This window comes from Shewanella aestuarii, from assembly GCF_014647215.1.
Lineage (GTDB): Bacteria > Pseudomonadota > Gammaproteobacteria > Enterobacterales > Shewanellaceae > Shewanella > Shewanella aestuarii.
Genome location: NZ_BMOT01000006.1, coordinates 1 through 57,671 on the forward strand (window position 1 = coordinate 1; position 57,671 = coordinate 57,671).

The 57,671-nt window shown below is 40.8% G+C and carries 50 protein-coding genes and 2 tRNA genes (1 of these 52 running past the window's edge); 18 read left to right on the top strand and 34 right to left on the bottom strand.

Annotated elements, in window-relative coordinates; all coding sequences use genetic code 11:
- Positions 1-94: 94 nt before the first annotated feature.
- From IEY03_RS09935 to IEY03_RS09945, 3 genes are all read right to left on the bottom strand, one after another.
- Complete coding sequence (locus IEY03_RS09935; RefSeq protein WP_188841223.1) at positions 95-1,216, bottom strand: hypothetical protein; 1,122 nt, start codon at positions 1,214-1,216, stop codon at positions 95-97.
- Between the two features lie 188 nt (positions 1,217-1,404).
- Positions 1,405-2,517, bottom strand: coding sequence for a PilT/PilU family type 4a pilus ATPase (locus tag IEY03_RS09940; RefSeq protein ID WP_188841224.1), 1,113 nt, complete (start codon positions 2,515-2,517; stop codon positions 1,405-1,407).
- Between the two features lie 11 nt (positions 2,518-2,528).
- Positions 2,529-3,566, bottom strand: coding sequence for a type IV pilus twitching motility protein PilT (locus IEY03_RS09945; protein WP_188841225.1), 1,038 nt, complete (start codon positions 3,564-3,566; stop codon positions 2,529-2,531).
- Between the two features lie 24 nt (positions 3,567-3,590).
- Between IEY03_RS09945 and IEY03_RS09950 the strand changes: the two genes are divergently transcribed.
- The 7 genes from IEY03_RS09950 to IEY03_RS09980 all read left to right on the top strand — a co-directional run bounded on the left by IEY03_RS09950 (position 3,591) and on the right by IEY03_RS09980 (position 10,788).
- On the top strand, positions 3,591-4,283 hold the full coding sequence (locus IEY03_RS09950; RefSeq protein WP_188841226.1) for a YggS family pyridoxal phosphate-dependent enzyme: 693 nt from the start codon (positions 3,591-3,593) through the stop codon (positions 4,281-4,283).
- A gap of 80 nt (positions 4,284-4,363) precedes the next feature.
- Positions 4,364-5,182 carry a pyrroline-5-carboxylate reductase gene (gene proC, locus IEY03_RS09955; RefSeq protein ID WP_188841227.1) on the top strand — a complete coding sequence of 273 codons (819 nt, stop codon included), beginning with the start codon at positions 4,364-4,366 and terminating at the stop codon, positions 5,180-5,182.
- A 149-nt stretch (positions 5,183-5,331) separates the two neighbouring features.
- Complete coding sequence (locus tag IEY03_RS09960; RefSeq protein WP_188841228.1) at positions 5,332-5,880, top strand: YggT family protein; 549 nt, start codon at positions 5,332-5,334, stop codon at positions 5,878-5,880.
- 241 nt (positions 5,881-6,121) lie between these two features.
- On the top strand, positions 6,122-6,562 hold the full coding sequence (locus tag IEY03_RS09965) for a DUF4426 domain-containing protein (RefSeq protein ID WP_188841229.1): 441 nt from the start codon (positions 6,122-6,124) through the stop codon (positions 6,560-6,562).
- 179 nt (positions 6,563-6,741) lie between these two features.
- Positions 6,742-7,359: an RdgB/HAM1 family non-canonical purine NTP pyrophosphatase gene (gene rdgB, locus IEY03_RS09970; protein WP_188841230.1), complete on the top strand. Its 618-nt coding sequence runs from the start codon at positions 6,742-6,744 to the stop codon at positions 7,357-7,359.
- Between the two features lie 44 nt (positions 7,360-7,403).
- Positions 7,404-8,540: a radical SAM family heme chaperone HemW gene (gene hemW, locus IEY03_RS09975; RefSeq protein ID WP_188841231.1), complete on the top strand. Its 1,137-nt coding sequence runs from the start codon at positions 7,404-7,406 to the stop codon at positions 8,538-8,540.
- Positions 8,541-8,940: 400 nt separating this feature from the next.
- Positions 8,941-10,788, top strand: coding sequence for a DUF885 domain-containing protein (locus IEY03_RS09980; RefSeq protein WP_188841232.1), 1,848 nt, complete (start codon positions 8,941-8,943; stop codon positions 10,786-10,788).
- 724 nt (positions 10,789-11,512) lie between these two features.
- Here IEY03_RS09980 and IEY03_RS09985 read toward each other — a convergent pair.
- The 5 genes from IEY03_RS09985 to trmB all read right to left on the bottom strand — a co-directional run bounded on the left by IEY03_RS09985 (position 11,513) and on the right by trmB (position 16,216).
- Positions 11,513-12,454, bottom strand: a complete 942-nt coding sequence (locus IEY03_RS09985; protein ID WP_188841233.1) for a LysR family transcriptional regulator — start codon at positions 12,452-12,454, stop codon at positions 11,513-11,515.
- A gap of 619 nt (positions 12,455-13,073) precedes the next feature.
- Positions 13,074-13,946, bottom strand: a complete 873-nt coding sequence (locus IEY03_RS09990) for a YggN family protein (protein ID WP_188841234.1) — start codon at positions 13,944-13,946, stop codon at positions 13,074-13,076.
- Between the two features lie 288 nt (positions 13,947-14,234).
- Positions 14,235-15,149 carry a glutaminase B gene (gene glsB / locus IEY03_RS09995; protein WP_188841235.1) on the bottom strand — a complete coding sequence of 305 codons (915 nt, stop codon included), beginning with the start codon at positions 15,147-15,149 and terminating at the stop codon, positions 14,235-14,237.
- On the bottom strand, positions 15,150-15,476 hold the full coding sequence (locus IEY03_RS10000; RefSeq protein WP_188841236.1) for a 50S ribosome-binding protein YggL: 327 nt from the start codon (positions 15,474-15,476) through the stop codon (positions 15,150-15,152).
- A 23-nt stretch (positions 15,477-15,499) separates the two neighbouring features.
- The gene (gene trmB / locus IEY03_RS10005) at positions 15,500-16,216 is read right to left on the bottom strand and encodes a tRNA (guanosine(46)-N7)-methyltransferase TrmB (RefSeq protein ID WP_188841237.1); all 717 of its coding nucleotides are present in this window, start codon (positions 16,214-16,216) and stop codon (positions 15,500-15,502) included.
- A gap of 153 nt (positions 16,217-16,369) precedes the next feature.
- On the opposite strand from trmB, the gene mutY reads away from it, so the two are divergent.
- The 3 genes from mutY to IEY03_RS10020 all read left to right on the top strand — a co-directional run bounded on the left by mutY (position 16,370) and on the right by IEY03_RS10020 (position 18,739).
- Positions 16,370-17,488 (top strand): A/G-specific adenine glycosylase, encoded by a 1,119-nt coding sequence (gene mutY, locus IEY03_RS10010; RefSeq protein WP_188841238.1) that lies wholly within the window; start codon positions 16,370-16,372, stop codon positions 17,486-17,488.
- Positions 17,489-17,490: 2 nt separating this feature from the next.
- On the top strand, positions 17,491-17,766 hold the full coding sequence (locus tag IEY03_RS10015; RefSeq protein WP_188841239.1) for an oxidative damage protection protein: 276 nt from the start codon (positions 17,491-17,493) through the stop codon (positions 17,764-17,766).
- Between the two features lie 181 nt (positions 17,767-17,947).
- Positions 17,948-18,739 (top strand): sugar-binding protein, encoded by a 792-nt coding sequence (locus IEY03_RS10020; RefSeq protein WP_188841240.1) that lies wholly within the window; start codon positions 17,948-17,950, stop codon positions 18,737-18,739.
- Positions 18,740-18,932: 193 nt separating this feature from the next.
- Here the strand turns inward: IEY03_RS10020 and IEY03_RS10025 are convergent, their stop codons facing one another.
- Positions 18,933-19,520, bottom strand: coding sequence for a YceI family protein (locus IEY03_RS10025; RefSeq protein WP_188841241.1), 588 nt, complete (start codon positions 19,518-19,520; stop codon positions 18,933-18,935).
- A gap of 120 nt (positions 19,521-19,640) precedes the next feature.
- Positions 19,641-20,189, bottom strand: coding sequence for a cytochrome b (locus IEY03_RS10030; protein ID WP_188841242.1), 549 nt, complete (start codon positions 20,187-20,189; stop codon positions 19,641-19,643).
- A 381-nt stretch (positions 20,190-20,570) separates the two neighbouring features.
- Between IEY03_RS10030 and IEY03_RS10035 the strand changes: the two genes are divergently transcribed.
- Positions 20,571-20,646, top strand: a tRNA-Phe gene (locus IEY03_RS10035).
- A gap of 7 nt (positions 20,647-20,653) precedes the next feature.
- Positions 20,654-20,729 (top strand) — tRNA-Thr (locus IEY03_RS10040).
- Between the two features lie 633 nt (positions 20,730-21,362).
- Here the strand turns inward: IEY03_RS10040 and nagP are convergent.
- The 5 genes from nagP to IEY03_RS10065 form a co-directional block, all read right to left on the bottom strand.
- Positions 21,363-22,661, bottom strand: a complete 1,299-nt coding sequence (gene nagP / locus IEY03_RS10045; RefSeq protein WP_188841243.1) for an N-acetylglucosamine MFS transporter NagP — start codon at positions 22,659-22,661, stop codon at positions 21,363-21,365.
- A 161-nt stretch (positions 22,662-22,822) separates the two neighbouring features.
- Positions 22,823-23,983 carry a transmembrane glucosamine N-acetyltransferase NagX gene (gene nagX, locus IEY03_RS10050; RefSeq protein ID WP_188841244.1) on the bottom strand — a complete coding sequence of 387 codons (1,161 nt, stop codon included), beginning with the start codon at positions 23,981-23,983 and terminating at the stop codon, positions 22,823-22,825.
- Positions 23,984-24,038: 55 nt separating this feature from the next.
- Positions 24,039-25,190, bottom strand: coding sequence for an N-acetylglucosamine-6-phosphate deacetylase (gene nagA / locus IEY03_RS10055; protein WP_188841245.1), 1,152 nt, complete (start codon positions 25,188-25,190; stop codon positions 24,039-24,041).
- Positions 25,191-25,363: 173 nt separating this feature from the next.
- The gene (nagK, locus tag IEY03_RS10060) at positions 25,364-26,269 is read right to left on the bottom strand and encodes an N-acetylglucosamine kinase (protein WP_188841246.1); all 906 of its coding nucleotides are present in this window, start codon (positions 26,267-26,269) and stop codon (positions 25,364-25,366) included.
- A 267-nt stretch (positions 26,270-26,536) separates the two neighbouring features.
- A complete protein-coding gene (locus tag IEY03_RS10065) occupies positions 26,537-29,233 on the bottom strand; it encodes a beta-N-acetylhexosaminidase (protein ID WP_188841247.1) in 2,697 nt (898 codons plus the stop codon).
- 538 nt (positions 29,234-29,771) lie between these two features.
- Between IEY03_RS10065 and IEY03_RS10070 the strand changes: the two genes are divergently transcribed.
- Positions 29,772-30,731: a sulfite exporter TauE/SafE family protein gene (locus tag IEY03_RS10070; protein ID WP_229778275.1), complete on the top strand. Its 960-nt coding sequence runs from the start codon at positions 29,772-29,774 to the stop codon at positions 30,729-30,731.
- Positions 30,732-30,817: 86 nt separating this feature from the next.
- On the opposite strand, the gene IEY03_RS10075 is transcribed toward IEY03_RS10070, so the two are convergent.
- The 3 genes from IEY03_RS10075 to IEY03_RS10085 all read right to left on the bottom strand — a co-directional run bounded on the left by IEY03_RS10075 (position 30,818) and on the right by IEY03_RS10085 (position 35,909).
- Positions 30,818-31,519 carry a SapC family protein gene (locus IEY03_RS10075; RefSeq protein WP_188841248.1) on the bottom strand — a complete coding sequence of 234 codons (702 nt, stop codon included), beginning with the start codon at positions 31,517-31,519 and terminating at the stop codon, positions 30,818-30,820.
- A gap of 188 nt (positions 31,520-31,707) precedes the next feature.
- On the bottom strand, positions 31,708-33,231 hold the full coding sequence (locus IEY03_RS10080) for a tryptophan halogenase family protein (protein ID WP_188841249.1): 1,524 nt from the start codon (positions 33,229-33,231) through the stop codon (positions 31,708-31,710).
- 77 nt (positions 33,232-33,308) lie between these two features.
- A complete protein-coding gene (locus IEY03_RS10085; protein WP_188841250.1) occupies positions 33,309-35,909 on the bottom strand; it encodes a TonB-dependent receptor in 2,601 nt (866 codons plus the stop codon).
- A gap of 395 nt (positions 35,910-36,304) precedes the next feature.
- Here IEY03_RS10085 and IEY03_RS10090 point away from each other — a divergent pair, with 395 nt between their 5' ends.
- A complete protein-coding gene (locus tag IEY03_RS10090) occupies positions 36,305-37,324 on the top strand; it encodes a LacI family DNA-binding transcriptional regulator (protein ID WP_188841251.1) in 1,020 nt (339 codons plus the stop codon).
- A 66-nt stretch (positions 37,325-37,390) separates the two neighbouring features.
- Here IEY03_RS10090 and IEY03_RS10095 read toward each other — a convergent pair whose 3' ends face one another.
- The gene (locus IEY03_RS10095; RefSeq protein WP_188841252.1) at positions 37,391-38,677 is read right to left on the bottom strand and encodes an NAD(P)/FAD-dependent oxidoreductase; all 1,287 of its coding nucleotides are present in this window, start codon (positions 38,675-38,677) and stop codon (positions 37,391-37,393) included.
- Between the two features lie 85 nt (positions 38,678-38,762).
- Positions 38,763-39,101: a nitrogen regulatory protein P-II gene (glnB, locus tag IEY03_RS10100; protein ID WP_188841253.1), complete on the bottom strand. Its 339-nt coding sequence runs from the start codon at positions 39,099-39,101 to the stop codon at positions 38,763-38,765.
- A 237-nt stretch (positions 39,102-39,338) separates the two neighbouring features.
- Here glnB and IEY03_RS10105 point away from each other — a divergent pair, with 237 nt between their 5' ends.
- Positions 39,339-39,860 carry a GspH/FimT family pseudopilin gene (locus tag IEY03_RS10105; RefSeq protein WP_188841254.1) on the top strand — a complete coding sequence of 174 codons (522 nt, stop codon included), beginning with the start codon at positions 39,339-39,341 and terminating at the stop codon, positions 39,858-39,860.
- A 90-nt stretch (positions 39,861-39,950) separates the two neighbouring features.
- The gene (locus IEY03_RS10110; RefSeq protein ID WP_188841255.1) at positions 39,951-40,475 is read left to right on the top strand and encodes a GspH/FimT family pseudopilin; all 525 of its coding nucleotides are present in this window, start codon (positions 39,951-39,953) and stop codon (positions 40,473-40,475) included.
- A gap of 39 nt (positions 40,476-40,514) precedes the next feature.
- On the opposite strand, the gene IEY03_RS10115 is transcribed toward IEY03_RS10110, so the two are convergent.
- From IEY03_RS10115 to murJ, 12 genes are all read right to left on the bottom strand, one after another.
- Positions 40,515-40,823: a TapY2 family type IVa secretion system protein gene (locus IEY03_RS10115; protein ID WP_229778277.1), complete on the bottom strand. Its 309-nt coding sequence runs from the start codon at positions 40,821-40,823 to the stop codon at positions 40,515-40,517.
- Positions 40,823-41,212 (bottom strand): type IV pilin protein, encoded by a 390-nt coding sequence (locus IEY03_RS10120; protein ID WP_188841256.1) that lies wholly within the window; start codon positions 41,210-41,212, stop codon positions 40,823-40,825. The genes IEY03_RS10115 and IEY03_RS10120 overlap by 1 nt, the downstream gene beginning before the upstream one ends.
- Positions 41,213-41,215: 3 nt before the next feature.
- On the bottom strand, positions 41,216-44,776 hold the full coding sequence (locus IEY03_RS10125) for a pilus assembly protein (RefSeq protein WP_188841257.1): 3,561 nt from the start codon (positions 44,774-44,776) through the stop codon (positions 41,216-41,218).
- Positions 44,777-44,778: 2 nt separating this feature from the next.
- On the bottom strand, positions 44,779-45,210 hold the full coding sequence (locus IEY03_RS10130; protein WP_188841573.1) for a pilus assembly PilX family protein: 432 nt from the start codon (positions 45,208-45,210) through the stop codon (positions 44,779-44,781).
- Positions 45,211-45,247: 37 nt separating this feature from the next.
- Positions 45,248-46,216 (bottom strand): PilW family protein, encoded by a 969-nt coding sequence (locus IEY03_RS10135; RefSeq protein ID WP_188841258.1) that lies wholly within the window; start codon positions 46,214-46,216, stop codon positions 45,248-45,250.
- A gap of 9 nt (positions 46,217-46,225) precedes the next feature.
- Positions 46,226-46,774, bottom strand: a complete 549-nt coding sequence (pilV, locus tag IEY03_RS10140; RefSeq protein WP_188841259.1) for a type IV pilus modification protein PilV — start codon at positions 46,772-46,774, stop codon at positions 46,226-46,228.
- Between the two features lie 259 nt (positions 46,775-47,033).
- On the bottom strand, positions 47,034-47,993 hold the full coding sequence (gene ispH, locus IEY03_RS10145; protein WP_188841260.1) for a 4-hydroxy-3-methylbut-2-enyl diphosphate reductase: 960 nt from the start codon (positions 47,991-47,993) through the stop codon (positions 47,034-47,036).
- A 9-nt stretch (positions 47,994-48,002) separates the two neighbouring features.
- Positions 48,003-48,446 carry an FKBP-type peptidyl-prolyl cis-trans isomerase gene (gene fkpB / locus IEY03_RS10150; RefSeq protein ID WP_264727320.1) on the bottom strand — a complete coding sequence of 148 codons (444 nt, stop codon included), beginning with the start codon at positions 48,444-48,446 and terminating at the stop codon, positions 48,003-48,005.
- A complete protein-coding gene (gene lspA / locus IEY03_RS10155; protein WP_188841261.1) occupies positions 48,443-48,961 on the bottom strand; it encodes a signal peptidase II in 519 nt (172 codons plus the stop codon). The genes fkpB and lspA overlap by 4 nt, the downstream gene beginning before the upstream one ends.
- A gap of 12 nt (positions 48,962-48,973) precedes the next feature.
- Positions 48,974-51,796, bottom strand: coding sequence for an isoleucine--tRNA ligase (gene ileS, locus IEY03_RS10160; protein WP_188841577.1), 2,823 nt, complete (start codon positions 51,794-51,796; stop codon positions 48,974-48,976).
- A gap of 31 nt (positions 51,797-51,827) precedes the next feature.
- Positions 51,828-52,763, bottom strand: a complete 936-nt coding sequence (gene ribF, locus IEY03_RS10165) for a bifunctional riboflavin kinase/FAD synthetase (protein WP_188841262.1) — start codon at positions 52,761-52,763, stop codon at positions 51,828-51,830.
- Between the two features lie 110 nt (positions 52,764-52,873).
- The gene (gene murJ, locus IEY03_RS10170) at positions 52,874-54,442 is read right to left on the bottom strand and encodes a murein biosynthesis integral membrane protein MurJ (RefSeq protein WP_188841263.1); all 1,569 of its coding nucleotides are present in this window, start codon (positions 54,440-54,442) and stop codon (positions 52,874-52,876) included.
- Between the two features lie 259 nt (positions 54,443-54,701).
- Here murJ and rpsT point away from each other — a divergent pair, with 259 nt between their 5' ends.
- Positions 54,702-54,968 (top strand): 30S ribosomal protein S20, encoded by a 267-nt coding sequence (rpsT, locus tag IEY03_RS10175; protein WP_188841264.1) that lies wholly within the window; start codon positions 54,702-54,704, stop codon positions 54,966-54,968.
- 152 nt (positions 54,969-55,120) lie between these two features.
- Here rpsT and IEY03_RS10180 read toward each other — a convergent pair whose 3' ends face one another.
- A complete protein-coding gene (locus IEY03_RS10180; protein WP_188841265.1) occupies positions 55,121-55,417 on the bottom strand; it encodes an ArsR/SmtB family transcription factor in 297 nt (98 codons plus the stop codon).
- 134 nt (positions 55,418-55,551) lie between these two features.
- Between IEY03_RS10180 and IEY03_RS10185 the strand changes: the two genes are divergently transcribed.
- On the top strand, positions 55,552-56,988 hold the full coding sequence (locus tag IEY03_RS10185; RefSeq protein WP_188841266.1) for a M20/M25/M40 family metallo-hydrolase: 1,437 nt from the start codon (positions 55,552-55,554) through the stop codon (positions 56,986-56,988).
- Between the two features lie 63 nt (positions 56,989-57,051).
- Here IEY03_RS10185 and yaaA read toward each other — a convergent pair whose 3' ends face one another.
- A protein-coding gene (gene yaaA, locus IEY03_RS10190; RefSeq protein ID WP_188841267.1) for a peroxide stress protein YaaA crosses the window boundary here: on the bottom strand, positions 57,052-57,671 show its 3' portion. The gene runs 157 nt beyond the window's last position; only the last 620 of its 777 coding nucleotides appear in the window; its start codon lies beyond the right edge, outside the window; its stop codon occupies positions 57,052-57,054.

Consider the following 57,671-nt stretch of genomic DNA (forward strand, 5'->3'; position numbering starts at 1 on the left):
AACGCGCCTAGTATTGAAAACACGGTGAAGCTCTGAAACACGTATCTTCAAGTTGTTTGGGTATATACGAACACTGGCAGCCGTTCGATCACGATTAAAAATACAAACCGATATTAATATTCAGTCGAGAATGCCACGCGGTATCACCATTATCAATGCCAACCCCTTCGCCGCCGGCAAAATACATATTTTTCCCGCCAATCCAATCAATATACGAATAAAATTTACCCGCGGTAATCGCACAACCCGTTACATTTTGCACCGAATCAGCTAGACCATCACCCGAGGCAATCACGGTACTGTAGTCGTTGTAACATGTTAGGTTTGAAATCGGTCCCCAATCGACATCCATCGACTTTGAAATATTCGCTGTTATCACATCAGCTTGAGCGGCGATGTCAAAGGGATATGAAAAAGCTGATAAGGCAATACGGTTGGTATTTTTCACATCATAGTCATAGTGTAAGTATTGCAATTGAAGTTGCCATTTTTGCCAATCTGCTTGCCAATGCGCAGCGCCTGCAAAGGCATTAATATCATCAGTATTCGCACTAGGATTAAGCCCTGACACATTAGCCATGAAGTCTAACTGTCCATATTGAATTGAACCGCCTATTTTATGGTTAAACTCACCCTGTTGCAGATCATATTCGATTCGAGTATTTAATTGCCCTGCTTCTTGGTATGGCGATTTTTCGGTTGTCGCCACATCAAAAGAGTAACGGTCAAAGCGAGTTCCTTGGCCATATTCGTCATTGGCAAAATAGGCTAAATCAACACGCAGGTTGTCGTGCTGATATTGATAATGAATGCCGGCATCATAATCATCTTCAAAGCCGATGTAGTAGGTTGCACCAAACCAGAATGAATGCGCTGCATAGGGTAATAATCCAAATGGAACCTGAGTCACGCCCACTTTAATTGATTGGGCCTCATCAAACTGATATCCCATATAAGCGTGGTGGATCACGTCCATGTCTTGATACCAGCGGTATTGGGCAGAGGCAAATAAGCCGTCTTCGGTTTTGTAATTAACATCGGCGCGAAAGAGTTCAAACTCTAATTTGGCATTATTATCATAATCTTTCCAAGCGTAATTAACTCGGACTGCGCCACCAATATCGAGTTCGTCGGTCACTTCTACGGCTTGGGTTGGAAAGATATAAAGAGGAATAATAAATAATGTAGGTAGAGATGCTTTCTTGAGGAAAGACATGAAAAATCCTTAGGGTAAACAAAATAGGCTCTTGATCGTTGAACACAAAATCATATTTAACCTAAGCCAATATGAGTGCTAACAAATAAAGATACAAACAAAGAGTGAACCAACAAGTATAACAAAAAGCCGCAACGATTGTTGCGGCTTAGAGGATAACTATATTCAGGCCCGAATAAATTTACTCTTTAATCTAAATCTAAGGTCACGCCTTCCATAAAACCAGAACTTGAAGTGTCATTGGTTTTAAGTTTGATCATCAGACGTAAATCATTAGGCGAATCGGCATGATGCAGTGCATCGGCGTAACTGATTTCACCGGCTGAATATAAGCCTAATAATGCTTGGTCAAAGGTTTGCATTCCTTGCTCATTAGACTTTGCCATGGTTTCTTTTAGTAAGTGCAATTCATTTTTAGCAATCAAGCTACTGATACGCGGAGTATTGATAAGCACTTCGATTGCGGCTCGTCGCCCTGTGCCATCAGATTTAGCGATAAGCTGCTGGGCCACAATGCCGCGTAAATTTAATGACAAGTCGAACAACAACTGGTTATGTTTACTTTCTGGTACTAAGTGCATGATACGGTCAAGTGCTTGGTTAGCGTTGTTAGCATGCAAGGTTGCCATACATAAGTGGCCCGTTTCAGCAAACGATAACGCAAACTCCATGGTTTCTTGGGTACGAATTTCACCAATCAAAATAACATCGGGCGCTTGGCGTAATGAGCTTTTCAATGCTGCATCAAACGATTCAGTATCGATACCCACTTCCCTTTGCGTCACAATACTTTGTCGATGGTTGTGCACAAACTCGACCGGATCTTCAATGGTAAGAATATGACCGCGGGCATGTTGGTTACGATAACCAATTAAGGCTGCGAGTGACGTTGACTTACCCGTACCTGTACCACCGACCATAATAATCAGGCCACGTTTGCTCATGACCAAATCTTTTAAAATTGGCGGTAGCTTTAAATCATCCACTTCAGGAATGGTGGTTTCAATACGGCGCATCACGCAACCGGCTGAATCCCGTTGCCAAAAGGCACTTACACGAAAACGCCCTAAGCCAGACACAGCATAAGCAAAGTTGCACTCGCGACTGTCTCTAAACTCTTTTTTCTGCACCTCAGACATCAATGATTCAACAAACTCTAATGATTGAGCTGGGGTTAGCTTAGTTTCAGTTAATGGCCTAAGTTCACCGTCAATTTTGGCACTGGGTGGAAACATCGCAGTGATGAATAAGTCTGAAGCTTTTTTCTCAACCATGGTGGCTAAAAAAGGGCGCACGTCCATTTTAGTATTCCTTAGAAGTTTGCTTGTTTGTTCGAACTTTTCTGCATCGCATCTTCACGGGTAATTAATCCGCGGTTAACCAGTGTCTGTAAGCACTGTTCTAGCGTTTGCATACCATGTGCCATCCCGGTTTGAATAGCTGAGTACATTTGTGCAACCTTGTCTTCACGAATAAGGTTTCGAATCGCTGGCGTACCCATCATAATTTCATGGGCTGCAACTCGGCCTCCGCCGACTTTCTTAATCAAGGTTTGTGAAATTACCGCCTGCAGTGATTCTGATAGCATGGTACGCACCATACTCTTCTCACCAGCAGGGAAAACGTCAACCACACGGTCAATAGTTTTAGCGGCAGAGGTGGTATGCAAAGTACCAAAGACTAAATGACCGGTTTCTGCTGCGGTCATCGCAAGGCGAATGGTTTCAAGATCTCGCATCTCACCAACAAGAATAACGTCAGGGTCTTCACGCAGTGCGCTTCGAAGTGCCGCGTTGAAGCTGTGGGTATGCTTATGCACTTCTCGCTGGTTAACCAAACATTGTTTGTTTTGATGCACGAATTCGATAGGATCTTCGATGGTTAAAATATGATCATGACGATTTTCGTTAATATAATCGACCATTGCCGCTAAGGTAGTTGATTTACCCGACCCTGTAGGCCCGGTTACGAGCACCAAACCACGGGGGAAACTGGAGATTTTTTTGAAAATATCAGGCGCACCCAATTGCTCAAGTGACAAAATATCAGATGGAATGGTACGAAATACTGCACCGGCTCCGCGAGATTGGTTAAATGCGTTAACACGAAAACGGGCTAAGTTGGGTACTTCAAACGAGAAGTCAATTTCAAGATGTTCTTCATAATCTTTACGCTGCTTATCGTTCATAATGTCGTAAACTAAACTGTGTACACCAGCATGGTCTAACGCAGGTAAATTAATTTTTCTGACTTCACCGTCAACACGGATCATAGGTGAAACACCTGCAGAAAGATGTAGATCTGATGCTTTATGTTTTACACTAAAGGCCAGTAATTCAGTGATTTCCATTATAGAGATGTCCATTTTAACAACATGAATACAACAATAGCAGACAGATTATCAATCGCCCAGAGTAGAATTAATCAAGCGGCGCAAAAATGTTCACGCATGCCTGATGAGATAAAGCTGCTTGCGGTGAGTAAAACCAAACCTAATAGCGATATTATAGAAGCTTATCAAGCAGGACAGCGACTTTTTGGCGAAAATTATGTTCAAGAAGGTGAGCAAAAAATTTCCGAGCTGAGTGCCAAGTATCCAGACATTGAGTGGCACTTTATTGGCCCATTGCAATCAAATAAAACCAAAATTGTTGCGCAGCACTTTGATTGGATGCATACATTAAGCCGTCTAAAAATTGCCCAGCGTTTGAATGAGCAACGCCCCGATCATCAATCCCCCTTGCAGGTGTGTATTCAGGTTAATATTAGTCAAGAGGACACTAAGTCAGGCATTGATGCTGATGAAGTCATGGCGCTGGCGACCCAAATAAACCAGATGCCTAAACTGACATTACGCGGCGTGATGGCTATCCCCACGGCAACGGATGATATCCAGGTGCAACAAGACGAGTTCAGTAAACTGCAACGCATTTATCAAAACTTACAGCAACATTTTGAAAATATCGACACGCTATCTATGGGGATGAGTGGTGATTTAGATGTGGCGATAGCCAATGGCTCAACCATGGTTCGCATTGGTAGTGCGATATTTGGCGATAGGTCTTAAGTTAATAGCAACATTGAATTTGGACTTTTTGCCCTTATATATGGTTTTAGAACTAAATAAAAACAAAATTGGAAGGTTAAATGACACAAGCAAAAGTATGTTTTATTGGCGCAGGTAATATGACTCGCAGCATCGTCAGCGGATTAATTAAACATGGTTATCCCGCTGAGCGGGTTCAGGCAACCAACCCTAGCCAAGCCAAACTTGATGCTTTGCATGCTGATTTTGGTGTTGCTGTGTCTAATGATAACGTCAAAGCGGCTGAGCAAGCAGATGTCATTGTGCTTAGTGTTAAACCGCAATTAATGCAGCAAGTTTGTGAGCAAATGCAGTCGCTCGACTTATCGAATAAGTTAGTCATTACTATTGCCGCAGGTATCCCTGCTGCGCGTTATAGTGAGTATTTCAACCAAGATATCACCCTTATTCGCACTATGCCCAATACACCAACTCAATTAGGTTTTGGTATGACAGGCATGTATGCAAATGACAATATTAGTGATGCACACAAAGCAATTTGCCAACAATTGATGCAAAGTGGTGGCAAAGTGGTTTGGGTTGAAAGAGAAGATGAATTAAACCAAGTCATTGCACTTGCAGGCAGTTCACCTGCGTACTTTTTCTTGTTTATCGAATCAATGATAGAAACGGGTGTCAGAATGGGGATGGATGAAGGTAAAGCCCGTGTTTTAGCAGAGCAAGCTGCATTAGGCGCTGCCCAAATGGTCATTCAAAACCAAGATTTATCTTTAGCGCAATTACGTAATAACGTGACATCTAAAGGTGGTACAACCGCTCAGGCCATTGCAACATTTGAACAAGGTGGTTTACGTGGTTTAGTTGATAAGGCCATGAGCAACTGCGTAGCGAAAGCCGAAGATATGGCAAAAACATTTTAAATTTATAAATTAAGTGTGTTATCAGTTTTGGGTGCTAAAATCATCCAAGTTAGTCTTTAGCTCATTGGTTATCTTGAACAATTTAGCCCAATGACATTAAACAATAGTAAGTTTAATACCCAGAACACTCGACCGAGAAAGGCAATATCATGAATGCGATGAGTTTTTTAGTTAGCACCATATTTGATTTATATTTAATGGTAGTTATTCTGCGATTTTGGCTACAGTTAGTGCGCGCTGACTTTTACAATCCGTTTAGCCAATTTGTGGTTAAAGCAACCCAACCGATTGTTGCCCCAATGCGCAGAATGTTACCCTCTATGGGCAGTATAGATACCGCATCTGTGGTACTGGCATTTTTAGTGGTACTGGTAAAAATGTTAGTGCTTACTCTTATTGCAGGTGCGGGTATTGATATCGGAATTTTATTGTTGTTCTCAGTGGTTGCTGTGATAAAAAATGCTGGCGTGTTGCTGTTTTGGATGTTGTTAATCCGTGCTGTGCTAAGTTGGTTTAACCAAGGCTATAACCCAGTAGTGATGATTATGACTCAGCTGACTGAGCCGATTCTTGCCCCTATTCGTCGTATTATCCCCGCTATTGGTGGCTTAGATTTATCTGTGTTAGTGTTGTTTATTGCGATGAACTTTATCAATATTCTCTTCTCACAGTACATCCCATTTTGGGCAAACATCTAATCCATTTAGGGCAACATCTAAGCTTAGTTTTAAAGGCAGACAAATTTGAGTCTGCCTTTTTTATATCTAAAACCCCTGTGAATATAAAAGGTAACTAAAAGAATTATCTAAACACACCCTTACATTAATGTGAGTCTTAAAAATAGATAATTAATCTTCACCTCATTTATATCAGGTTATACTTATTCAATTAGCTCAGACTTAGAAGAGTGCTGAGGTGTTTTAAAAAAGGATAGATAATATGTTACGCAAAATACTTTCAGCGGCCTTAATGACAAGCTTAATACTGTTTATGGCACCGACTCAAGCTGAGCAAAAACAGCAGGTTGGAAACTTTGATATTCACTACATGGCTCTGAGCAGCACTTTTATTACGCCAGCAATAGCCAAAACCTACGGGATTGAACGCAGTCGGTATAATGGCATTATAAACATAGCCGTTTTAGATACGAGTCAAGAAGGTAACCCTGCGGTTGCGGTCGAAATTTCTGGTATTGCTAATAATTTATTAGACGCAAAAAAGGATCTGAATTTTAAAGAGATCCGTGAAGGTGATGCTATTTATTACATCGCACAAGTGCCCTATCGCGACGATCAAGAAATCAACTTCACAATTGCGATTAAGCATGCAAAAAAACTAAATACCTCATTAAAGTTTAAACAAAAGTTTTATATCGACTAATTTGTAATGTTACAAACCTTAATCTGACCACTCAGGTTCAGTCCAGTCTTCCCCTCTAATCATGGACTGAACCTTTACAGATACCTAAACGATACCGACAAACACCAGTCCCGCGCTTCTTTTAGCCCACACATCGGGTATAATGCCTGCCTTTATGATTAATGATATAAGGCCGTTTCATGCAAACCTCTCTTTTACAGCAAATTGTCTTAGCGAGTGGCAATAAAGGTAAACTTAACGAGTTTGACCAAATGCTCGCTAAGTTTAATATTCAAGTGCTTTCGCAAAGCCAATTTGACGTTGCCGAAGTTGCTGAAACTGGCACCACGTTTGTTGAAAATGCCATCATTAAAGCTCGCCATGCCGCAAGTGTGACCGGAAAACCGGCCATCGCTGATGATTCTGGTATTGAAGTCGATGCGTTAGCCGGTGAACCAGGGATTTACTCTGCACGATATTCTGGTGAGGGGGCGACCGAGCTGAGCAATTATCAAAAACTATTAACAGAAATGACATCAAAGCAAGACCGTGCGGCAAGGTTTCAATGTGTTTTGGTGTATATGCGTCATGCCAAAGATCCTACACCTATTATTTGCCAAGCGGCTTGGGAAGGCTCAATTGCACATGCACCTCAGGGACAGCAAGGTCATGGCTATGACCCTATTTTTATTCCCCAAGGTTTTAGCAAAACCGCGGCAGAATTAACCAGTGATGAAAAAAATGCCCACAGCCATAGAGGCAAAGCACTCGAACTGTTAGTCGCAACCATGAAAGCCAAAGGCATTATTCAAGGTTAATCTTGTATCTTAACGTACGCCACTCATTACAAGGTGATTCATCCATGTTGTCATTACCACCACTAAGCTTGTACATCCATATTCCGTGGTGCGTGCAAAAATGCCCTTATTGCGATTTTAACTCCCATGGTCAAAATGGTGAATTACCTCAACAAGCCTATGTTGATGCGTTACTGGCCGACCTGCAAAACGATTTAGCCTACGTGCAACAAAGGCCAATACACACCATATTTATTGGCGGCGGTACACCCTCTTTATTCGATGCCAGTCAAATTCAACGTTTATTAAAAGGTGTTGAAGCCTTAATTCCTTTCGAAGAAGATATTGAGATCACCATGGAGGCAAACCCAGGCACGTTGGAACATGATGATTTTGCCGCCTATCGAGCCGCAGGAGTCACTCGTCTTTCGATTGGGGTACAAAGCTTTTCAAAAGAAAAACTCAATCTTCTGGGACGTATTCATGATCAAAATGAAGCAAAAACTGCGGCAGAAAAAGCCAAGCAAGCTCAATACTTGAGTTTCAACCTAGATCTCATGCACGGTTTACCAAATCAAAGTTTCGATGAAGCAATGCATGATATCGACACGGCTGCAGCGCTTTTACCACCGCATTTATCTTGGTATCAACTCACTATTGAACCTAACACCTTGTTTCATTCAAAGCCGCCGCAATTACCTGACGATGAAAATTTATGGCACATTTATGAGCAAGGTCAGCAAAAATTAGCCGCATTAGGTTATGAGCAATACGAGATTTCAGCCTATGCCAAACCGGGTTTTCAATGCCGACATAACCTGAACTATTGGCAATTTGGTGATTATCTTGGCATAGGTTGCGGTGCTCACGGAAAAATCACTTTGCCAGAATCAGACAAAATTATCCGCACGGTGAAAATTAAGCATCCCAAAGGGTATTTAGCGGCTAATGACTATACTTTTGAAACAACTGAAGTTACAGCACAAGACCGACCATTAGAGTATCTAATGAACCGCTTAAGGTTGATGACACCTATTCCCAAAACTGAATTTGAATTGCGCACAGGCCAAAATGCCACAGTAGTCAAAGAGGGAATGGATAAATCGATTTCCCGCGGATTAGTGACTGAAACCGAAACCCATTGGCAACTTACACCGAAAGGGCACATGTTTGTAAACGACCTTCTATCACAATTTATTTAATCGTTTTGTTAGTGTCGCCCTCAGCTTGGGGGGCGTATTACCTGTATTTGTAACAATACACCTATCAAAATGAATTCCCGCCACGTTATTCAACATGAATGACTTCAACGCAAGTGTTCCAATGGATAAATCCACTGAATAAAATCAAACTGACAGTAATCGACTTTAAAGAAACTCTCACTCTTTACCTCAAAAATCTGACCTAAACAACCTGATGTAATAGCTAAATGGCACTTTATAACATTGTAATTTCGCTCTGCTAAAAAAATGATTTAGCGCTATGTCTCAGAACAAACTCATTTTTATTGCTTCCCCGAAACACTTACTAACACTTCCTTTTATACTTTTACTTTAAGCTTTATTAGGATATCGACTTTTAAAATACTATTGGATGCGTGCGATGCTAATAAAAACAAAAACAACCTTAATTGCGTTAACCCTTTCTAGCTTATTAAGCGGCTCGGTTTATGCTCATTCAACTCAAGTTTTTAGTGCTCAAGAGAGTGTTAAAACGGCAAGCGCACCCCAAAATGCATCACAAAAAGCCAACGTGTTATTTGATGAATTTTTTATGCAAAGCGTAATGGCTAACCCTGTGAATCAAACTTACCTAGGCATTAAACAAGACTATGATAAATGGAATGATATTTCAGATGCGGGTTTAGATAGTGATTTAGCGTTAACCAAAACCCAACTCGCTAAATTATTAACCCTAGATGTCAGTCAACTTGATGAACAAACCACGCTCAGCTATGAGCTATTAAAAGCCAGTTTAGAGCAACGCATTGCCGATGATAAATGGCGTTATCATACTTACCCTATTAATCAAATGTATGGCCTACATTCAATGGTGCCATCATTTATGATTAACCAGCATCAGATCACCGATATTACTGATGCTAAAGCTTATATTAGCCGTTTAGTTGGTATTCAGCCTTTACTCAAACAGCTGGAAGTTGAATTAACCGTTCGGGCGAACAAGCACATTATTGCTCCGAAATTTGTATTTCCATATGTTATTTCTGACAGCAAAAATATCATCACAGGTGCACCATTCGACAACAGCGAAAAAGACAGCGCCTTATGGGCAGACTTTAAACGTAAAGTGGCTAAATTATCGATAACCGATGATGAAAAAAATACTTTATTAGCCGAGGCAAAATCAGCATTAATCGAGCATGTCGAACCTGGTTACCAAAGTCTGATCAGTTATGTTACTGAATTAGAAACTAAAGCTGACACCCGTGATGGCGCTTGGAAGTTTCCTGATGGTGAAGCTTACTTCAATAATGCCTTAGAGCGTACTACTACCACTAACATGACCTCAGATCAGATCCATGATTTAGGTGTATCAGAAGTGGCTCGTATCCATGGTGAAATGCGCGACATTATGAACAAAGTCGGCTTTAAAGGTGATTTACAAGCCTTTTTCGCGTTTATGCGCGATGACAAACAATTTTATTACCCAGATACCCAAGCTGGCCGTGATGCATATATTACTGAAGCTAAAGCCTTAATTGATAATATGGAATCGCGTTTAGACGAAGTCTTTAAAATTAAACCTAAGGCGACACTTGTGGTTCGTCCGGTTGAAGCATTCCGTGAACAATCTGCAGGAAAAGCATTTTATGATCAACCTGCACCTGACGGTTCTCGCCCAGGGACTTATTATGCAAACTTGTATGAAATGAATGCGATGCCTAAATATCAAATGGAAGCGCTGGCTTACCATGAAGGTATACCGGGTCATCACATGCAAATTGCGATTGCACAAGAGTTAGAAGGAATTCCACAGTTCCGTAAGTTTGGTGGCTACACTGCCTATATTGAAGGTTGGGGCTTATATACCGAGTACTTCCCTAAAGAAATGGGACTATATGCCGACCCTTATTCTGACTTTGGCCGCCTAGCGATGGAGTTATGGCGCGCCTGCCGTTTAGTGGTAGACACAGGGATCCACAGCAAAAAGTGGACCCGTGAACAAGGGATTGCCTACTACGTAGAAAACACACCTAATGCTGAATCTGATGCAATTAAAATGGTTGAACGTCATATCGTTATGCCATCTCAAGCGACTGCATATAAAATTGGTATGTTGAAAATTCTTGAGCTACGTCAGCAAGCTAAACAGCAACTAGGTGATAAATTTGATATCCGCGATTTCCATACGCTTATATTAAAAAATGGCCCATTGCCGTTAGACGTTTTAGAAACCAAAGTTAACCAATGGGTTAATTCGGTTAAATAACTTAGTTTATTATACCAATCACAGTAAATAAGTGGCCCGAAATAGCGTAGGAAAAATGCGTGATAACAAGGCAGATTTTTTTGATAAGTAGTTATTCTACAATCAAAAAATCTGACGCCGTTATCAGGTATTATCACAAGCTAGAATGATCAGTTATTTATTACGATTGGTATTACACATCACAAAACAGAAACCTGCCGGTTTCTGTTTTTTATTGGGTAACGCAAAATGTCATTGGCAATAAAAATACATAACCATTAACAGGATAGAGATCTAACTTTATTCAATAGCTGTTAGCTGTTAGCTGGTAACTGATAGCGGATAGCGGATAGCGGATAGCGGATAGAAAAAATAACCCCAGACAAAGTCTGGGGTAAACCAATTAAACTAGGATGATGGTTTCAAAACTGACATCGCTTTAGTTTGCAATTCAATATCAGTCGTGACTCAAAATTTGCTCGTTAGCGGATTTGTACACATTATTGAAAAGGGGTCATTTCTCAGTAACATGCTTTGGTCAAATCATCTCGAATCAACTGATATCTATTGTATTCAAATAAGAACAAACTGCAACAAGCACAAATTAGAATAAACATAAGTCATTGATTACTACTTTAGTAACCCCTATATAATTAATACAGTAAGAAATTGATAATGTTAATAAAATAAAAAACCGCACCCTAAGATGCGGTTTTGTTTCAAAAAACAAACAATGTTTTCAAAATTACTTACGTAATTTATACAAATGTTCGAACTTTGTATCCCAGTATGGCGATGTGCCAATATGGCCTTTGATAAAATCAATAAAGGCACTTACCTTAGGTGCAAGATGCTTACGACGTGGGTAAACAGCCTGTAATGGTAAGTTGTTGGTTAACTGCCAATCCGGTAATAATGGCACTAAGGTGCCATTTTCAATTTCATCTTCCATCAAGTAACTGGCAAGATAAGCAATACCTAAACCACTTACTGCAGCAGACTTCAACGCTGGCGCATTATCAACTCTGAAATTACCTGAAACACCTATCTCACAGTAATCTTCACCTTTTTTGAACTGCCACATACTGTGTTCGTGCCATTCACCCTGATATACCAAACAGTTGTGATCAACGAGTTGTTCTGGGCGGGAAATATTACCATGCTTAGCAATGTATTTAGGTGATGCTGCTAACAAGAACTGACACTTCATCAGTGGACGAGCAACCATACCTAATGGCAGTTGTTCTGACATAGTGAGTAACAAGTCTAAGCCCTCACTCACCACATCAACTTTGTGATCAAGTAAGCTAACTTGTAACTCTAACTCTGGATGTTTAGCCATAAACTCAGGCAAAGCAGGAATGATATGCATGGTGCCGAAAGATTGTGAAATACCTACTTTCAATACACCACGGGTTGCATCATTTAAATTATGTACACTGGCTACAGCTTGTTCAGCATCACGCAGTAACTCCTCACCCTGCAAATAAAGTAAGTTTCCTGCTTCAGTCAAACTTAAGCTACGAGTTGTTCGCTGAATAAGTTGAACACCCAGTTTATGTTCTAAATCAGCAACCTGAGTACTCACTTTCGACTTGGAGATACCAAGACGTCTAGCCGCGGCACTGAAACTTCCTGCGCGTGCGACATGGGTAAAAATTGCAATAGGTTCTAACAGTTCTAACATGAAAGTCGCCTTAAGCTGTTTACGACATTGAAAACGATTTTCGGCAATTTCTTTACTGTTATTGTCGCCTATGAATGTCATATCACAGGTTAATCAACTGGCTAATTGTTTATTTTTAATAAAAAACAGCTAGGTTAAGCAGTAAAGTTACGCCAATTATCCGAAAAACTAACAAAAATTGAAATAGAGTGCATTTTTCTTATAATTTTTATGAGTATAACAAAAAACTATCCTATTGCTCTATAATTATAATTGTCAATTTTTTTATCAGAACAAACTTGGCATTAAACAAGATGATATGAAATTTTTAGGGTGCTGTCTGTTGTTCTTGCCAGATTGTTTTTTGCAGTAAATTGTTCGGCTATAGACGTTTTATCTTTGTTAGATGCCTCTTGGTGAAAAAAGAGTTGCTTAGATGACTAGGCATCAATCCACAGCTTCAGTTAATGCGTTTTTAATTCGAAAATACAACTCACAAAAAGCACCAAGCCTAAAAACAAAAAGCCCCTGCACGATTAAACATGCAGGGGAAAGTCAGGTGACAAGCATAAAACTAACAGTAAAGCGTTTAAAATGTGTCGCTAAAACACGGTGAAGCGAGTAAAACCTAAGGGCTAATTTATTCCGCTAAAGGCTTATCTTGTAATACAGCAAGCGGATATGGCGCCAATTGTGGGATTTCTTTTCTAAGTTGGTTTTCTAACACCATTAACTGTTCGAAATCACTACACACTTTGTCGGCTCTAACTTCTAGTGCCTGAGACTGTGATTCCATTTGCGTTTCAATGTCTTTGCCAACATTTTCCATTTTTGCAGCAAACGTATTCATTTTTTCTTCAAATGAACCACCCTCTGCAGACATAATTTGGCTGCCCATGCTCATCATCAAGCTACCAATTGAATTTGAAATAATGTTTTCCATTTCCTGTTCAAACTCATCATTGAAAGTTTCTTCTAATGAGGCGTCAGTTGAACCAATGAAAAACTTATCGCCATGTTGATATGCCATGGTGTCTACCCGTTTTTCAATCCCCGCCATTAACTTATCAATTTGGCTACCGGCTGCATCGCCTAACAAGGGTGTCAGTGCCATGCTCACGGCCTGTGTTGCCATAGTGACAACCTCACCAACTAAATCAATAACTTCAGGAATTTGACGAGAGACTTCATCAGAATATTGAGTCAATAGTTTTTGCTGTTTAGGGTTTAGATTAACGGCTTTACCTTCAACGAATAAGTGCCCCACTTCTACGCGGTACTTTTCTGTGCCCTTTTGACTCACTTTTAAAGATTTTGGCTCAACGGTCACATCGTAGTTTAAGGTGACATTGCAGTTTTGATCATTCAAAGACATTTTTGCCATCGCAGGAGTCAATGCGCCAGTGGTAAAAATCAATCCAGATAAGGCAATGCCGGTAAGCAATTTGTGGCCAAATGCAGGGGATTGCAGGGTCTTATTTGATGAAGCTGATGTTGTTTTGTTGTTAGCCATTAGATAAATCCTTTTTAAAATCAATATATTTAACTGCCAAAAGTGAAATTGTGCCTTAAAAACCTAGCGCAACACTATTTGCCTCTTAATCTTGATAATGATATAGCACTAAGCGTGCCAAAATAAAAAATTGACATCAATTCAATGACTTAACAAATTCTACACAATACAATTTAAAATTCATCGACAACAAATTAGCTAAATAAACCACTTATTAAGTAATTTAATCAACTCAATATTTAACGCAATGAATTAGGCAAGCTTGATGATTGGAAGGGATATAAATAGTTAGAAAATCGAACGCCCTAATTGCTGGCAAAGATGCTCTAGCATTGCAGTTCCTGCCAATGAATTACCATTAGCATCTAGTTCGGGGGACCAGACACACACCGACATGTCGCCAGGGATCACCGCAATAATACCGCCACCTACACCACTTTTACCCGGCATACCCACTCGATAAGCAAATTCACCCGCGCCATCATACAAACCGGACGTGGCCAATAACGCATTTAACTGACGCGTCTGGACAGGAGTCACTAATTGCTCACCTGTTAAGGTTTTACCTCTATTGGCTAGGTACAGCATTGACTTAGATAAGTCGGCACAATTCATTCTTAAGGCACAATAATGAAAATAGTTTTTCAGTACGGTTTCAACAACACCATCGAAATTACCAAATGATTTCATCAAGTAAGCGATAGCTGCATTACGTGCACTAAAAGCAAACTCAGAATCTGCAACCACTTTGTCATAGGCAATCGTCGGATTCATACTGAGTTTACGCACCACCTCTAGCATGCGCTGTTTTGGCGCTCCGCTTCGGGCTTGCAGTAAATCAGCAATCACTAGCGCACCAGCATTTATAAAAGGATTTCTAGGTTTACCGCGCTCTAATTCAACTTGTACTAATGAATTAAATGAGTGGCCTGATGGCTCTTTACCTACGCGGCTCCAAATTTCATCTTCACGGTAAAGATTTAGTGCCAGTGTAAGACTAAAGACTTTAGAGATAGATTGAATAGAGAAAGGTTCAAGGTAATCACCTGCACCGATTGTTTGCCCATCGACGGTTGTGACGGCAATGGCAAGTTTGGTGTTATCTACATTCGCTAGAGCTGGAATATAGTCTGCAACTTTGCCTGTACCTAAAAGCGGCCTGACACTGTCGACCGCTTGTTGTAGTAATGCTTGGTTTAGCAATTAGCCCCACCAGATATCATATAAAGTAGAAGCTTCCACTTCTTTTACTGGTTTACCTTGCCAAAAACCGGTAATAGCAGCGATATCTTCATCGGTACATTTACCTATGTGCTGAGTGGCAATAATACCTTGCCATTCTTTATGACCGCCGCCATGAAAACCTAATTGACGAGGTTCAATCACTTCATAGATAAACTGATCAACCAAACTATCAATATCCTGCTCTGACACAGACTCTTCAAACGTCCACTGGATGTCAAAACCAAACTCTTGGAACTCATCAACACGTAACTTTTTACGTAAACGACGGCTACGATTTTTTGCCATGATTTGTCTCCTAATAGACGTTATTAATCAATACGTTCAAACATTATATCCCAAACCCCATGGCCTAAGCGATGGCCACGAGCTTCAAATTTTGTCAATGGACGGTGATCGGGTCTTTCCACCACTGTGCCTGTTGCTGATTGGTTTTTGTAACCGGGAGCCGCTTGCATAACTTCTAGCATATGCTCACTGTAGTTCTCCCAATCTGTGGCCATGTGGAATACGCCGCCCACTTTTAGTTTACGGCGAATAAGTTGCACAAATTCAGGCTGAACAATACGGCGCTTGTGGTGACGTTTTTTGTGCCAAGGATCAGGGAAAAACAACTGCACGCGAGCTAAGGCCCCATCGGCAATACTGTGCTCTAACACTTCCATTGCATCATGATGGTATACACGTAGGTTAGTCACTTGCGCTTCACCAGCATCTGCCAAACACGCACCGACGCCAGGCTTATGCACTTCAATACCTATGTAGTTTAACTCCGGAGCCGCTTTCGCCATTTGCACTAAAGATGCGCCCATACCAAAACCGATTTCTAACACTGTGTCAGCGTTGCGGCCAAACACTTGGGTTAAATCCAACGCTTCAGGACTGTAATCAAGCCCCATTGTCGGCCAATGTGATTCAATAGCTTGTGATTGCCCTTTCGTTAAACGGCCTTCACGTAATACAAAGCTTCTGATTTTACGAAGGTACTTACCTTCTTCATTAAATTCAGCTGTGGTAACGTCGCTCATTTTCGCCTCTTTATTACAATTATGCGTTAAAAAACGGCTCTATTTGTAATAGTTAATCTTAAAATTTTATTTCAGCCCCGTAGTATACCTAATCCGCTCACAATTGTTTATATAAACCTTGTTTGATTAATTGCCTGTCGCTACACTGCCACGATGAAAAAAGTATTCTCTTTCGCTGAGCGAATCATCGCTTGGTATGACATTCACGGCCGAAAAAAACTGCCGTGGCAAATAGATAAAACCCCTTATAGCGTGTGGGTTTCTGAGATCATGTTGCAACAAACCCAAGTTGCAACCGTGATCCCTTATTACCAAAAATTTATGGAACGATTTCCAACTGTTGTTGATTTGGCGAATGCAGACCAAGATGAAGTTTTGCACCTTTGGACAGGGTTAGGTTATTACGCCAGAGCACGTAATCTTCACAAAGCGGCAATTCATATCAGAGATGAGTTTAACGGCGTTTTTCCAACGGAGTTTGAGCAGGTTTTAGCGTTATCAGGCATCGGTCGTTCAACAGCGGGGGCGGTGTTATCTTTATCTCTTGGGCAGCATCACCCTATTTTAGATGGCAACGTTAAGCGGGTGCTTGCCCGTCATGGTGCCATTGATGGCTGGCCAGGGCAAAAAGCCGTTGAGCAAACTTTATGGGATTTGACCCATGAGTTAACCCCTATAAAAGATGTACAAAAATACAATCAAGCCATGATGGATTTGGGCGCCAGTATTTGCAGTCGAAGTAAACCTCAATGCTCAAACTGTCCTGTGGCAATTGATTGCCAAGCTCAGCTAAGCGGTAAACAAAGCCAGTATCCTGGTAAAAAGCCGAAAAAAACGATCCCAACTAAGCAAGCCTGGATGCTGATAATGCTGTATCAAGGGCAAGTGCAATTAATTCAACGTCCACCCGCAGGAATTTGGGGAGGATTATGGTGTTTTCCGCAATTTGATGATCAAGCGTCAATTGAGCACTATGCCAATCAACAGCAGTTAATTAAATCTGATATCAATTTAGCCGGATTTAGACACACTTTTAGTCATTTTCACCTAGATATCACCCCAATTTTAGTGTCCATAGACCATCAAGATTTATGCTTTTCAACATCGGATATTAATGGGGTGATGGAACAAACGCCACCACTCTGGTATAACATCACCCATCCAGCCAAAGTCGGTTTAGCCGCAGCCACTGAAAAGATTCTTGCCAATCTTGGAGCTGAATTAGCTAAACAATCCGATGATGTTGCTGCCCCAATTCACGTTAAGGAGTAAACATGTCTCGCACTGTAGAATGCGTTCATTTAAATAAGTCAGCTGACGGCTTGGACTTTCAACTTTACCCAGGTGCTTTAGGTAAACGTATTTTTGACAATATCAGCAAAGAAGCATGGAGTTTGTGGCAGAAAAAACAAACTATGCTAATCAACGAGAAAAAACTTAACATGATGAATGTTGAGGACCGTAAATTTCTTGAAGAGCAAATGACTAACTTCTTATTTGAGGGTAAAGATGTAGAGATTGAGGGCTACGTCCCTCCTTCAGAAGATTAATCATCTTATTTAGCCAAGTTTTATAAAAGGATAAGTTAATCACTTATCCTTTTTTATTTGTCATAATGGTTATGGACAGCGCAAGTTAACCGACTAGAGTTAATACCATTCAATTTATCTTCAGGCTAAATTAGCCTAGACTGAGCATCAACTTAAATTATCGATTAACACTAGGGGCAGTATGTTTAGCTTGGCTAATCTACGAAAAACCATCATAAAACTGGGTTATTTAACTATTTCATTATGCAGTTTTTCGGCACTTGCTGAGTTGCCCACAGACCTTCATCCCAATGTGGTCAAATATGCTCATACCCCCATTATTATTGATGGCAAACCTGATAGTTTGTGGAGCCGAGCATCTTGGCGAGCCATTGATCAGCTTATCCTTGGTATACAGCCTAGTGCAGCTGACTTTAGTGGCCGCTATAAATTATTATGGCGTGAAGATAAATTGTATTTGCTAGCTGAAATTATTGACGATGTATTGTTCGATAAAACAGCCGACCCAACAAAGTTATATTGGGATGATGATTGCCTTGAAGTATTTATTGATCAAGACGCTTCAGGCGGTGAGCATCAATTTAATCACAATGCGTTTGCTTATCATGTTGCACTAGACAATCAAGTTGCCGACTTCAACACATCCAAGCAGGCACAAACCTTTAACCAACATGTACATAGCCAATGGCAACGTGATAATGAGAATCCAGAGATTACTTATTGGGAACTAGCCATCAATATTTTTCCTGATACTTACAATGACACACTTTCAGCAAACGATAAACAACAAGTATTAGCTGTCAACTTAACAGCTGGGGATATTATCGGGTTTATGTTGGCCTATTGTGACAACGATGGTTCAGCTGAACGTGAAAGTTTTGTTGGTTCTCATAACATCAACCCAATCAATGGTGACAAAAATTTAGGTTATAAAACAGCTGATGTGTTCGGCAAAATTAAACTGATTAAATAATGAAGTTGATAGCAGGCTTAGGTGTAATCCTGGTTTAGATTAAGTTTAGGTTTAGGTTTAGGTTTAGGTTTAGGTTTAGGTTTAGTATCTGAACCAAATGCAACCGTGAAAGGTCAACAGACCCTAGTAATAAAAAACCGCCATCAATGATGATGGCGGACTTTTTGATTAATAACATCAATTAGACAAGATATTATTTTTTTATTCCCTCAACAACCAGTTCAAGCTCAACATTCGCTGAAGCTGGGCCTAAGTCCATTTTTATTCCATAATCTTTCATTGCAAAATGCGTTGTACCGGTAAAACCTGCACGGTATCCACCCCATGGGTCATCACCTTCACCTATCATCACAGCATCAATAGCCAGCGGCTTAGTCACCCCATTAAAAGTAAAATCACCATTAACGACAAACTTACCGTCACCTTTGTCTTCCACCGAAGTCGACTTGAAGCTTGCTTTAGGGAATTTTGCGGTATTTAAAAAGTCAGGGCTACGCAAATGCTTATCACGCTCGGCATGGTTAGAATCAACGCTGTCGGTGTTGATATCAACATTGATACTTGCTTGATCCATTTTGCTTGCATCAAAGCTGAAGTCACCAGAAAAATCATTAAAGCGACCCATAACAAAGCTATAGCCTAAATGACTGACTTTAAATTGAATAAACGCGTGGGCGCCTTGAGTGTCGATAACATAATCTGCTGCGCTGGCAGTATTGGCAACAAACATTGGCGCTAACATAGCTGAGCTCATTACGGCTGCTATTAAGTGTTTTTTCATTATTAATCCTTCCTATATGTTAATGACTTTTGTATTAGATAACTGTTTATGTTTACTCATTAAACGCCATCATCAGACGCAATAATATTGGCTCGTTATCCGATTAAACGTTATCTTGGATTAACGCTTAACTCGCAACATACGGGTTAAGGTTGAATCTTTATCTATAAAATGATGCTTTAAAGCACCTGCGGCATGAATGAACACTAAACCTATTAAGCTATATGCTGCGTACTGATGAAAAGCACCCGCGATATCAGCTTGATCATCAAATAATTCACCCACTGCTGGGAATTGAAACCAATCAAATACCCAAATTCCACGACCATCTGCGGTCGAAATTAAAATTCCAGACACCATAATAGCTAACATCAGCACATAAATTATTCTATGTGCCCAACGGGCGCTTTGGTGCTCCCATTGCTGATGGGTCGGCATTGGTGCGGGCATTGTTGCCCAAAAGCGCCACAGCAGTCTTATTGTTGTCAAAAACAACAGTAGAATACCGACACTCTTATGGATATCTGGTGCGGTTTTATACCAGCTACTGTAATAGGTTAAATCAACCATCCAAAAGCCAAGTGCAAACAGACTCAAAACCGCCAATGCGGATATCCAATGAATGAAAATTGTAATTAACCCATATTCAGTAGAACTATTGTTCAACATGACTACCTCTTAAATATGCCTTTTGATGCGTTAACATCTTGTGAAACAGTTTACTTACTATTTAGTAAAGGTAAATCAGTAAAAATAGCCAATATCGTTCTATAAAATAGAAGCATTAAACAATTCCACTCCGAAGTACTGGGTTCTAACGAGCGTTAAAGACTTCCGCAGTTTAAACAATGTCTTTTTTCGTTCTAAAAAGCACCAACTCAACTAAAAAAACGCCACCCTGACTAGAATGTGAGCGAACGAGTAAAAAGTTTTTAAAAACTACTTGCACGATAAAAACCATCCCTATATTATGTGCGCACTCCAGACGAGACAGGCATTACACAGTAAGCCAGTTGAATCTGAAGTAGATAACTAACACTTAGTTTAGTTGCCCGAATAGCTCAGTCGGTAGAGCAGAGGATTGAAAATCCTCGTGTCCCTGGTTCGATTCCGGGTTCGGGCACCACAATTTAGCCGGCATAGCTCAGTTGGTAGAGCAACTGACTTGTAATCAGTAGGTCCCGAGTTCGACTCTTGGTGCCGGCACCATAAAAAAAAAAAAGCCACTCAATGAGTGGCTTTTTTGTTTTTTAAATTTGCCGTTCTCAAACTCAACTTGAGTTAAGAGATGACTAAAATGTGATTTAAAAATCTAATATTCAACAACTTAAAATAATTTTTCTTATAACAAGGCGAATTTATGCGTCAACTGATGGTCTGTTGAAAGTCAATTCAACACAGCTAAGCTGTTAAAAGCAATTTGGTATGCATTTAATATCCTATACTGACGTGAGTCATGGCTTAGCCGTTAATTAGCTTAGTCGTTAATTAGCTAGGCAGGTATGGACTGAAAATGTTGATTCGCACGAGCATCTCGCAATAACAAGGCTTCAAGCATTAACAAACTGTACATTTGTTTAGGGGGATTACAAATCTCAATCGCAAATCAGTAATATAATGGATTTCTATAAAAGAAAAGCTTAATAAGCGTATTTGGCGCGACTAATAAAATGATTAGTCACAGAGTCTCTTCAGTATTACTGAAGAGACTCTATCTGGTCCTATACATGCAAATACATTCCTGGACGAGAGATAGAAAACAAAAAGCCGCTTGCGTAATGCTAGCGACTTTTATAACACATCTCATTTGGCCTAGGCTAAAACCAAATATTAGTTAATGTCTTACTTCCAACTTTTCATTTTATGCCCTTTAACCGCATAAAATAGAATAAATAGATAACATGGGAACATCACCATGTAGCCACCTTGCATGCCCAAAGACGTCGCTGAACTGGTTAACCCCCAAAATAGTGGCCCAAAAGCCCCGCCAGCAATACCCATAATCAATAACGCTGAACCTGTACTGGTTAACTTACCCATGCCAGATAACGCTAGAGGCCATACAGCAGGCCATACAATCGCATTCGCTAAGCCTAAAAAAGCAATCATTAATAGGGTATCAGGTAACTGTGCCCCACCAAATGGCACTAATAATAAATCGGCTATGACGTATGATTGACTATCACCAAATACAATACCCGCGGTTAATAATAGGCCTAAAACTGCACTCACCATTAATGCATTGGGTTGCGAGATGAATCGAGGAATACAAATAATCCCCAGAGTATAACCAAGTACCATACAAAGCATGGTGTAAGATGTCATCACACCATAGTTTTCAACACCTAAGGTTAATGCAAAAGTACCAATGGTATCACCAGCAATCACCTCTACTGCAACGTATACGAATAACGCTACAACACCCAGCGCCAGATTAGGATGCGATAAAGCTTGTTTAATTTGGCCTTTTTCAGAGCCTTGCTCTTCTTGCTCTTTTTCCAACTCTGGTAACGGAGACTTTTTAACCGCAAAGGCTAAAATGCCGATAAAGATAGCCATACCTAGATAGGGATAAATAAGGCTATTCGCCATTTCATCAATTTGAATTTGGCTAAGCTCTGTGCCAACGCGATCTTTAAAACTATCAAGAATTAGTGCGGTAAACACCATTGGCGCGATAACACCCGCACCTTTATTCAAAATTCCCATCACACTAACACGTGCTGCTGCAGACTCTTCAGGCCCTAAACGAACCACATATGGGTTTACTGCGGTTTGCAGTAAAGTTTGCCCTGTTCCCATGACTAACTGCGCCAGTAAAAACAACACAAATATTTGGGTCTGCGCGGCAGGTATAAACAGCAAACCGGCTATCATCATAATGCCCATGCCTAATGCCATACCATTTTTATAGCCGACTTTACGGATCACCCAAGCAGAGGGTAACGCGGTAAAAGTTACTGCGATATAAAATGAAAATAGGATAAGTGAGGCTTGGAAAGGAGTAAGTTGCAGGATTTGTTTAAGGTATGGCATCAAAGAGCCATTGAGCCATGTAGCAAAGCCGAGAATAAAAAACAGCACCGCGACTATCGCCATCGGTACTAGGCTACTTTTAGTTTGTTGTTTCGTTGCTGTCATTTCCATAAACCTGCTCATTATTTTATTTATAGGGTCTTTGTGGTTTGTTTGATCAAGATGTGAATTAAGTCACATTGACCAGTTCATTCGATAGTAGAACAATTCAACCACTAAGACAACGCTGTCATTTACAACTAAAGCGTAAAAGCTTTGTGTTTAATTTAAATTCGAATAAATATTTTACGGCGATACATCCATAATAATATTAGCCATTGCACTGTGATAAAACCGATCACACTAACAAGTTGTTGAGCTAAATCAGGAAAAGCTTGGATCACGCCGCCAAATACACTGCGAGTAATATAGTGCCAATCGATTAAACTCGAACCTAAGTACACTATGATGGCATTTGTGCCAATCACAACAAATACAAACGCCCATTTTTGCCATTTAAGCACATCTATCACTGCATAAAATAAGGCTAAGAATAACAGGCTCCATCCTGAGGTTACCAAGACAAAACTACTGCTCCACAGGTCCTTATTAACAGGGATTATCGGGTTTAATAACCAACCAAGTAGCAATAATACAAGACCACTTGCGGTCATAATCAATACTTTTGCCCAATCTCCCTTGGGGTGTGGTTTAACAATGAATTGACCGACAAACACACCAATTAATGCATTGACCACCGCTGGTATCGTTGAAAGCACACCTTCTGGATCTAATGGTCTATTTTGATAAGCGATACCAGGGCGCAATAATCCATCAATGTAAGCATTGATACTGCCATCCATGGTAAATATTCCCGCTTGACCACCTGGGAATGGCATAAAGCACAGTAATAGCGAATAACCCACTAATAGGCCAATTGCGGTAATAATTTGCGTCCGTAATGAAGTGTGCCACACCAAAAAGGCCGCAAAGAACCATGCAAAACCAATACGTGCTAATACACTAGAAAAGCGAACCTGCTCAGGGTCGAGCGGAACACCTGTCCCCCAACCATGGTTATAAAGCACGCCCAAACCAATCAATAATGCTAAGCGTTTTATCGCATGACGATACAAAGGCGCTCGTTGTTGCAGTGGCAGTTTATCTAACCTTTTAGGAGATAAACCTAATGCGACACCTGAAAGAAAGATAAACAGCGGAAAAATAAGATCATACAGAGTAAAACCATGCCACTGACTATGAAGCATCTGCCCTGCAGCAATTTGCCAACCAGCCCACCCCGTCAAAGCAAACATGGCAGCAAACAACCCTTCCCCACCAATAATCCAAAACATGTCAAAGCCACGCAAGGCATCAAGTGACATCAACCTTGGCTTATTGGCTTTACTCGTTGTCTCTTGGTTATTTGTGGATGATATTGAAGACATTACGGCCTCTATTGTTATTATTATTTTGAACGCATCACACGCCTAAGCTGACTCTTTATTGTGCAAATACAATCTTGCCGCCAATATAGGTTCTGCTAACTTGATTAGCGCTATTCAACAGCACTAAATCAGCTTTAAAGCCTGGTTTGACTAAGCCTAATGCTTTATCTAAACCAAGAAACTGTGCCGGATACATTGATGCCATACGCAGCGCTTCATCATGCGATAGTCCGAGCATTGCCACGGTATTATTTACCGCACCAACCATATCAAGTACACATCCAGCTAACTCGCCGGTTGTGGCATTTAGTCGATCGCCTTGGCGAACCACTTTGATACCAAATAACTCAAAGCTTGCATCTTGAGCCATGCCAACAGGTGGCATAGCATCGGTGACCAACATCATTTTCCCGCGTGGTTTGGCATTAATTGCCACTTTTGCAGCTGCGCTATGAACGTGATGACCATCGACAATCAATCCGCACCAAGCCGTTTCGCTTTCAAGTGCTGCGCCGACCATCCCAGGTTCACGAGAACCTAATGGTGACATAGCATTGAATAAATGTGTGAATCCGCTAGCGCCCGCATCTAATGCTGCAACGACAGTGTCATAATCAGCATTAGAGTGACCAAGACACACACGAACACCAGCTTTGACTAATGATTTAATCACCTGAGTGGAGACGTTTTCAGGCGCTAAAGTCACCACTTTAATACCTAAATCTTGACGACTAAAGATAGCTAACTCTTCATCACTGATTTTGCGAATATATTGCTGTGGGTGAACACCTTTTTTAGGCACACTTAAATGCGGCCCTTCAAAATGCACACCTAACACACCAGCCTTATTATGTTTAATCGCATCAGCAACGGCGTCGGCGGCCTTAGCCATTACCGAAACATCATCGGTAATTAATGTCGGTAAAAAACCTGTTGTACCAAAGCGGGCGTGGGCGCGACCAATAGTTTCAATACACTCAACACTGGGCTGATCGTTAAAGAGTGCACCGCCGCCACCATTAACCTGAACATCAACAAATCCTGGTACTAAGGTTCCCGCTAGGTGAGTGAGCATGCTAGGGTCGGCATCGACGACTTCGGCAGCTGAAGTCACAGCTGTGATCTTGCCTTCATCCATGGTTACGGCCATATTCTGATGAAATACTTCACCATCAAATAATCGTTCAACAATCAGGATTTGCTTCATAATGCTCTCGTGTTAATTATTTTATCTATACGTTACAATGCTTGAGTGACGTCGTTCAAAGCTGCTAGTCGATTAGGAGTTATATCTCATGTCGACTAAACTGCCACTACATAATATTTATCCGATATCCAGAATCGCAAAATGGTAAGTTAGAAAACTTACCATCCATGTACTTAGGCGACTGATTCAGCTGAATATTGCTGCTGAGCAAATAAGTACGCGCCGAACTCTGGCGGTGATAAAGAGGGAGAAACTTTTATAGCAACGTCATCATCTAACCAAGTCAATAATGGCTCAGCTAAGCCACCAATCATAGAGAAACGGCTAGGGTTTATGGTAAATAACCGTCTAGCAAGCTCACTGATATAAGTGGCACCTTCCTGTACGATAGCAATGGCTACCTCATCACCTTCGTGCGCAGTAGCTAATACTATCCGAGCAAGCTTGGCATAAACACTGGATGATTTTCCGGCTAGGTTTTCCACAATACCTATGGCATCTGTAACATCAAAGTAAGCTAGTAATTTATCAGTCAATGCAGTTTGACAGGCAAAACCATCAAGCGCTAATAAAACATGTTCAGCGGCTTTAAGACCAAGCCATGCCCCACTACCTTTATCACCTAAAGCAAAACCATGGCCACCTAAACTGATACTTTGATGGCCTACATGTGCATAACCACATGATCCTGTTCCAGTAATAATCACCGCGCCATCGGCACCGTTGTGAGCGCCAATACAAGCCGTATGCAGATCAGTGGTGAGATACATAGATTTGAACGGATGCTGCCAGTTGGAAATTTTATCGAAAAAATGACCGACATTGACACCAGCAAGACCTAAACCCGCAACAAGTTGGCCACAGGCTTCTGCAGGCAAACCCGCATCAGCTAAAGCAAGCTGGGTTGACTCAGTAATTGATGCAAAAGTTTGTTCTAAACCATGTAATGGATTAGCTCGGCCAGACACACCAGTACCTATTTGCTTATGATCTTGAGTATAAATGGTTGCACGGCATTTACTGCCACCGCCATCGATGCCAATGTAAAGCTGCGAATTGCTAAGCTGATTCTCACCCATGACTTTCCTCTCGGTATTCAGTTTAAGGTCGCTATTTTTTTGATTGTATTTGCGCCTATGAATAAGTTAAGGCTATGTTACACCGTAAATGACAGCGTTGTCATTTATTTTTTGTGCAAAATTATTCGTTTAAATGAAAATGAAAGCTTAACCATTTAAAAACAATATGATAGTTAGATATCGGAGTTGTAATAACTTGGCTCTACAAAATAAAAAAGTCGCCAACAAGGTCATTATTAGCGACTTTAAAAGTAAATAAAACTACAACTAATTTACAACTTGTGAGCGTCCTTTTCGCTTACCATCAGGTGTAATGGCACGGACTTCAACCTGATCTTTAACCACTACGGGGTTAAGATAAGGCAGCCATGCTTTTCCTTGCTCTTTATATTCTATTTGTAATCCAGGAAAAGCGATATTTGCTGTTAGCACACCTTTCTCATCAACAGTTGCTCCCACTGTAGGTACTCGGTATTCAATACCCGCTTTATCTAATTTAGCTAGCTCTTTATGGCCCAAATGATTGGCCATTTTTTGCCATTCACTCGCCTGCTGCTGTCTCATTTGTGCAGTAAAGTTTTGAGTAGATTGATTATATACCGCACCGTCATGTTGATACGGCACTTCCCACTCAGGCTTATGCCATGCTCTTTCAGCCAGCATTAACAACCTTGGGTATATCATGTATTCAACTGTCTGATCACTACGTAATGTTTCACTCCATAGCTGCCCCTGAATGCCATCAAAAGTTTTACCTGCAACAATTGGGCCACTGGTTTGTTGACCATTATCGTCAACTTGAGGACGATCATCTGCCTCAAATGGGTTGCCTTCAATATCTAACCACTGTTCAGCATTAGCAGGCAAATTACCTGGCATAAAGCTGAATATGTGTTTGCTATTCAAGCCTCTAGATGCCCAGTAATAACCGTGCTCTTTAGGATCTGCTTCATAAGGGAAGTCGAAATAAAGCACTTCTGGATTTGAAAGAATCGTTGTCCAACCATTGTTAACTTGCTGATGAGCACGTTGATAACCCTTATGAGATACCACATCCCACACATTGCTTTGCGAGTTAGGCGGCATATTTGCTGGATTAGTATGGCTCATACCATCACTCCAACCTGCTGGTTGAATACCTTTCTCAGCTAACATATTGGCGACGCGCTCAATGAAGTAAGGGCCCACTAGCTTGATATCTTTTACGCCGTATTGGTTATTGACAATAAAATCATGACAAATGGGTGACTCTAACCAAGCGCCGGCTGTTTCATCTGCACCTATGTGATACGTCGTTAATGGCTGGCCAGCTTGGGTGTGTAACGCCGCGATTTCAGTGATCACTTTATCCACAAAATGATAAGTTGACTCCATGCAGACGTTCAGTGTGTTGTCGTCGTAATACTGTACCGATGAATATTGGGTTGTATCATCAGGATCCGTTAACACAAATTCTTTTGCAGCCTGCTCATCGCCCTTGGCCATAAGGTTGCGGTAACGAGCATCCATTGATTTAATCGCAGCGCGCGAATGGCCTGGCATATCCATTGACGGGATCACCTGAATTTGGCGTGCATCTGCATACTGAATAATGTCAATATAATCAGCTTTGGTGTAATAACCATTCACTTTGGTATCAGCAAAAGGTCCACTGCCTAACTGAGGTAAAATGCAGCTTGATTCAGTTACATCATGGCATCGCTTGCTGCCTATATCAGTCAATTCAGGCAAGCCATCTATCTCTAAACGCCAACCTTCGTCATCACCCATATGCAAATGTAATTTGTTCAGTTTGTAGGCTGCCATTTGATCAATCAGATCCAACAAAAACTGTTTACTATGGAAGTTACGCGACACATCAACATGCATACCACGGTATTGATAACGTGGACTATCATTGATTTGCATAGCGTTGATGGTTAAATCATTCAAATTAACAAGTGAGGCGATTGAGGCAATACCATAGCTAAAACCACTTGGTTCGCTGGCTTTGATCACAATTCCAGCATCAGCAACCGTTAATTGATATGAGCCCATTTTTAAGCTATCAACGGGCGATAACGCGGCAAATGTGACTTTTACGCCATTGTCTGATTGTGGTACGCCAATGCGTTCAAGACGGGCTAAAGCCGCTTGAATGTCATCAAGATTCAACTTTGTCTCAGTTAAACTTTGCGTGTCTAAGGTGATCCCTTGAGATAACGATACCGCTTTGGCATTATCTAACAGGACTTGTGTTTTAGGTGTCGGCAATAAAGAGTTAGCCGTTAATGCCGGCTCAACAGATACGGCTTTATTCTGTTCAAATAAAACACCGGGTTTTGCCCAAACCAATTTATCTTTATCGCTGCGCTGGTATTGCCTTTTAGCATCAACAAAGGCTTCGACGTATGGACGAACCTCCATGCCCGTGTCAGCATCAATTTCCACGCGGGTACTAGAAATTATCTGTGGCGCTAGTTCAATTCCATTAGCGTCTTTAGCAACAATATAGTAATTAGGCATAAAGTCGGTTTCAGACAATTGCCATAACTCTCCACGAAAACGCAAAGTTTTTACTTGCCCCGCTTTAAAACCTGCAAATTTATCTGTTGGTGTTAAACGGTGAAGATCGCCTTTCACGCGCTGAATATCAAATTCGTCGTTAAGTACTGTTTGAACTGGACGCATCTGGCTAAAATAGATTTCCCAATCACCGTGCAGCATATCTTTTGGGCTAGTGAAATCGATCTCGGCAATAAAACAACGTTCATCCACTTTAGCATCTGCAGGACATGCTTCTTCGGGTAAATTAGAGACTAAACGATATTTAACAATAAGTTCATCTGCAAACTCCGCTAGATGACTCTGCTGCCAAGTGGCAGTTGCTGAAGAAGTGGGTGTCGAAGTTGTCGATTGTGATGGAGAGCATGCGGTCAAACTTAATGACATCATTATGGCACTGAGCGCCCAAGTCGTTTTCATAGCGTCCTCGTTATAAATCTTATTTTTGTAGGGCTTAATTTAGTGGGTCGATTAATATCATAACCAATAAAGACTGAGTTTTGGGGACACCCCATAAAATAGTACCTTGTTGGTTTAATTCATTGCACCACTTTATCCAATGAGTGCTCGATAAATGTTCAATGTTAAATTTAAGGAAAAAAAAAGCTGGGACATAAATCTGTTAAGACATGTACCCAGCCTATACTCGTTTCTGGGGAGAGACTAAAAGTATATTAAAAAGATAATGTCGCTCGCCCGACCGAGCTTACATTATCAAGCATGAATCAGAGACCTCTTCCTCATCATGTTGACCTTAAATAACAACGTTACCCACAAGCAATGACAACGCTGTCATTAATTAAGTTACCTAATTTATTTAATGAGATCTACATCTTTTTGACATAATTTTATTAACGCAAACTTAAATGGTTATAAAAAACATAAAAATCAATACCTTATTAAAAAACATCACCTTCAACAAAAACTCACAGCCAATTAACATCATCAATGACAAGTTATGAATCCACTGATAGGATTAATTGAATTTCACTTAACAGGCCATCTTTCAGGTTATATGCAGTTAAAACGTCGTTTACCTAAAATGCATCCCATCATTTTTATTACCGCCATAATTCTAGTCGGTTTATGGCTGCAATGGGCTTGGAGAACGCCTGATATTGATCAACTGTTTTTCAGTCATAGTCGCTTTTTGTTGCTTGGAATATGCGGCGCAATATTTGCTAACGCCACTGGCGCAGGCGGCGGGGTTATTTTTATTCCGGCGTTTTCTGCTTTAGGCTTCAGCCCTTCGGAAGCCATTAGCACCTCATTTCTCATTCAATGCTTTGGTATGACAGCAGGTTCGATGACTTGGTGTCATTACTACCTCAAACAACATCATCAGGACGACTCATGGCAAGGCTTTGTGATAATGGTTGCATGCTGTGCACTGTTCTCAATTGCAGGCCTGTGGACGAGCCAATTCGCTTCACTTAGCGCTCCAGTATCATTGCATGTAAGTTTTAGTATTTTCTCTATTATATTGGGCGCAATTATCATTCTAAACAGCCGTAAAAACACCCGTGATAAACCACTTACCTCATTTAAGCATTCGCCTATAAATGATTGCATTATGCTTAGCGGATTAAGTTTTGTCGGCGGGATAATTACAGCTTGGTTATCTGTAGGGGTGGGGGAAATAGTGGTTATCTATCTGATGCTCAGAGGATATTGCACTAAACTGGCCATAGCAACAGGCGTGGTAGTCAGCGCAATCACTGTTTGGTCAGCCACACCTATTACACTTAGTACTGATTCTGCTGCCAACTTTGAAGTATTACTTTTTGCAGGCCCAGGGGCATTGCTAGGTGGGTTAATTGCAAAGAGAATTGCGTTATTTTTCTCGGTTATCAAACTTAAAATATTTTTCGCGCTGTGGATTATGCTGACAGGCCTAGTGATGATCATTGTGGCGTAGTAATACTACTGATAAATAAGTGCCGCGATGTACAGACACAAAAATGTCCCGTAAATCGCGCCATTTAATATCACTTGGCTGTTAAATTAACGGCCTAAGACTTCCATACGAGCTAAACGATTAACTTGATTGATTGAGCTTAAATGACCATAGATAGGGCCGAGTAAACCACGTTTTTTCAACTCTAAGAAGTCTTCATCAGATAATGAATTCAACTTTTGCTCATCAATTAAATATAAGCCATTAATATTACGTTTCTCACCTGCAACATCAACGGTTAATGTTTGGCTTATAAATAACTCTTTCTCAGCTAAAAAGCCAAGAATGCCGCGTGTGGCTTGATCTTGCTCGAAATGAGTGATCAGGGCTTTTTTACGCGCTTCCAAAAATGGCGTTTCTTGTTCGCCATTAAATAATGCTTGGCCTTCAGTTTTGCTAACTTCTTTGGCTTCTTCACGTAAACCGATCCACACTTTATCTTTTACTTCAGGGTTTAACACTAATCCTAATGGATAATCACGCACCACGGCTGGAATGTATAGGCCTAACCATTTACCGTCTTTAACACTTAAATTTTGTCCTGGCTTTAAACCTAACATAGCAACTGATTGAAACTCGCCAGTTTCACTGTTTTTAACAAATACAATTGGATATTCAGTCGCAGCACGAGCAATTTCATGCAGGGTAACAGGCACAATGTGCTGCTCTGCAACATGGTTAAAATCGCTTGCGGTGATTTTAAGTTCACCATGCTTTGCTTGTTCTAGTAAAGTAATTTGGTTAGACATCTTGGCTCCTTGAGGCGCTTCTCATTCAATGTGATCACAGTATTAATGGCGATTAACAGCCTTTATCCGTGATTAAAATAAAATTAGTACTTGAAACTACCAAGTTACCCAGCTTTTTCAAGTGGCAACTTGGCATATTGCTATTACTGAACATCAATAGCTTAAATAACCATCAAAAATGGTTGAAATCATACTTTTTGCAAACCGAACTGATGGATTTTTTGCAATAATTCACGGTGAGATGGCAGCTGTTTACATAACAACTGTGCTCGCTGTTCAATCTTATTCGCATGCTTCTGTGCTTCTGCTAACGATTTAGCGTTGGTATGAGGCGCTTTAGTGCCATACTTCATGCCATAAAGCACATAGAGATAGTTTTCAACATTAAAGACTTCAAATTTTGAAAATAAATCCTCGCTCATGGGGACATATTCCTTCCACAATGCAAGTTTGTTGTGCAATCCCTCGGGGATAGTTTTCGAGTCTCTATTGTCTATCCAAAAAGCTGAATCACTGCGATCCGAAAGACAATAATGCATTTTGGCAAACTCTACTACTCGCTCCCAGGCATAGGTCATGGTTTGGTTAAATCGTTCAGATAACCCAGCCATTTGTTCAGTATTAGTAGGGAAACGATTAGCTAAATACCCTGCTGCAAAATCAGTTAGCATGATAGACGTTGCTTCAATTGGCTCTAAAAATCCTTGAGCCAAGCCTAAAGCGACACAATTTTTAGCCCAAAATTGTTTACGATATCCGACATGCATTGGAATAGTACGATATGAGTATTCCGATAAGCGACCATCTAAATAACGGTTTAACTTTTGCTCTGCTTGCTCATCTTGCAAGTGAGCATTTGAATAAACAAGTCCAATACCTCGCCGAGAAGATAATGCGATATCCCAAATCCACCCCGCCTGATGAGCAGTGGCTCTGGTATAGGGTGGGATAATCGCATCTGGTTCGGTAGGCACTTGCACAACAATCGCTTTATTAACCAATAGCTGCTGAGATTTATCCACAAAAGGAACCTTCAATGCTTTAGCTAATAAAATAGATTCAAAACCACTGCAGTCGATGTAAAAATCAAACTTTTGCTGCCCCATATTATCCAGTATCAATGAATCTATACTGCCATCGAGGTGTAACTTCGTTGCTACAACATTGGCTTTTATGTGGTTAACTGCAAATTTTTGTCGTGCATTATCAGCCAACAATAGTGCAAACTTTGCGGCATTCAAATGATAAGCATAACCTTGAATAGCCTGATATTCAGGCGTTGTTATCAACTTAGGAGCAAGGTTAGCTTCACACACCGCATGCTGGCTTGATACTAAATCAGCATAAGTCTTGGTTGAGCCTTGAAGCCAAAAATCAGATAAGTCATCACCCATTGGGCTTGGAGGGTCAAACAGGTGATGATAATAATTATTAGAGCCATGTATGTGCTTATCGAGCCAGTTTTGAAACTTAATCGATTGCTTGAACGTGACATCACAACGCTTGATAAACTCAGTTTCACTAATACCGAAGCTTTGCAGTGTCTTACGAATGGCCGGTACAGTGCCCTCACCCACCCCTATGGTTGGAATATCAGGAGATTCAATTAAGGTAATTGACACATTCTTATCAAGTAATGCTTTACCAAGATGATTAGCGGCTAACCAACCTGCTGTACCACCGCCAATAATAGCAACTTTTTGAATATTCATACGACCACCTTTGAATATAATAAAAAGCCCAGCATAGGCTGGGCTTTAAGGCATATCAATTAAAAAATTGATTCAAATTAGAAGCGTAGGTTTAAACCAACCTTGTAACGCGCTTCACCTTCAAAGCTCCATGCTGGGTAACCATTTTTAAGCTCAGGCTTAACGTCGGCTCCATCTGGTGCAACACCTAACTGTACGCTGTCTTCTTCAAGTAAGTTAACAACTTCAAACGTCACACCTAAGTATTCAGTGATGTTGTAGTTAGCACTTAAGTCAACAGTACCAAATGCTTGATGCTCACGGTTACCGTAGAAACCTGGTAATTCGCGGATCATGTATTCACTACGCCAGTTGTATGCAACACGAGCAGAGAAATCATCCATTTCATAGAAGCCCACTAAGTTAACAGTGTGCTTAGATGAGTCAGAGAATACACTCACTTGATCTGGGTAGTTTTCTGCATCAGCATCTGAATCAGCGAAAGTATAGTTAGCGGCATAACCTAAACCATTTTCGAATGCATCTTGTAACTGAAGTTCAATACCTTGGATTTGACCACCAGTACCGTTCTTCTTAGTTGACACTGTCCACTCATCAACACCTGAGTTAGGGTCGATGATACCAATGCTTTGATCTAAAATCTGTGCAGAGGTAATGAACGAGCTGATGTCTTTAATAAAGTAAGAGGCACCAAATAATCCGTCTGGACTGAAGTACCACTCAACACCTAAATCAGCTTGAGTTGCTTTAAATGGTTTTAGACCAACATTACCAGTATTTAATACTTCATTACCTACAGTACCGTCGTTGTAACCCGCTAATGATGATGCCGAGAACATATCACCGTAGTTAGGACGAGAAATAACTTGCGAAGCCGAAGTACGAATAATCACGTCTGATGCAACATCAAATGCGATGTTGATGCTTGGTAATACATCACTGTAGCTTTCTTGATTCGTGCTTAACTCATCTGCATAAGTGCCGTCAGCTTGAAGCTTATAAAAATCTGATTCAGCGTCTGTAGAAATATAACGTAAACCAAAGTTACCACGCATACCTTCAGCATCGAAGTTAGCCATACCGTAAACTGACAAGTTCTTCTCGTTAATTGTGCCATAACCTGACTTATAAACAGTACCGTCAGTTGAGAAGCCGTCAATTGCAGCAAATGCATCAGCTAGCATTGCGTCCATATTAGGTTTAGGTAGTGTGAAACCTGCGCCAGAAGAAACTTGACCGTTATAATAAGCTGAAGCATCTTTTTCTGTCACAGAAGCTTTTACATTAGCAGGCAAGGTCAATTGAGTGACGTCGTGGTCAGCATAACGTAAACCAGTTTTGAATGAAGTGATAACACCTAAATCAACTGGTACAGTGAAATCAAACTGTGCATACGTTTCTTCATCTGAGTTTGGTTGGCTTTTCAGTGCCCAACCCGCTGGTGAAAGTTGACCACCGAAATCTTCAGCTGTGAAGTTTTTGTTAGCGATATTAATATCAATCACTTCACCTGTAGCATCATAAGTGCCAGCGTAATCAGCAGCAGTACCTAACCAGAAACCGTAGTTAGAAGTTAAATCAGTACCACCTTCAGATTTGGTATTACCTACACGACCTTCTACTTTGAAGTTTTCTGCTTCATAGTCGAAGTTTAGGTCATAGGTATTTGAATCCATGCTTGCTTGACGAGCCCAAGTTTGCGCCCAACCTGGATTAGCACCTTTACCGTCACGACGGTAGAAAGTACAAGTACCAGATGAATTACGTTGTTCACATGCTGCATCTTTATCATCAGGGAACATCACAAATAAAGACGTGTTAGCATTGTTCGCTTTCATGTCTAAGCTCATGATGTTTAAACCGAAGTTTAAGTTATCCATTGGGCTGTATTGGAATGCACCGTTAATAGCAGTACGCTTACGCTCTTGTTCGAATGTAGTAGGAACGATTTCGCCCCAACCTAATAAAGATTCGATACCGTTACGTTGATAATTTGTTTCTGAACCTGCTGCAGAGATTAGGAAACCAAAGTTTTCATCATCATTTTTCCAGCTGTAAAGGCCAGATAATTCAGGATCAGTCTCTTCTGAAATTGTACCGTAGTCACCTTTAACACTTAAGAATGTTGAATTAGCATCCAAGTCTAATGGCTTACGAGTTTTAACGATTACAGTACCACCAACACCACCTTCCGGTAAGTCAGCTTGAGATGATTTGTAAATCTCGATACCACCAACCATTTCTGGTGGTAATAAAGAATAATTGAAGCTACGGTCAATTCCTTGTTGGTCGTACCAACCTGTAGAAGCTACAGAGTGTCCGTTCAACAAAGTACGAGTTAAGCTGCTTGATGCACCACGAATCGATACACCTTGTCCTTGACCAAATTGACGATTAACAGCAACACCAGGAATACGAGCTAAAGATTCACCTACGTCACCGTCAGGGAACTTACCAATGTCTTCTGCAGTCACTGCATCAACAACGGCATTTGAAAAACGCTTCTCGTTTACAGAAGCTTTCATTGATGCACGCATGCCGCGTACTTCAATTTTTTCAATATTTTCATCAGCAGCAGTTGCTTCATCGGCAGCATAAGCGCCAACAGATACAACACTGCCAAGTAGGATTGCGATGTTAGTCGCTAGTACATTTTTCTTAAAGGTAGATGGTCGCATCTTTGTTCCCCTTCCATAACTTTATTATCGTTTTTGAGTTCATAACCATTCCGACGGAATGACAACGCTGTCATGTCTAGAGCAAACATTACACAAAAATTAACAGCCACGCCACAACAAAATAACTATTTGCAGTTTTTTTTTACGTCTTATTTCTGTACTTTATCAACAATTATGATAATAAAACCATATAAAACATAGAGGTAAATAATGTAAATACCTTGTAAACATTGTTGTGATCGTCAAAAAAATCCAGCTGATCCTACCTGTTAAAAAATTGATGATTGCCTATTTTTTTAAAAACTCGCACTATTACCCGATTAATAACCCATTAAAGCGATCGATTACGGGGGATCAATTAATTGGGTTTCGCCTGAAGAAGAGCTAATTTTTAAATGAAAGTAACCATAAATGACGTTGCCAAATATGCTGGCGTGTCGATAAAAACGGTATCTAGGGTCACCAATAAAGAACCCTCGGTAAAACAAGCCACAATTGATAAAGTCAATCAAGCTATCGCTGCGTTGAATTATCAGCCCAATTTGGCTGCTCGAAACCTTGCCAGTACTAGCTCTTATGTTATCGGGTTTATATACGACAACCCGAATGCTTACTATATTATTGATATGCAAAATGGCATTTTATCTGCGTGCAATGATCGTGGCTTTGAGCTACTGATCCACCCTTGTAATGCTAAATCGGAGTCCATTTGCGATGAGCTCACTGCAATGGTAAAGCATTCAAGGTTAGCAGGATTAGTGCTTACGCCTCCCATGTCAGAAGACCCCAACATTTTGGCCGCGTTAGATAAGATAAACGCCAATTATGTGCGGATTATTGCCGGTGAAAACACTGACAAAAATAAAGGCTTAACTGTACTAGTAAACGATAAACACGGTGCGGTTGAAATCACTCAGCACTTGATCAGCCTTGGCCACCAGCATATTGGTTTTTTAAGTGGTGACCATCAACATGAATCGACAAAAGAACGCTTACTTGGTTTTAGAAAAGCTATTGAAAATAACAAGTTAACGGTAAATGAAAATTGGGTGCTAGACGGGAAATATTCATTTGAATCAGGTGTAGAAGGGGCCAATAAACTGATCGCGATGAAAAACCGTCCATCGGCTATTGTGGCTTGTAACGACGAAATTGCAGCGGGTGCATTGTTTGCTGCGCGTTTAGCGGGGCTTGATATCCCTAAAGATTTATCTATTGTTGGATTCGAAGATAGCCCATTTTCACGTCAAACATGGCCAAAGTTAACGACGGTTCACCAACCGAATGTTGAAATTGCACAGATAGCGACTCAACTATTGATCAATAAACATAAAGATCAAGGTGATGAAAAATTCAAAATCTTTACGCCGAATCCGGTCATACGAGATTCATCCGCATCGCCATATACCAATTAATGATGAAACCCTCATAAAAAAACGTCTCAATTTAGAGACGTTTTTTGTTTATGGTATGGGTTAACTTTAATGCAGTTTAAGTTTTGGCCTTTTCCAAAGAAGCATTTTTTGTGCAAGGCGATAAACGAACGCAGACATCCAACCATATAAACTAATTAGGTGACGTTGATACAGAGAAATATACATAATACGTGCAAGGTGACCTTCAACAAAAAATGTTCCAGTACGTAAGTTCCCCATCAAATTTCCTACAGCAGAAAAACGGCTTAAAGAAACTAATGAACCATAATCTTTATAAATAAAGGTTTTTTCAGGTTGATGCTTCATTTTTAAACAGATGTTTTTAAATAATGTTTCGGCCATCTGCGCAGCAGCTTGCGCCCTTGGAGGAACAGGTTTACCGTTCTCTTGAATGAGCTGTGCACAATCACCAAGTGCATAGATATTATCAATCCCTTTCACTTTCATATATTGATCAACTTCAATTTGATTACGTGAAGTAATGGGTAATGCGGTAAAATGCTCTAGTATTTTGGGGCCTTTAACCCCAGCAGCCCAAACCTTGATATTGGCATTAATCATTTCACCACTGGAGGTAATAAAACCTTGTTTAGTGACTTCTTTTACTTGCACAGCTAGATGTAATTTAATGCCTAATTTGGATAATACAGCCTGCGCTCGAAAACTCACTTGTTCTGGTAACTGAGGTAATACTTTATCAGCGGCTTCTATCAGATGTATTTCTAAATGTTGTTTTGAAATATTGCTATAGCCATATTCGGCAACCGACTCGATTACATGATGTAACTCAGCGGCAAGTTCAACGCCCGTGGCTCCCGCACCAACAATGCCAATACTCAATTTGTCTTGTGTTTCATTTAGTTGCAATAAAGCATCTAACAGCTTGTCATGAAAACGATTTGCACTATTTAAACTGTCCAAAAAAATACAATTTTGATCCGCACCGAGTGTATTAAAACTATTAGATACGCCCCCAAGAGCTAGTACCAAATAATCATAATTAATGGTTCTTGGAGGAATAATCACTTCATGTTCATCGTTAATAACTGCAGCTAACTGAATTGTGTTGGTTTGTGGATCGCATTGCGCAATACTGCCTCGCACATATTGATAGCCATTTTTTAAGCCATGGTCTCGATATTGTAAACCTTCTATAGATTGGTCAATAATACCCACAGCGACTTCATGCAATTTAGGTTTCCAGATATGAACTGTGTTTTTATCAATCAAACAAACATCCATTTGTTTACTGAGTCCAAACTTACGACCTAACCGAGACGCTAACGCTAAACCTGCCGCGCCGCCACCAACAATGACAACCTTTTCTGCCATGACAACAACCCTTTGAATTACACAACTTAAATAGACAAGGTTTTTACAAAATAAAGCCAATAAAAAAGGCCATAAAGGCCTTATTTTATACCGCTTCTTCGTTTTCTTCGCCGGTACGTATCCGTATCACGCGTTCTACTTCAGTGACAAATATTTTCCCGTCACCAATTTTTCCTGTTCTGGCGGTATCAACAATTACATCTATTGCTTGCTCTAAAAGATCATCTTGGATCACTAATTCAATTTTCACCTTAGGCAGAAAATCAACCATGTATTCTGCACCGCGATAAAGTTCTGTGTGACCTTTTTGACGACCAAACCCCTTTACTTCAGATACTGTCATGCCAGTAATACCGATCTCTGCGAGTGATTCACGCACATCATCTAACTTAAATGGCTTAATAATGGCTTCTACTTTTTTCATTTAATCACTCCTAAAAGGGCTAAACAGGCGAATTAACTTGCCTAAGATGATGTAACTTTTAAAGTTTATGGTAACAAATTGCAACTGTTCAATATCTTACTTTAAAGCCGGTTAATTTTCTGCAGCAATTTGAACTTATTTTAAAACCGTCTTTTCAGTTAAAAACCTAATCTTTGACTATAATTTATACAACTGCTGCTGGATGCGGCTCTAAAGTTTTCAAGGATGATTAATACAATGAACTTAATTCGCCACCATTATGGGTTCAATTTTGTTGAACTAATGACCACAATAACCATTACCAGCTTGTTATCTGTCATTGCATTCCCATCTTTTAAGGCTATTCAGCTGCAATTAAGGGTGGATAGCAATATAAGAACCATTCAACACTCAATGCAATTTGCCAGAAACATGGCGATCAGTTATGGCACCAGAGTAACAGTATGCCCCCTTGAGCAAGGGAAGTGCGGTAACAATTGGCAAGCTGGTTTTTCAATCTTCAGCGATACTGGTGTCATGAATCAATTAGATGCCCAAGACATCATTTTACAAGAAATTAACCCATTTCATTCTCAAGATATCATTCAATATAATCGACGTGCGCTAAGGTTTCAGCCAGATGGACTTGCGTCTGGTACAAATGGGACTCTCACCTATTGTCCAGAAACGTTTGATAGCCCTTATTCTGAAGCACTAATAATTAATCAAGCCGGACGGGTCAGATTTTCGACAAAGAAAAACATTGCATGCACTCCTTAATCTTTTATAAGTTTTATTGAAAAGCAATAAATCACTGAATTTATACTGTCACTTGGTTATACTAAATCAATATAACCAAGGATAATAAAAATGAAAAATATATCTCATGGCTTCACATTGGTTGAGTTAATGGTAACGGTTGTAGTTGCTGGAATACTATTGACAGTTGGAGTCCCTTCTCTGGTCTCTATGTATGAAGGAAACCGCGCCAGAAGTGCTATCAGCAATATAGAGTCAACCATGTTATTTGCTCGTAGCCAAGCAGTAAGTTATGGAAGCCGTGTTTCTGTGTGCCCATTTAACGGTTCTAGCTGTGATGCTGACTGGACAAAGGGATTTAGTGTATTTATAGATAACGGAGCTTTAGGTACTTTAGATGCCACTAATGGTATTCAAGATACGGTATTGAGAACAGTAGATGGCGTTAACAATAAGGATTTTATCAAATCAACTCAATCTCGTTATACCTTTAATGCGGATGGATTAGTACATTTAGCGAGTGGAGGTACTTTAGTTTACTGTGCAGGTGACAAGAGTAACCCTGACTCCCGCGGTATTACCATTGGTGTATCAGGAAGAATTTCAGCTATAGAAACTGCAGTAAACTGTAACTAAATAAGTTTAAGCTACCGTTTACTGCTTTGATTTATATCATTATCGAACTGTTTTGCTATCCAAATCTTTTGCGCTTTTAGATTTAAATTTTTCATCTAAAATGGCACATTCGACTACATCTTTAATATAAACATCTTTAGAGTTTGCATCTTTATACTTGGTTGCCGGCAACTTTGCTTGCATAAGTTGGATTGTAGAGGTTTTCCATTTATAAAATGTAATGTCAAAGCCGTTAGTTGTTTCGATGTAACATTTATAATCTACCATTTCATCAGCCTGAACATTCGCTACAGATGCGAATAGTCCAAGCGATATCATTAACATGATTTTGGTTTTCATTGAGTTCATTACCAACACTCCTTAGGTGATTTTACGCCCGCAGCATCCAATGAAATAGTTAAACAGGCGCTGTCTCGTGTTGCCTGAGCCCCCTTAGCCTTAGCGGTGGCAGTAAAAACACCTCCTGCGACAGTAGCATCAACTTCATAAAATGTATTATCCACCACCCAAGGATCAGCATTGAACCCTAACTTAGTCATATCGGCAGTGTAACTTTTATGATCTAAGTAATACTGTTCTTGCTTGTTGGCAACATTCATGAGGCCCGCTAAGCCATCTGCTCTTGCGCCTTTAGTGACGAAATCGATGTAACTTGGGTATGCAATAGATGCTAATATTCCAACAATAACGACGGCTATCATCACTTCAATTAAGGTAAAACCACGATTATTCTTCATTCACTACTCATCTATATGATAATAAATTTTATTAACGCCTGGTCCACAGCCAACAATGATGTTTCCTCCACCTCCTGAAGTACATCCGGCCTCTAAACCTGGTGCTATTTCCATTTTTGATCCTGCTGCACCAATACCGATTAAATACATATAGCTATTACCATCATCATTAGGTGGGATAACTAATTGAGGCGTATCGGGAACTCTTTCACCCATCTCATAAAATTTTTCCGCATAAGAATACGTTCCTTTGTGTAAATTAAAGCCGTAAAGACGCCCCTGACCAGAAACTAAACATTGGTTGGATGATGACGTATCACCCGGCACATATGAGGTGAAGAAAACCTTACCTTTGATTATTGCAGCAGCTGCTAAAGACTTTTCACCAGAATCAGTAAACCGATAATACCAACCACGCTTAGTACCAAAGACTAAATTTTCAGCCTCAGTTTTAGGTGATGACGCTGTGATGTCATATAACTTGTCTATAGTCAGGGCTTCAGGCACTGGGTTTCCGCTAGATGAAGCGAATGATTTACTTGCAACATTGCGATCTTGAAGGGTAAAAAACATATCCGAACGGTTCTTATCCGAAGGATGTGGCCTATTACCGGTTCCAATAACAACCGCATCATAAGGTACATTCTGATAGGTTTTAATTGTTTTCGTGCCGCTACCATCAGTCACTTGAACTTCAGAAATATTAGTGAATACAGTTTGTGCAACTGCAGCCTCAGCGAAAAATCGACGGTCTGTCGCTTTAGAGTTACCGCCTAAGCTGGCAAACTTAAAAGCTGACCATTCTGACGTTTTTGCACTTGGAAGATCAAAACGCCAGACATTAGCCCCTGTATCAGTGGCATAAATTCTGTCAGTTAATTTATCACCATTACTATCAAGTATGGCGACGCTGTTTGGAATACTGTCAACGATACCGGGTATTGCTGTCGAACCAGTGCCCGATGAGGGTAGAAATGAATGTAATAACTTTCCAGTTTCGGCATCAAGAATAAACACTCCGCGTCCGCTAGTGTCATCACTGCCTACCTCAGGGCCATCTTTTGTTGCAGGAACGTAGCCTGCGCCAACAATAATGACTGGTTTAGCATTGTCTTTATTAGTTGAGCCAACAGGCCAGTTTGGAATATACGTTACAACAGGCTCAGACCAAGTTTGCCCCATTTCTGACATACCTAGATCATCTGCACTTTTTTTCCATAAAAACTTCGGTGAATCAGGATTAGTAATATCTAAGGCATAATAAGATTTGCCCCCACGACGCATCCCCATAAATAACCAAGCTTTTTCAATGCCCGATGCCCCGGTCTTAACATGCGCAACGGGAGAACTATCGAGCCCGTATACTGAATGCACACCACTTGGCACGTTAGCACGAAGCGGACGAATGTTCGGTAATAACTCATATGGCATAAATGCCCATGACTCAGTGACGCTGTCGCCAGCATCTTTAAACATATGTAAAAAACCAGCATTAGTACCAACGAGTACACGTAAATCAGGACTAGATTTGCTGCCAAAGTTGATAGCTAAAGGTTTTGAATGTAATGGGTCTCCCATTACATCTTTACGCATAGTAGTGGGTCCACCAGCATCAGAGTCGACATCCTTACCTGTCGCCCAGGTAAAGTAACTTTCTAACTGGCTGGTATCTACGCCCATGTATGACGCAAGTTGCGTATCTCCACCGGCATAGATTGACGCGTTATTCTTTGAAAACGCTGCTAGACCACCACCGCTTGCAAAATTGCCGTATAAAGTTCGCTTGCTAGTTGTACTTAGCATATGAGCAACGCCACCGATTGTTACATCGTTACCGTCACCACCATCACTTGAAGCTTGGCACACGCTGCTTGGTGTCCAGAATGAACAAGCTGATGACTTTAGATTCCCATCAGAACCTATGGCATTAGCTCCTTTTTTATCAACAATATCGCCACTACCTGTTACCTTAAACTTTTTCATGTTGCCCATCCAACGAGGACCTTGGTTTGGAACAAACATGGCATAATAGACTGAATCAAATGTTTGGGTTCTATCAAAGTTGTTACTGGCAATTGAAGGTGATGTGAAACTGGCATTCACCTCTAATATTTTAGTAAACACTTTTTGCAGTGCAGAGCTTAATTCTGTCGCGCTTTTTGCTGCAAAATATTGTCCACCACCTAATTCTGCAGTCTTAGTTAATAACTGAGCAGCATCATCAGCGCCATCACTAAATCCAATGGTAAAGGTAGATACATTTTGATCCTCCGCCAGATTCGAATTCACATCATTATTGTTCATCCAGCCAGCTAAATTAGGTAGATAACTTGTAAACTCAGGTTTTATATTCTTAAAACCAACAGTATCGACGTTAGGTAGAGTTTTTATTAACGTATTGGCGTTGCTGTCTAATGTAGGCACACCATCGGTAATATAAACCACATACGCTCTGTTTTGACATTCTTTAAATGGCGAAATGTAGTTAGAGCCATTTTCAATTGAAGTGTCCCTTGGCGGTTTATTTGGGGTGTAACTATAACCAGACGGTTTTTTATCTTTATTACCAAAAGTAACCGACTTGCCTGAGAAATATCGATAAGACTCGTATAACGTTTCACACAAGGGAGTATTGGTTTGCGGATCTAAACCTGAAATGGTATTTAATAAATCAATTTTATTCGCTTCTGACATGGTTTTAATGCCCGAAATAATTCGACCTCCGTCAGCATCCCCTTCATCAAAAGCATTAATGTTAAAAATTGCTAAACCGAAATCGACACTAGGGGTTGTCACAATGGTGTTTTTAATGACTTCCTTTGCAATGTCGATACGGCTTTTGGGTTCGATGACTTTTGGGCCATGATACCAACGCAAGTAATTATCTGAATATAAAGTGATAGCTTGCCCCGTACCAAAGCCCGTTTGCTTAGCTTTAACCAACGCTGCATCGATTTCACTTTGGCTCGAGCTGGAGTCAACAACAGAGTATCTTTGAGGTTTTTGTTTTGTTCCTAAACTGTCTACAGGAAAACCACTCGGTTGATCTTTCGCATTACGCCACTTTTTATTATCTATGTCATCAAAGCAGTCTATCACCTCAATGTTAGCACCATTGTTGTCAGGAACTTCTTTCCAAGTACCATTTTGACCTGAAAAGGAATACTCACGAAAGAATCCTGTAAACACCCCGTATTTATTTAAATATTCCCATGATGTTTCACAACCATTAATATCGCCTAAAAAACGACGACTTTCTGATGGACTATCAGGAACTGGAAGCGAGGTATTATCTATCCCCCCTTTTGTGAAATAGACCATTCTTTCTTGCAATGAATTATCACTGCCCACAGCTGGGTAGGTGACAGATGGGTCATAACCCGCTTCTGCACTATTCTCGATAGTTCTCATTGAACCTGAGTTATCAAAAATAATCAGTACCTGTGGTCTAGAGCCCGTGCGGGCTGTCGATTCGAATACATATAATTCTGTATCATCAGCGAAACTAGAAGCCGAAAATCCCACAACGGCGAAAAGGGCTGATATTAGTAAATATCTAAACATGATTAGCTCCCAGTTAACACTTCTTGCTCGATACCGGATACCACGGTAACTCGCCCTAATTGACTACGGCCAAATGCTGCTGCACTTGATATTTCAACACGTCGACACTGTATTACACTTGGATCTGTAGCTTCAGGATCACGAGCGCAATTAACATCATAATTGACTAACGGTGTCATGGTGTTAGTTACACCAAGTGCGAGATCATTTTGAACGCTCACTGCAGCCATATTGGCCAGTGTCTCACCCTCATTTGCGATAATGACTTTATCTTGAGCCCCTTGCGCAGCCAGCATTGCCTCTATGCGCTCCGAGCCGGCACCAGCCATGCGTAAGGATTGAGTAGCATTAACCGCTAAAGCAACTCCAATTACTGTCATAATCACCAAAATAATGAGTGAAAAAAATAACACTATACCTTGCTGTTTTTGTATTGAAATTTGCATTTATATTACCTTAATAGCAATAATTCTATATTAATCTTGGGTTTTCTAATACGACCGTTGTTGTCACTACTTTTCTTCGATAATTATCATTGAGTGGACCAATCGTTTTGTCGCCCAATTTATAGGTAACGTCGTTAGTATAGCTATTATCTTTATCTGCAGTTCGAACGAGTAAAAACAGCCTCAGAGAAACTATACGCGGAAGTCGCGGCTCTCCCTGGACCGGTATAGGACTATCCCACACAGAAGAAGTGACATTTTGTACTGGTATAAAACTATCAGCTGTACCATCAGTATTTGAATCCAAACCATACAGCACACGCATATTTTCAATACCTTCCACTAGTTGCTCATCGTTCTTCATACCATTGCCAATCGAAAGTGTTCGGCGTTTTAACACTGGGATATCGCCATCATTCTCAATATAATAAATGTGATGTTGATATTCCCAAATGCGACTATTAATTAAAGGCGGTGGCACTCCACTGCCATCAAATATCACTAGTGCACTTTGTTCTGTCGCGGCATAGTAACGAGTATTGTTCATATTTGCGGCTAAAACCGAAGGCCCTATTAAGCGTTTAAGTTGAATTACATCAGTACCATTTGTAGGAGTTATACAGCTAAACCCCTTACCGCTGACACCCGCCTCATATCCCCAAAGAAATCTAAAGTTGGATGGTTGGTTATTGGGGAAACTGGCATTATTTAACCCGTCTCCAACACAATCATTAGCAACTGCAGTAGCAGAAACTGTAAAGACTTCCCCATTAGAATCACCAATAAAACTTAGCTGACTTAAATCCCGTTCCATAATAGCCAAAGCAATACGGCCATTTTCTTGAAGTTGATTAAAATGACTGGTTGTACTGACATTGCTTGATGACATGCTAAACATCGCAAAAAGGCCAGCTGTTAAAAACAAACTGATCACCATTGCGACCATTAATTCTACAAGTGATAATCCTACTTGATATTTAAACAATTTTGTCATCATTTTACCTTACATGATGGCCGTATTTATAATGAGTGCGCGTCGTCTATCACTTGAAGTGCCGCAGCCTTTAGCAAAACTACTGGCATCACTTAGTCCATCGGAAGAAGCGCTAATTCCTCGCCATGTCATTACAACAGTAACATTCATTCCGCTTACGTTTATACATGCCGTCGCTGAATCTAATCCACCAACACGGTCCCCGGCTACTTTTTCATTGTCGCCAAGAAACAGTTGCTGCCATTGGTAGAGATCCCACAAACGCGTTTCAATGCGACTGCAAATACTATTTCCACCAATAGCGACATCACAAGCTTTACTTGGTGCAGCGGAAGCTCCTGTGTAGGTACCCGCATAATTGACTAACTCGGGACGATTCATGCGCATACGATTAACAATATCATTGGCATAATATGACGCTTGAGTTTGCTGGAAAGACTCAAAGCTGCCTCTTTTGGCGACAATGTGTAGATTAAAAATGCCAATAAGGCCTATCACCAGAATAACCAGTGAGACCATGACTTCAATCAGAGAGAATCCTTTGACTTTAGCTTGCATGTGTCAAGCCTTCGACAATCGTCATTATTTTGACCTCGAAATTAACGTTTTAAGCTTAAAAATCTATAACTTATACCGTATGTATAGAGAAATAATTCTAACTTACAAGTTGGTAACAATCTAGCTTAATCTGTTTACGTTTCCGTAAAGCCATTATTAATACCAACTATACTCCGATTAAATTTTAAGCACAAAAAAACCCGTAACTGAAAAGCTACGGGTTTATTGAGTACAGTATGACTGAGAAAAAGCGATTACGCTACCTTAACTCAGCAGGTACGGCAAAAACGATATCTTCTTTGCGCCCTTCCACCTCAGTGATCACGCTAGGCGCATGGTCAGCAATCGCATTAACCACTTGCTGAACCAATACTTCTGGCGCAGAAGCCCCAGCTGTCACAGCTACTTTAGTGACACCTTTAAACCATGATGGCTCAACATCAGCGGCAGTATCCACTAAATAAGCCTGGGTACCGGTTTTCTGCGCTAATTCACGTAATCGATTTGAATTGGAGCTATTTTTAGAGCCAACAACAATGAGTAAATCAACTTGCTCAGAGAGCTGTCTCACCGCATCTTGGCGGTTTTGTGTCGCATAACAAATATCATCTTTACGCGGCCCCTCAATAGATGGGAAGCGTGCCTGTAATGCTGCAATAATGTCTAGCGTGTCATCAACAGATAATGTTGTTTGAGTAACAAAGCATAAATTGTCAGGATTCTTAACCTCTAAGGCATTAACATCTTCAGGCGATTCAATTAAATAAACCCCACCTTCATCATTGTCATATTGCCCCATGGTCCCCTCAACTTCAGGATGACCTTCATGACCAATCAAGATGCACTCAATACCTTTGCGACTGGCTCGAGTCACTTGTAGATGCACTTTAGTCACTAATGGACACGTGGCATCAAATACTTTTAAACCACGAGTTTTCGCTTCTTTTCTTACTGCCTGTGAAACACCGTGGGCACTAAAAATAACAATTGAATTGTCTGGTACCTGATGTAACTCTTCAACAAAAATTGCACCGCGATCTTTTAAGTTTTGCACCACATAACGGTTGTGAACCACCTCATGACGAACATAAATGGGTGGTTCAAATAGCTCTAATGCACGTTCAACAATACTAATAGCACGATCAACACCCGCACAAAAACCTCGAGGATTGGCTAATAAAATATTGAGTTCTGCAGAAGTAGGATCAACTTTTAACATGGTTAATGTTTACTCCGTGATGACTTTGACAACGTCCAATTCAAAAGTGACTTTACGTCCAGCTAATGGATGATTTAAGTCTACAGTGATTGAATCACCTAGTGTTTCACGCACAATCCCTGGAATTTCACTTCCACCAGGGCCTGCAAAACTGACAATGACGCCAGGCTCTAATTTCATGTCTGCAGGAAAACGACTACGGTCCATATGGTGAATCGCATCTGGATTTGACTCACCAAAGGCATCTTTGGCCTCAAGGGTAAAAGTATGCTTATCGCCAGCAACTAAATTAATAATCTGTGCTTCCAAAGCTGGACTTAAACTTTGATCACCGATATTTAATCTTGCGGGCTTACCCGAAGCTTTAGTGCTATCCGCAGTCGAACCATCTTCAAGTATGATATTCATATGACATACAATTGAGTGAATATCTGGCTTATTTAAATCGGTCACTTTGGCTGCTCCTGCTCTTCATTTACCACATCTGGCTTAAATGCTTCCCAAATAATCAGTATGGCACCAATAAAAATGGCTGAATCGGCAATGTTAAATGCTGGGTAATGACTGGTTTTCCAATAAAAGTCGATAAAATCGACAACAAACCCATGCATCAAACGATCAACTAGGTTGCCTAATGCCCCACCGATTACCAATGTGTAAGCAAGGTTAGTACGCAACATTTGATGTGATTGCTTTCTCAACCAGATGGTCAGTAATGTACTAAACCCTATAGCCACAACAGCAAAAAACCATCTCTGCCAGCCGCCTGCCTCACTTAAAAAGCTAAATGCAGCACCGTAATTTCGGACATATGTGAAATTAAAAAACGGCAATAGCTGAATGGAGTCATATAACTCAAAATTATTCAGTACCCATTGTTTAGATAGCTGATCTGCAATAAATACAAATACAGCTACCCAATACCAACGCAAGCCACTGTCTTTCCAAGTTAATGGAACAGTACTCATAGAATTATACCCTTATGCAAACTCGCGTTTTTCGCCGTCACCTTCAATATTGGTCACACAGCGTTGACACAATGTTGGGTGAGCTTCAATGGTGCTAACTTCTTCGCGGTGATGCCAGCAACGTTCACACTTTTGCGCATCGCTTTTGGCCACAACTAATTTAAGGCTGGCAAGTTCTGTCACTACTGCATCTGTGGGCGCATCAGCTAAAGGTGCAACAACCGCTTTAGAGGTTAATAATACAAAGCGAAGTTCATCATCTAATTTAGCTAACTCTGCCATTAGCTCTGTATCAGCAAATAGAGTGACTTCTGCTTCTAATGAACCACCAATACGTTTATCTCGACGGGCTTGTTCAATCACTTTGTTAACTTCATTGCGAACCGTTAGCAACTTTTGCCAATACTCATCGCTCAAATCTGATTCAAGCGTTACGGATTGCAAACCTTGGTACCATTCTTCAGTAAACACATATTTTTCACGTTTACCTGGTAATAACTGCCACACTTCATCCGCAGTAAAGCTTAAAATGGGGGTGATCCAACGGACCATAGCTTCAGCAATGTGGAATAAAGCCGACTGACAACTGCGACGCGCATTACCATCTTGCTTAGCGGTATATTGGCGGTCCTTAATAATATCTAAGTAGAATGCACCCAGTTCAACAGAGCAGAACTGCATTAACTTTTGAGTCACTAAATGGAAGTTATATTGATCGTATGCTGCAATAATTTCATTTTGTAACGCATCTGCACGGCGCATAACCCAACGATCTAATGCCACCATATCTTCTGGCGCAACCATATCGGTCTCAGGGTTAAAGCCATTCAAGTTGGCCAATAAGAAACGAGCGGTATTGCGAATGCGTCGATATGCATCGGCACTACGATTAAGGATTTCATCTGAAACGGTCATTTCACCACTATAATCGGTGGCTGCAACCCACAAGCGCAGGATATCTGCACCAAGTTTGTTGGTGACTTGCAGTGGCGCTATCACGTTACCGACAGACTTAGACATTTTGCGGCCTTTACCATCTACGGTAAACCCGTGTGTAAGCACTTGTTTATAAGGCGCTTTGCCATTCATAGCCGTTGAAATCATCAGTGATGACATAAACCAACCACGATGTTGATCACTGCCCTCAAGGTATAAATCAACTTCATGACCTTGGAATTCAGGACGTGATGCTACAACCGATGAGAATGTAGAACCAGAGTCGTACCATACATCTAGCGTGTCTGTTACTTTGCGGTATTGAGACGCTTCTTCACCGAGTAGTTCAGACTCATCTAAATCCCACCAAGCTTGAATCCCCTGTTGTTCAATACGGTGGGCGATACGCTCCATTAATGCAACGCTATCTGGGTGTAACTCTTCGGTTTCTCGGTGTACAAATAAGGTGATTGGTACGCCCCAAGTACGTTGGCGTGAAATACACCAGTCTGGACGGTTCTCAACCATTTTCTCAATACGGCTTTGGCCCCAGTCAGGTACCCACTGAGTTTTTTCAATTTCAGCTAATGCTTGTGAACGTAAGCCTTTGTTGTCCATCGAAATGAACCACTGTGGCGTGGCACGGAAAATGATTGGGGTTTTGTGACGCCAGCAATGTGGATAGCTATGACGATAAGCGACATGGTTCAGTAATGCGCCTTTCTCTTTTAAAAGTGCCACCACGTTATCATTGGCTTTAAACACATGTTGGCCAGCAAAGAACTCAGTGTCAGGCTTATATACACCGTTATCACCAACTGGGTTTGCGACTTCTAAATCATATTTCTGACCCACAACAAAGTCGTCTTGACCATGTCCTGGAGCGGTATGAACAATACCTGTACCTGCATCTGTGGTAACATGATCACCTAAAATTGCGGGCACATCAAAACTTAAAAAAGGATGTTTAAAGCGCGTTAATTCAAGTTCTGCACCTTTGATTTCACCAATAATGGTATGAGAATCAAATGCAAAACGTTCAACGCATGACTCAACTAACACCCTGCCTAATATAACCGCTGCCGTTACACCCTCTTTAGTGTATTCCACTAAGCTGTAATCTAAATCTGGGCTAAGAGACAACGCACGGTTAGCTGGCAATGTCCATGGTGTGGTTGTCCAGATAACCATAGAAACAGGATAAGCGTAATTTTCAACACCAAACTTAGCCGCAATAGCAGTGCTGTCGGTTGCTTCGAAAGCCACATCGATTGCAGGTGACGTTTTATCTTCGTATTCAACTTCTGCTTCAGCTAACGCTGAACCACAATCGGTACACCAGTGCACCGGCTTAACACCTTTATGCAAATGGCCACTGTCGATAACTTTTGCTAGTGAGCGAACAATGTTGGCTTCAGTGCTGAAGTCCATAGTCAGATATGGATTATGCCAATCACCTAAAACCCCTAAGCGGATGAAGTCATCACGTTGGCCATCAACCTGAATAGCTGCATACTTACGGCACTCTTCACGAAACTCTGCAGCAGAAATTTTCTGTCCAGGCTTGCCAACTTTTTGCTCAACTTTCAGTTCAATAGGTAAACCGTGGCAATCCCATCCTGGGATATAAGGCGCGTCAAAACCTGACATGGTTTTAGACTTGATAATAATGTCTTTTAGGATTTTATTAACTGAGTGACCAATATGAATACTGCCATTCGCATATGGAGGGCCATCGTGCAAAATAAACGGTTTACGACCCGTTCTATTTTCACGAATGTGTTGATACAGCCCATCTTGCGTCCAGCGATTTAACATTTCTGGCTCGCGATTAGCTAAGTTACCACGCATCGGAAATTCAGTTTCCGGCAAATTCAAAGTCAGTTTATAGTCGCTCATTGATCCCATACCGTTGTTTAAGCTGAATACATCAGCTTGCATCAAAGCTGAACAAAGCCTTGGCTTCATTCGCATCATTCAAAATTTGTTTTTTTAGTGCATCCAGTGATTCAAAAGGTTGTTCATCACGAATTTTTGCCACTAATTCTACTTCTACTCGCTTACCATACAGATCACCATCAAAATCAAATAGGTGAACTTCTAACTGGCAAACTTGGCCTTGCACCGTTGGTCTAAAACCAATATTGGCAACGCCTTCATATATATCACTGTCATCCCAAAATAAGCGCACAGCAAACACGCCACGCACAGGGACAACTTTTCTTTTTAAAGCAATATTCGCCGTTGGAAAACCTATGGTTCTTCCAATTTTTTGTCCGTGGGCCACTTTACCACTTAGGATAAAAGGATGTCCCAGCAATCGCCTTGCTTGCTCTAGGTTGCCCAACTGTAATTGCTCACGAACTAAAGTGGAACTTACGCGTTGCGAACCAAGAATAAAGCTTTGCGTGCTCACAACAGTAAAACCAAATTCTTTTCCTGCAGCGACCAACATCTCAAAGGTGCCTTCACGGCCTTTACCAAAGCAAAAATCATCACCAACAACGAGGTATTTCACTCCAAGCTTATTAACAAGTAAATCTTCAATAAAAGCTTGAGCTGGTTGACTGGCAAAAGCAGGCGTAAAGTTGACACACAATAAACGGTCTACTTCTAGCTCATCAAGTAACCGAACTTTATCACGCAGTAAGCTTAATCTTGCAGGTGCTTTATCGCCACGAAAAAGTTCTTGCGGCTGAGGCTCAAAGGTCATTATCGTTGCTGGCAATTGAAAATGATGCGCTTTATCAACTAAGCGTCGGATCACTTCAGCATGGCCACGATGCACACCATCAAAGTTACCAATGGAGAGCACGCACCCATGATGCGAAGGTAATATATTGTGTATACCGCGGATTAATTCCATTACGCCAATGCTTGCCCAAGTATTTTGATGATAGTAAATCGGCAGATTATATACCCAAAGCCCTATTCACTTAAACCCACTAACTCTATTAAGCCTGTTTAATTGTGTCTTTATAGCGAAACTGGCGCTTTTTTTATTTTCCATGGCCTCACGCCAAGTAATAGCAAGGTCATTAAATAGCTCAATGCACCAGCTGAAATCAGCGCAATTAGCATCAGCATTCGATGGCCAATATTCCAACTGAGCCATTGAGATTGTGCTGGTGAAAAATAAATAAGCAAACCTGACATCACTGCTGTAGCAACAAAAACTTTAAAGGTAAAAATCAATGTAGAACGGCTAACTTGATAAACCCCAGCTTTATGCAAACCTCGATATAGTAATCCCGCATTAAGCAGTGCTGACATTGATGTCGCTATCGCCAAGCCAACATAACCGAATGGAATAGCAAAAATAAGGTTGAAAAACATATTGGTCACCATAGCAATGATGCCAAATTTAACCGGTGTTTTAGTATCTTGCCTTGAGTAATAGCCTGGGGCTAATACCTTAATCATCATGAAACTCAACAGTCCTGCACCATAAGCCACTAAACTATATGAAGCCATTTCAACATCTGTAATGCTAAACGCCCCACGCATAAATAGCACCATTAGCATAGGTTGCGCGAGTAGGATTAAACCGAACATTGCCGGCATTCCCAACAGTAAAATGGCTTTAACGCCCCAATCCATTGTTTGGCGAAACCCTTCTCCTTCAGCATTGATATGCTTTCTCGAAAGGGCGGGCAAAATTACCGTCGCAATAGCGATACCAAATAACCCGAGTGGAAACTCAAGTAATCTATCCGCGTAATATAACCAGCTTATCGATCCAGTCATTAAAAAACTGGCAATAAAAGTATCAAACAATAAATTAATTTGCGAAACAGAAACGCCAAAAAGCGCCGGGATCATTAGGGTGCGAATTTTAACGACACCAGGATGATGCCATCCCCATGAAGGTTTAACCAAAGCACGCTCTTGAATTAAAAACGGGATTTGAAATACAAATTGCACTAGACCACCGACAAAAACCCCCCATGCTAATCCAATTTCAGGGCTTTCCATGGTAGGCGAAACATATAAAGCAAACCCTATGATTGCGATGTTGAGAAAAACAGGCGTAAATGCAGAAACGGCAAACCGGCCTCGGGTATTTAATATAGACCCAGCTAAAGCGGTAAAAGTAATAAACCACAGATAGGGAAAAGTAATTTTCAGCATCAATGATGCAAGCTCAAACTTTTCAGCATTGGGGCCATCATTTAACCAATCTAAAAACCAACCACCACCAAACAAAGCGGCCAATATAGGTGAGCCAATTACGCCAAAGAGAGTGACCAATGTCACCAACACACCTAAAGTACCAGCAACTTTACTAATTAATTCTCTGGTTTCTTCTGGAGTATGTTTTTCTTGATATTCTGTTAAAACAGGCACAAACGCTTGTGCAAAAGCGCCCTCTGCAAAAAGTCGACGTAAAAAGTTAGGTATTTTATTGGCAAAGAAAAACACATCGGCGCTACTTCCCGCCCCCATTAAGTTTGCAATAACGACATCCCGCACTAACCCCAACACACGTGAAATCAATGTCATAGCACTGACAACGACACCCGATTTTATTAACTTTTTACTCAATTGGCCCCCTGAGGCGCATCCTGCCCACAAAATTTAATCGGAATTTGTCACAAATATTGTAACCAAGCCCTGTCACATAGCCGAAAGAGCTGTTAGAATTGCCGCCACATATTACACGAGTGGGTTGAAGATAAGCAGGCTCGATTGAAATTTTTATCTTTATGATGGTATTTCAATCATTGTCGTTGACAAAGCGACAAAAAGCAGGCATATTCCTCGGCCTTTAAAAGTATCAAATCCAGTTTTTAGGAGTTGCACCTTGGCTAATAGCAAGTCTGCAAAGAAGCGCGCGCTTCAGTCTGAAAAGCGTCGTCAGCATAATGCAAGCCGTCGCTCAATGTTACGTACATACGTTAAAAAAGTTATCGCTGCTATCAAGAGCGGTGACCACAAAGCGGCTACAGAAGCGTTCGCAGTTGCACAACCAATCGTTGACCGTATGGCAACTAAAGGCCTTATTCACAAGAATAAAGCTGGTCGTCAAAAGGCACGTTTGAATGCTAGAATCAAAGCACTAGTTGCTTAATTTTTAGTAATCAATTTAAAAAACCGGCTTAGGCCGGTTTTTTTATACCTAAAATTTAGCTTGAGATTATTACTATTTAATAGCAATAAAAAAGCCTTAACCAGGTTACTGATTAAGGCTCAACAAATTTAAGGCTGAACAAAAAAATTGAATTAGTGACAATACATATTATTTAGCACTTGAATTAACGCCTTAACCTCATCACTTTTTAACGAGTAATAAACGGTTTGCGCTTCTTTACGTGTGCACACTAAGTCATCCTTTCTTAACCATGCAAGGTGCTGTGATAACGCAGACTGACTCAAACCTAGCTTTTTATTCATATCGCCAACGCACATCTCACCATCATTCAAAAGGTGGCATAAAATAAACAATCTACGTTCGTTTGCTAGTGCCTTCAGCAACACAACAGCATGATCGGCTTGTTGTTGCATTTTTTCTATATTCATCACCCGAAATACTCTCCTCATCTAACCTTAGCCTAATATAGCGTCACCTTAAAAATAGAGTCGGGACATGAAGCACACTTTTTGGTAGATTGTTTAAAAAAGTGAGACATAGTTAGAATATTTGAAGGAAACTCATGAACAACTATACAAAAGTCAGCTTAACCGCCTTATTTGTAATGGCATTATTAGGCTGTCAACCGACGCCCTTTTCGGTTCAAACAAAACCTGAGTTGGTTATAAATAATTCACAAGACGCAATCATTAGTCAGCAACTTGCCCAAAAAGCCCTAAATTCCAATGCTGCTTATGACATTGTTGAATCACTCACGGTAGAGGTTGGACCGAGGTTAGCCGGAACAGACAAAGATATCATGGCAGTTGATTGGGCCATGGAAAAATTATGGTTAATGGGATTTGATAAGGTTTATAAAGAATCAGTACAAGTACCAGCTTGGTCTCGTGGCCATGCGAGTGCCAGCATCATTGCGCCGTATGAGCAACCTTTAGTGATTTCTGCACTTGGTGGAAGTGTCGCAACGCCGATGAAAGGCATTCAAGCACCAATTGTAAGATTTGAAACATTAGAAGAACTCACATTAGCTTCCCCAGGTCGTGTAGAGGGAAAAATCGTATTCATTGACCATAAAACCGAACGCCATAAAGATGGTAATGGTTATGGTGCCACTGTGGGAGGACGTTCAAGAGGTGCTGTTGAAGCCGCTAAAAAAGGTGCTGTTGCTATCGTTATTCGATCAATTGGTACGGATCACGACCGTATGGCGCACACTGGCATGATGCGATATGAAGAAGATGTACCGAAAATTCCTGCTGCAGCCATGTCTATTCCTGATGCTGAATTAATAAATGGCATGCTTAAGCGCGATCCAAACATTGTGATGTCATTAAACATGACCTCAGAAAATCTTGGCATCGCCACATCATATAACGTCATCGCTGAAGTTACCGGCAGCAGTAAGCCTGACGAAATAGTGTTAATAGGTGCACATCTAGACTCTTGGGATGAAGGCACTGGTGCAATTGATGATGGCGCCGGAGTTGCAATTGTGACGGCTGCAGCAAAATTGATTCAAGATCTCCCGCAAAAACCAGCCCGAACGGTAAGAGTTGTTTTATACGCAGCAGAAGAAGTGGGTTTGGTCGGCGGGAAAGCATATGCCGTCCAGCATGCTGATGAACTGGAAAAACACTATATTGCCGCAGAGTCTGATTTTGGCGCAGGACCGATTTACCAAATTGATTTTAACGTTGCTCCAAACAGCTTTACTCAAGCTCAACATCAAGTGTCTGCAATGACGCGATTCGGTGTTGCATTAGGTACTAACGACGCATCCGGTGGCCCTGATGTGTCTATGATGCCGGGCTTAGGCGTCCCAGTAGCTTCGTTAAAACAGGATGGTACCGATTATTTTGATTACCACCACACACCAAATGACACCTTAGATAAAATTGATCCTAAAGCATTAGCCCAAAATGTGGCGGCTTATGTGCAATTTGCTTATATGATGGCACAATCTGAAATTGATTTAAGACCGTTAGCTTCATCAAAATAATTCCAATTTTCATGTAGATAAAAAAGCCCTTATTATTAAGGGCTTTTTATTACAATCGTAAAATTAGACTTGTTCTTCCCGAAGAAACACCGGGCTATCAATGCTTGATTGTTCTGGGCTATAAAAATAGCCTTCAAGATCAAACTCAAGTAATGCAGCTAACGTTTTAGGCTGCTTATCAATCAAATACCTTGCCATCAAACCACGGGCTTTTTTGGCATAGAAACTGATGACTTTGTACTGTCCATTCTTACAATCTTTAAACACTGGTGTGATTAACTGGCCAGTGAGCTGTTTGACTTTTACCGACTTAAAATACTCGTTTGAAGCTAAATTTATAATAATGTCATCACCTTGTTCTAGTAATGCATGATTAATCTCTTTGGTAATGATATCGCCCCAAAAAGCATATAAGTTACTCCCTTGAGGATTAGCAAGTTTTGTTCCCATTTCAAGGCGATATGGCTGCATTAAATCTAACGGTTTAAGTAATCCATACAGCCCCGATAATATCCGTAAATGTTTCTGCGCGGACTGAATTTGTGATGCAGATAAACTGTCAGCATCAAACCCAGTATAAACATCTCCCCTGAAAGCAAAAATCGCTTGTTTGGCGTTTTCGGGAGTAAAGTTAGGCTGCCACTGTGTAAATCTAGCTGCATTTAAACCTGCAATTTTATCAC

What these genes read in the sequence shown, in the direction of transcription:
- IEY03_RS09935 (WP_188841223.1), bottom strand. Translation starts at nt 1,216, where the DNA reads ATGTCTTTCCTCAAGAAAGCATCTCTACCTACATTATTTATTATTCCT.
- IEY03_RS09940 (WP_188841224.1), bottom strand. Translation starts at nt 2,517, where the DNA reads ATGGACGTGCGCCCTTTTTTAGCCACCATGGTTGAGAAAAAAGCTTCA.
- IEY03_RS09945 (WP_188841225.1), bottom strand. Translation starts at nt 3,566, where the DNA reads ATGGAAATCACTGAATTACTGGCCTTTAGTGTAAAACATAAAGCATCA.
- IEY03_RS09950 (WP_188841226.1), top strand. Translation starts at nt 3,591, where the DNA reads ATGAATACAACAATAGCAGACAGATTATCAATCGCCCAGAGTAGAATT.
- proC (WP_188841227.1), top strand. Translation starts at nt 4,364, where the DNA reads ATGACACAAGCAAAAGTATGTTTTATTGGCGCAGGTAATATGACTCGC.
- IEY03_RS09960 (WP_188841228.1), top strand. Translation starts at nt 5,332, where the DNA reads ATGAATGCGATGAGTTTTTTAGTTAGCACCATATTTGATTTATATTTA.
- IEY03_RS09965 (WP_188841229.1), top strand. Translation starts at nt 6,122, where the DNA reads ATGTTACGCAAAATACTTTCAGCGGCCTTAATGACAAGCTTAATACTG.
- rdgB (WP_188841230.1), top strand. Translation starts at nt 6,742, where the DNA reads ATGCAAACCTCTCTTTTACAGCAAATTGTCTTAGCGAGTGGCAATAAA.
- hemW (WP_188841231.1), top strand. Translation starts at nt 7,404, where the DNA reads ATGTTGTCATTACCACCACTAAGCTTGTACATCCATATTCCGTGGTGC.
- IEY03_RS09980 (WP_188841232.1), top strand. Translation starts at nt 8,941, where the DNA reads ATGCTAATAAAAACAAAAACAACCTTAATTGCGTTAACCCTTTCTAGC.
- IEY03_RS09985 (WP_188841233.1), bottom strand. Translation starts at nt 12,454, where the DNA reads ATGTTAGAACTGTTAGAACCTATTGCAATTTTTACCCATGTCGCACGC.
- IEY03_RS09990 (WP_188841234.1), bottom strand. Translation starts at nt 13,946, where the DNA reads ATGGCTAACAACAAAACAACATCAGCTTCATCAAATAAGACCCTGCAA.
- IEY03_RS10000 (WP_188841236.1), bottom strand. Translation starts at nt 15,476, where the DNA reads ATGGCAAAAAATCGTAGCCGTCGTTTACGTAAAAAGTTACGTGTTGAT.
- trmB (WP_188841237.1), bottom strand. Translation starts at nt 16,216, where the DNA reads ATGAGCGACGTTACCACAGCTGAATTTAATGAAGAAGGTAAGTACCTT.
- mutY (WP_188841238.1), top strand. Translation starts at nt 16,370, where the DNA reads ATGAAAAAAGTATTCTCTTTCGCTGAGCGAATCATCGCTTGGTATGAC.
- IEY03_RS10015 (WP_188841239.1), top strand. Translation starts at nt 17,491, where the DNA reads ATGTCTCGCACTGTAGAATGCGTTCATTTAAATAAGTCAGCTGACGGC.
- IEY03_RS10020 (WP_188841240.1), top strand. Translation starts at nt 17,948, where the DNA reads ATGTTTAGCTTGGCTAATCTACGAAAAACCATCATAAAACTGGGTTAT.
- IEY03_RS10025 (WP_188841241.1), bottom strand. Translation starts at nt 19,520, where the DNA reads ATGAAAAAACACTTAATAGCAGCCGTAATGAGCTCAGCTATGTTAGCG.
- IEY03_RS10030 (WP_188841242.1), bottom strand. Translation starts at nt 20,189, where the DNA reads ATGTTGAACAATAGTTCTACTGAATATGGGTTAATTACAATTTTCATT.
- nagP (WP_188841243.1), bottom strand. Translation starts at nt 22,661, where the DNA reads ATGACAGCAACGAAACAACAAACTAAAAGTAGCCTAGTACCGATGGCG.
- nagX (WP_188841244.1), bottom strand. Translation starts at nt 23,983, where the DNA reads ATGTCTTCAATATCATCCACAAATAACCAAGAGACAACGAGTAAAGCC.
- nagA (WP_188841245.1), bottom strand. Translation starts at nt 25,190, where the DNA reads ATGAAGCAAATCCTGATTGTTGAACGATTATTTGATGGTGAAGTATTT.
- nagK (WP_188841246.1), bottom strand. Translation starts at nt 26,269, where the DNA reads ATGGGTGAGAATCAGCTTAGCAATTCGCAGCTTTACATTGGCATCGAT.
- IEY03_RS10065 (WP_188841247.1), bottom strand. Translation starts at nt 29,233, where the DNA reads ATGAAAACGACTTGGGCGCTCAGTGCCATAATGATGTCATTAAGTTTG.
- IEY03_RS10070 (WP_229778275.1), top strand. Translation starts at nt 29,772, where the DNA reads ATGAATCCACTGATAGGATTAATTGAATTTCACTTAACAGGCCATCTT.
- IEY03_RS10075 (WP_188841248.1), bottom strand. Translation starts at nt 31,519, where the DNA reads ATGTCTAACCAAATTACTTTACTAGAACAAGCAAAGCATGGTGAACTT.
- IEY03_RS10080 (WP_188841249.1), bottom strand. Translation starts at nt 33,231, where the DNA reads ATGAATATTCAAAAAGTTGCTATTATTGGCGGTGGTACAGCAGGTTGG.
- IEY03_RS10085 (WP_188841250.1), bottom strand. Translation starts at nt 35,909, where the DNA reads ATGCGACCATCTACCTTTAAGAAAAATGTACTAGCGACTAACATCGCA.
- IEY03_RS10090 (WP_188841251.1), top strand. Translation starts at nt 36,305, where the DNA reads ATGAAAGTAACCATAAATGACGTTGCCAAATATGCTGGCGTGTCGATA.
- IEY03_RS10095 (WP_188841252.1), bottom strand. Translation starts at nt 38,677, where the DNA reads ATGGCAGAAAAGGTTGTCATTGTTGGTGGCGGCGCGGCAGGTTTAGCG.
- glnB (WP_188841253.1), bottom strand. Translation starts at nt 39,101, where the DNA reads ATGAAAAAAGTAGAAGCCATTATTAAGCCATTTAAGTTAGATGATGTG.
- IEY03_RS10105 (WP_188841254.1), top strand. Translation starts at nt 39,339, where the DNA reads ATGAACTTAATTCGCCACCATTATGGGTTCAATTTTGTTGAACTAATG.
- IEY03_RS10110 (WP_188841255.1), top strand. Translation starts at nt 39,951, where the DNA reads ATGAAAAATATATCTCATGGCTTCACATTGGTTGAGTTAATGGTAACG.
- IEY03_RS10115 (WP_229778277.1), bottom strand. Translation starts at nt 40,823, where the DNA reads ATGAACTCAATGAAAACCAAAATCATGTTAATGATATCGCTTGGACTA.
- IEY03_RS10120 (WP_188841256.1), bottom strand. Translation starts at nt 41,212, where the DNA reads ATGAAGAATAATCGTGGTTTTACCTTAATTGAAGTGATGATAGCCGTC.
- IEY03_RS10125 (WP_188841257.1), bottom strand. Translation starts at nt 44,776, where the DNA reads ATGTTTAGATATTTACTAATATCAGCCCTTTTCGCCGTTGTGGGATTT.
- IEY03_RS10135 (WP_188841258.1), bottom strand. Translation starts at nt 46,216, where the DNA reads ATGACAAAATTGTTTAAATATCAAGTAGGATTATCACTTGTAGAATTA.
- pilV (WP_188841259.1), bottom strand. Translation starts at nt 46,774, where the DNA reads ATGCAAGCTAAAGTCAAAGGATTCTCTCTGATTGAAGTCATGGTCTCA.
- ispH (WP_188841260.1), bottom strand. Translation starts at nt 47,993, where the DNA reads ATGTTAAAAGTTGATCCTACTTCTGCAGAACTCAATATTTTATTAGCC.
- lspA (WP_188841261.1), bottom strand. Translation starts at nt 48,961, where the DNA reads ATGAGTACTGTTCCATTAACTTGGAAAGACAGTGGCTTGCGTTGGTAT.
- ileS (WP_188841577.1), bottom strand. Translation starts at nt 51,796, where the DNA reads ATGAGCGACTATAAACTGACTTTGAATTTGCCGGAAACTGAATTTCCG.
- ribF (WP_188841262.1), bottom strand. Translation starts at nt 52,763, where the DNA reads ATGGAATTAATCCGCGGTATACACAATATATTACCTTCGCATCATGGG.
- IEY03_RS10180 (WP_188841265.1), bottom strand. Translation starts at nt 55,417, where the DNA reads ATGAATATAGAAAAAATGCAACAACAAGCCGATCATGCTGTTGTGTTG.
- IEY03_RS10185 (WP_188841266.1), top strand. Translation starts at nt 55,552, where the DNA reads ATGAACAACTATACAAAAGTCAGCTTAACCGCCTTATTTGTAATGGCA.